Annotated in this window: 41 protein-coding genes and 1 tRNA gene (2 of these 42 running past the window's edge); 19 read left to right on the forward strand and 23 right to left on the reverse strand. The window is 61.5% G+C overall.

Features of this window, described 5'->3' with window-relative positions:
• Window positions 1-654: the 3' portion of a type IV pilus biogenesis protein PilM gene (gene pilM, locus ACYQ2I_RS17300; RefSeq protein ID WP_460168285.1), read on the forward strand. Its footprint begins 897 nt before the window's first position; the window shows 654 of its 1,551 coding nt (coding positions 898-1,551); its start codon lies off the left edge, out of view; the stop codon is at window positions 652-654.
• Window positions 654-1,622 (forward strand): hypothetical protein, encoded by a 969-nt coding sequence (locus ACYQ2I_RS17305; protein ID WP_460168286.1) that lies wholly within the window; start codon window positions 654-656, stop codon window positions 1,620-1,622. The genes pilM and ACYQ2I_RS17305 overlap by 1 nt, the downstream gene beginning before the upstream one ends.
• Window positions 1,623-1,659: 37 nt before the next feature.
• Here the strand turns inward: ACYQ2I_RS17305 and ACYQ2I_RS17310 are convergent, their stop codons facing one another.
• Together ACYQ2I_RS17310 and ACYQ2I_RS17315 are read right to left on the reverse strand one after the other, a co-directional pair.
• Window positions 1,660-2,742: a glycosyltransferase gene (locus ACYQ2I_RS17310; RefSeq protein WP_460168287.1), complete on the reverse strand. Its 1,083-nt coding sequence runs from the start codon at window positions 2,740-2,742 to the stop codon at window positions 1,660-1,662.
• A gap of 76 nt (window positions 2,743-2,818) precedes the next feature.
• Window positions 2,819-3,049, reverse strand: coding sequence for a DUF2905 domain-containing protein (locus ACYQ2I_RS17315; protein WP_460168288.1), 231 nt, complete (start codon window positions 3,047-3,049; stop codon window positions 2,819-2,821).
• 293 nt (window positions 3,050-3,342) lie between these two features.
• Here ACYQ2I_RS17315 and ACYQ2I_RS17320 point away from each other — a divergent pair, with 293 nt between their 5' ends.
• Window positions 3,343-3,894, forward strand: coding sequence for a YqgE/AlgH family protein (locus ACYQ2I_RS17320; RefSeq protein WP_460168289.1), 552 nt, complete (start codon window positions 3,343-3,345; stop codon window positions 3,892-3,894).
• Window positions 3,895-3,918: 24 nt separating this feature from the next.
• Here ACYQ2I_RS17320 and ACYQ2I_RS17325 read toward each other — a convergent pair whose 3' ends face one another.
• The 4 genes from ACYQ2I_RS17325 to ACYQ2I_RS17340 all read right to left on the reverse strand — a co-directional run bounded on the left by ACYQ2I_RS17325 (window position 3,919) and on the right by ACYQ2I_RS17340 (window position 5,912).
• Window positions 3,919-4,080, reverse strand: a complete 162-nt coding sequence (locus tag ACYQ2I_RS17325) for a hypothetical protein (protein ID WP_460168290.1) — start codon at window positions 4,078-4,080, stop codon at window positions 3,919-3,921.
• Window positions 4,077-4,520 (reverse strand): Minf_1886 family protein, encoded by a 444-nt coding sequence (locus ACYQ2I_RS17330; protein ID WP_460168291.1) that lies wholly within the window; start codon window positions 4,518-4,520, stop codon window positions 4,077-4,079. Before ACYQ2I_RS17330 ends, ACYQ2I_RS17325 begins: the two co-directional genes overlap by 4 nt.
• 72 nt (window positions 4,521-4,592) lie before the next feature.
• Complete coding sequence (locus ACYQ2I_RS17335; RefSeq protein WP_460168292.1) at window positions 4,593-5,444, reverse strand: PSP1 domain-containing protein; 852 nt, start codon at window positions 5,442-5,444, stop codon at window positions 4,593-4,595.
• A gap of 394 nt (window positions 5,445-5,838) precedes the next feature.
• Window positions 5,839-5,912, reverse strand: a tRNA-Arg gene (locus ACYQ2I_RS17340).
• A gap of 264 nt (window positions 5,913-6,176) precedes the next feature.
• On the opposite strand from ACYQ2I_RS17340, the gene hypF reads away from it, so the two are divergent.
• Both hypF and ACYQ2I_RS17350 read left to right on the forward strand, forming a co-directional pair.
• Entirely contained in the window at window positions 6,177-8,555 is a 2,379-nt protein-coding gene (hypF, locus tag ACYQ2I_RS17345; RefSeq protein WP_460168293.1) for a carbamoyltransferase HypF, read from the forward strand.
• Window positions 8,556-8,680: 125 nt separating this feature from the next.
• Entirely contained in the window at window positions 8,681-10,084 is a 1,404-nt protein-coding gene (locus ACYQ2I_RS17350) for a dicarboxylate/amino acid:cation symporter (RefSeq protein ID WP_460168294.1), read from the forward strand.
• A 55-nt stretch (window positions 10,085-10,139) separates the two neighbouring features.
• Here ACYQ2I_RS17350 and ACYQ2I_RS17355 read toward each other — a convergent pair whose 3' ends face one another.
• From ACYQ2I_RS17355 to ACYQ2I_RS17380, 6 genes are all read right to left on the reverse strand, one after another.
• Window positions 10,140-10,847, reverse strand: a complete 708-nt coding sequence (locus tag ACYQ2I_RS17355; protein ID WP_460168295.1) for a DUF4190 domain-containing protein — start codon at window positions 10,845-10,847, stop codon at window positions 10,140-10,142.
• 92 nt (window positions 10,848-10,939) lie between these two features.
• The gene (locus tag ACYQ2I_RS17360) at window positions 10,940-12,262 is read right to left on the reverse strand and encodes an ABC transporter permease (RefSeq protein ID WP_460168296.1); all 1,323 of its coding nucleotides are present in this window, start codon (window positions 12,260-12,262) and stop codon (window positions 10,940-10,942) included.
• Between the two features lie 25 nt (window positions 12,263-12,287).
• Entirely contained in the window at window positions 12,288-13,001 is a 714-nt protein-coding gene (locus ACYQ2I_RS17365; RefSeq protein ID WP_460168297.1) for an ABC transporter ATP-binding protein, read from the reverse strand.
• Window positions 13,002-13,015: 14 nt separating this feature from the next.
• Window positions 13,016-14,842: an HlyD family efflux transporter periplasmic adaptor subunit gene (locus tag ACYQ2I_RS17370; protein WP_460168298.1), complete on the reverse strand. Its 1,827-nt coding sequence runs from the start codon at window positions 14,840-14,842 to the stop codon at window positions 13,016-13,018.
• A gap of 461 nt (window positions 14,843-15,303) precedes the next feature.
• Window positions 15,304-16,755 (reverse strand): serine/threonine-protein kinase, encoded by a 1,452-nt coding sequence (locus ACYQ2I_RS17375; protein ID WP_460168299.1) that lies wholly within the window; start codon window positions 16,753-16,755, stop codon window positions 15,304-15,306.
• A gap of 796 nt (window positions 16,756-17,551) precedes the next feature.
• Window positions 17,552-17,851: a transcriptional regulator gene (locus ACYQ2I_RS17380; RefSeq protein WP_460168300.1), complete on the reverse strand. Its 300-nt coding sequence runs from the start codon at window positions 17,849-17,851 to the stop codon at window positions 17,552-17,554.
• A gap of 432 nt (window positions 17,852-18,283) precedes the next feature.
• On the opposite strand from ACYQ2I_RS17380, the gene ACYQ2I_RS17385 reads away from it, so the two are divergent.
• On the forward strand, window positions 18,284-21,079 hold the full coding sequence (locus ACYQ2I_RS17385) for a hypothetical protein (RefSeq protein ID WP_460168301.1): 2,796 nt from the start codon (window positions 18,284-18,286) through the stop codon (window positions 21,077-21,079).
• Between the two features lie 24 nt (window positions 21,080-21,103).
• Here ACYQ2I_RS17385 and ACYQ2I_RS17390 read toward each other — a convergent pair whose 3' ends face one another.
• The 3 genes from ACYQ2I_RS17390 to ACYQ2I_RS17400 form a co-directional block, all read right to left on the reverse strand.
• Complete coding sequence (locus ACYQ2I_RS17390) at window positions 21,104-22,990, reverse strand: ATP-binding protein (protein WP_460168302.1); 1,887 nt, start codon at window positions 22,988-22,990, stop codon at window positions 21,104-21,106.
• The gene (locus ACYQ2I_RS17395) at window positions 22,987-23,841 is read right to left on the reverse strand and encodes a hypothetical protein (protein ID WP_460168303.1); all 855 of its coding nucleotides are present in this window, start codon (window positions 23,839-23,841) and stop codon (window positions 22,987-22,989) included. Before ACYQ2I_RS17395 ends, ACYQ2I_RS17390 begins: the two co-directional genes overlap by 4 nt.
• A gap of 348 nt (window positions 23,842-24,189) precedes the next feature.
• Window positions 24,190-24,792 (reverse strand): RNA polymerase sigma factor, encoded by a 603-nt coding sequence (locus ACYQ2I_RS17400; protein WP_460168304.1) that lies wholly within the window; start codon window positions 24,790-24,792, stop codon window positions 24,190-24,192.
• A 203-nt stretch (window positions 24,793-24,995) separates the two neighbouring features.
• Between ACYQ2I_RS17400 and ACYQ2I_RS17405 the strand changes: the two genes are divergently transcribed.
• The 3 genes from ACYQ2I_RS17405 to ACYQ2I_RS17415 all read left to right on the forward strand — a co-directional run bounded on the left by ACYQ2I_RS17405 (window position 24,996) and on the right by ACYQ2I_RS17415 (window position 32,342).
• Window positions 24,996-28,469: a WD40 repeat domain-containing serine/threonine protein kinase gene (locus ACYQ2I_RS17405; protein WP_460168305.1), complete on the forward strand. Its 3,474-nt coding sequence runs from the start codon at window positions 24,996-24,998 to the stop codon at window positions 28,467-28,469.
• Between the two features lie 323 nt (window positions 28,470-28,792).
• On the forward strand, window positions 28,793-30,196 hold the full coding sequence (locus ACYQ2I_RS17410) for a cytochrome B6 (protein WP_460168306.1): 1,404 nt from the start codon (window positions 28,793-28,795) through the stop codon (window positions 30,194-30,196).
• Between the two features lie 394 nt (window positions 30,197-30,590).
• Entirely contained in the window at window positions 30,591-32,342 is a 1,752-nt protein-coding gene (locus ACYQ2I_RS17415; RefSeq protein WP_460168307.1) for a hypothetical protein, read from the forward strand.
• Window positions 32,343-32,412: 70 nt separating this feature from the next.
• On the opposite strand, the gene ACYQ2I_RS17420 is transcribed toward ACYQ2I_RS17415, so the two are convergent.
• The 4 genes from ACYQ2I_RS17420 to ACYQ2I_RS17435 all read right to left on the reverse strand — a co-directional run bounded on the left by ACYQ2I_RS17420 (window position 32,413) and on the right by ACYQ2I_RS17435 (window position 37,371).
• Window positions 32,413-33,108, reverse strand: a complete 696-nt coding sequence (locus ACYQ2I_RS17420; protein WP_460168308.1) for an RraA family protein — start codon at window positions 33,106-33,108, stop codon at window positions 32,413-32,415.
• A gap of 201 nt (window positions 33,109-33,309) precedes the next feature.
• The gene (locus ACYQ2I_RS17425) at window positions 33,310-34,863 is read right to left on the reverse strand and encodes a sulfatase-like hydrolase/transferase (RefSeq protein WP_460168309.1); all 1,554 of its coding nucleotides are present in this window, start codon (window positions 34,861-34,863) and stop codon (window positions 33,310-33,312) included.
• A 132-nt stretch (window positions 34,864-34,995) separates the two neighbouring features.
• The gene (locus tag ACYQ2I_RS17430) at window positions 34,996-36,843 is read right to left on the reverse strand and encodes an ankyrin repeat domain-containing protein (protein WP_460168310.1); all 1,848 of its coding nucleotides are present in this window, start codon (window positions 36,841-36,843) and stop codon (window positions 34,996-34,998) included.
• The gene (locus ACYQ2I_RS17435; RefSeq protein ID WP_460168311.1) at window positions 36,844-37,371 is read right to left on the reverse strand and encodes a sigma-70 family RNA polymerase sigma factor; all 528 of its coding nucleotides are present in this window, start codon (window positions 37,369-37,371) and stop codon (window positions 36,844-36,846) included. It abuts the gene before it with no gap.
• 561 nt (window positions 37,372-37,932) lie between these two features.
• Between ACYQ2I_RS17435 and ACYQ2I_RS17440 the strand changes: the two genes are divergently transcribed.
• Both ACYQ2I_RS17440 and ACYQ2I_RS17445 read left to right on the forward strand, forming a co-directional pair.
• The gene (locus ACYQ2I_RS17440; RefSeq protein WP_460168312.1) at window positions 37,933-40,347 is read left to right on the forward strand and encodes an alkaline phosphatase D family protein; all 2,415 of its coding nucleotides are present in this window, start codon (window positions 37,933-37,935) and stop codon (window positions 40,345-40,347) included.
• A 139-nt stretch (window positions 40,348-40,486) separates the two neighbouring features.
• Window positions 40,487-43,270, forward strand: a complete 2,784-nt coding sequence (locus ACYQ2I_RS17445; protein ID WP_460168313.1) for an outer membrane protein assembly factor BamB family protein — start codon at window positions 40,487-40,489, stop codon at window positions 43,268-43,270.
• 78 nt (window positions 43,271-43,348) lie between these two features.
• On the opposite strand, the gene ACYQ2I_RS17450 is transcribed toward ACYQ2I_RS17445, so the two are convergent.
• On the reverse strand, window positions 43,349-44,932 hold the full coding sequence (locus tag ACYQ2I_RS17450; RefSeq protein ID WP_460168314.1) for a sulfatase: 1,584 nt from the start codon (window positions 44,930-44,932) through the stop codon (window positions 43,349-43,351).
• A gap of 262 nt (window positions 44,933-45,194) precedes the next feature.
• On the opposite strand from ACYQ2I_RS17450, the gene ACYQ2I_RS17455 reads away from it, so the two are divergent.
• The gene (locus ACYQ2I_RS17455; protein ID WP_460168315.1) at window positions 45,195-46,487 is read left to right on the forward strand and encodes a hypothetical protein; all 1,293 of its coding nucleotides are present in this window, start codon (window positions 45,195-45,197) and stop codon (window positions 46,485-46,487) included.
• Between the two features lie 301 nt (window positions 46,488-46,788).
• Here ACYQ2I_RS17455 and ACYQ2I_RS17460 read toward each other — a convergent pair whose 3' ends face one another.
• The gene (locus ACYQ2I_RS17460; protein WP_460168316.1) at window positions 46,789-47,943 is read right to left on the reverse strand and encodes a chromosomal replication initiator protein DnaA; all 1,155 of its coding nucleotides are present in this window, start codon (window positions 47,941-47,943) and stop codon (window positions 46,789-46,791) included.
• Between the two features lie 281 nt (window positions 47,944-48,224).
• On the reverse strand, window positions 48,225-48,800 hold the full coding sequence (locus tag ACYQ2I_RS17465) for a hypothetical protein (protein ID WP_460168317.1): 576 nt from the start codon (window positions 48,798-48,800) through the stop codon (window positions 48,225-48,227).
• Window positions 48,801-49,259: 459 nt separating this feature from the next.
• Between ACYQ2I_RS17465 and ACYQ2I_RS17470 the strand changes: the two genes are divergently transcribed.
• Window positions 49,260-50,294, forward strand: coding sequence for a formylglycine-generating enzyme family protein (locus tag ACYQ2I_RS17470; RefSeq protein ID WP_460168318.1), 1,035 nt, complete (start codon window positions 49,260-49,262; stop codon window positions 50,292-50,294).
• 69 nt (window positions 50,295-50,363) lie between these two features.
• Window positions 50,364-51,659, forward strand: coding sequence for a glycoside hydrolase family protein (locus ACYQ2I_RS17475; protein ID WP_460168319.1), 1,296 nt, complete (start codon window positions 50,364-50,366; stop codon window positions 51,657-51,659).
• A 181-nt stretch (window positions 51,660-51,840) separates the two neighbouring features.
• On the opposite strand, the gene ACYQ2I_RS17480 is transcribed toward ACYQ2I_RS17475, so the two are convergent.
• Window positions 51,841-51,993, reverse strand: a complete 153-nt coding sequence (locus tag ACYQ2I_RS17480) for a hypothetical protein (protein ID WP_460168320.1) — start codon at window positions 51,991-51,993, stop codon at window positions 51,841-51,843.
• Here ACYQ2I_RS17480 and ACYQ2I_RS17485 point away from each other — a divergent pair.
• The 5 genes from ACYQ2I_RS17485 to ACYQ2I_RS17505 form a co-directional block, all read left to right on the forward strand.
• Entirely contained in the window at window positions 51,992-52,675 is a 684-nt protein-coding gene (locus ACYQ2I_RS17485; protein WP_460168321.1) for a hypothetical protein, read from the forward strand. The two genes, ACYQ2I_RS17480 and ACYQ2I_RS17485, sit on opposite strands and share 2 nt — an antisense overlap.
• 254 nt (window positions 52,676-52,929) lie before the next feature.
• On the forward strand, window positions 52,930-54,963 hold the full coding sequence (locus tag ACYQ2I_RS17490; protein ID WP_460168322.1) for a DNA topoisomerase VI subunit B: 2,034 nt from the start codon (window positions 52,930-52,932) through the stop codon (window positions 54,961-54,963).
• Window positions 54,964-55,021: 58 nt separating this feature from the next.
• Window positions 55,022-56,182, forward strand: a complete 1,161-nt coding sequence (locus ACYQ2I_RS17495; protein ID WP_460168323.1) for a DNA topoisomerase IV subunit A — start codon at window positions 55,022-55,024, stop codon at window positions 56,180-56,182.
• 371 nt (window positions 56,183-56,553) lie between these two features.
• Window positions 56,554-57,165: a GntR family transcriptional regulator gene (locus ACYQ2I_RS17500; RefSeq protein WP_460168324.1), complete on the forward strand. Its 612-nt coding sequence runs from the start codon at window positions 56,554-56,556 to the stop codon at window positions 57,163-57,165.
• A 229-nt stretch (window positions 57,166-57,394) separates the two neighbouring features.
• A protein-coding gene (locus tag ACYQ2I_RS17505; protein WP_460168325.1) for a hypothetical protein crosses the window boundary here: on the forward strand, window positions 57,395-57,671 show its start. The gene runs 1,556 nt beyond the window's last position; the window shows 277 of its 1,833 coding nt (coding positions 1-277); it begins with the start codon at window positions 57,395-57,397; its stop codon lies off the right edge, out of view.

Below are 57,671 nucleotides of genomic sequence, written 5' to 3' on the forward strand. Positions count from 1 at the left end.
TTTGCCGTTTCCGATCGGTTGGCATCGCAGATCCCCGACCATCCCGGCCGTTTCGCACCGTTGTTGGGGATGGCGGCCGACGAGCTGGAAGGCGTCGATCCGCCGCTCGATTTTCTGCATCCGCATAAACCGCCGGAACCGCCTTCGGCCCGCAACCGCGCAGCGTTGGCGATCCTCACGGGGTTGTTGTTGATCGTTGCGATGGTCGTGGCCAGTTGGAGCTTGAGGGCGGCCCAGCTCGATCGGGCGAGAAACCTGTCGGCCGGCATCAAGAAACTCGACAAAGAGCTTCAAGACGCCGATGAACTGCGCAAGCTGGCGACCGCGGTCGATCGCTGGCAAGACCGCGACATCTGCTGGCTCGAAGAGATTCGGCGATTGTGCGACAAGGGGCCCTCGGCCGAGGAAGTCATGCTCACGAAGATCTCGGCCGGGGCGGGCGGATCGGGCGGCGAACTCGTGCTCGACGGCTTGGCCCGCGACGTCGAAGCCGTCGAGAAGCTCGAAGACTCGCTGCACGATGCGACGCATCACGTCGTCAGTAAGGACAAGAGCTCCGACGAGTCGCAACGCCCCTACACCTTGCGGTTCACGACCATGGTGTTGATCGAACCGGCCGACCCGCAAACGCCCGCTGCAAAGGAGGCCGAGTAATGCCGCAATTACGACGAGAAACGCTGCTGCTGGGGGTTCTCGGTCTGTTGGCGGCCTTGGCCGTCGGGCGTGCCGGCTGGACGTTGTTGGTCTCGCCCGTACTCACGGCGAAGGCCAACGCCGACAAATTCGCCTCGGAATACAATCTCAAGCAGCGACAACTGGCCAACGCCCGCCGTATTCAGCAAAAGATCGATGCGTGGAAGAAGCAGTCGCTTCCCGCCGAAGAAAGCGTCGCCCGCCGCGAGTACCAAAACTGGTTGCTGAAACTCGTTCAAGATTCGGGCTTGGACGAGGAACAGGTGTACTCGGGCGAGGCGCGTCGTGAGAAAGACCTGTTCACGCGGTTTCCGTACACCGTCCGCGGTGTGGCCTCGATGGACGATCTGACGCGGTTCCTGCACGGGTTTTACTCGAAGGGATACCTGCACGAGATTACACGGCTCACGATCAACCCGATCAAAGAGAGTTCCGACCTGGAAATCACGATTGCCATCGAGGCGATTTCCCTGGACGACGCCGAAGCCGTCGACGCGTTGCCCGATGCCCCGCCGCGATTCGACATCGCCGAACTGGACGTCTACCGTAATTCGATCGTCGAGCGACGTCTCTTCCGGCCGTACGAGCCGCCGCGACCGATCGTCCAGCGCCCGGAACCGCCGCCCCGTCCCGAACCGCCGCCCAAGCCGGAATTCGACCCGGTCAAGTACACATTCGTCGACGGCATCGTCGAGGTGATCAAGAACGGCCGGCGGCTTCGCGAGGTGTGGATCCGCGAACGCACCAGCGGCGAAACGTACAATCTCCACGAAAACGAGAGTTTCGAGGTCGGCGATCGCTCCGCCCGCGTGCTCAAGATCGGATTGCGTGACGTCGAAATCGAACTCGACGGCGAACGGCGTGTGCTGAAGCTGGGACAGAACTTGTACGGCAACAATCGCCCCGGCGACGAAGAAGAAGACACGTAAATTGCCGGGGCAAACGGCTTCGCGACCGGTTGCGCGGTCAAGCGACCAGTTCCTCCATCACCGCGCGCGTGTCGCGGACCATTCGATCGAAGGAAAAGCGTTGCCCGGCAAGTTCTCGCGCCCGCCGGGTATCGGCATGTGCGCCGGGATCGTCGAGCATTGCCGCCATCGCCGCTGCCAAGGTCGCGGCATCGCCCGGCGGAACGGAAAGTCCGATCGGCGGGCCGTCGTCGGGCTGCAAGAGCTCGGGAAGGCCGCCGGCGGTCGTCGCTACGATCGGCACGCCCGCGGCCATCGCCTCGATCACCGTCGAGCCTAGTCCTTCCTCCAGTGAAGGAAACACAAATACATCGGCACCGCACAACAGGCGGGGCAAATCGTCGCGGAAGCCCGGCATCAGGACGCGGTCGGCGATCCCCAATGCAGCAGCCTGATCGGCGAGCGCCTCGCGGCGTTCCCCCTCGCCCAATAGGATCAACACCCATCGTCGGTCGGCCAGACGCGACAAGGCGTCGAGCAGCACGTGATGGCCCTTGCAGGCGGTCAGTTTTCCGGCGGTCAGCAAGACGGGAGCGCCGTCGTGGCGGCCGTGATGTTCACCGATCAGGGCGCGAACGGCCGCACGCGCCTCGGTGCGATCGATTTCGGCGTAGCGTTCGACATCGACACCGTCGTAGACGACCCGCAAGCGCTCGGCAGGCAGGCCCGAATCACGACAGATCGCCGCTACCCGCTTCGAAACGCAAATGATCCGATCGGCGAATCGGCGGTATTTGCCGGGCGATCGGATGGGAAACGCGGCTCGCCGGGCTGCGATCCGACGAATCCCGAGGCCGATCGATGCGACGCCGCCTGCCGACACGGCGCGCGGGTCGTTCAGGTAGACGATCTGCGGCCGAAACGCCCGCAAAGCGGCGCGTATCCGCAGCCAAGCCCAGGGCGAACGACCTCGACCGGGAAACGTCTGGACGGCGCAGGGGAGATCGCCGGTGGAAACGGCATCTCGTAATTTGCCGGCGGCCGAGGCGAGAAACAGGACGTCGTCACCGTGCTCTGCCGAGAGCATGCCGAGGCGGGCGAGCTGGACCTCGCCGCCGCCCCAGTCGCGTTCGGTCGACACCAGGGCGATCCTCACAGAACGACTCCGTCTTGTGCGGGGCTGAGCATACGCCGACGGCGGTTGCGGAATTGGATGTTCATCGCAAAAAACGGGCAACGAGATTGAGAATCACTGTCAAAAGAATGCTCAACACCAAACAGGTCACCAGCGGGAAATGGACCGACCACCGATCACCCCCTAGGTGAATATCGCCGGGTAAACGGCCCAAGGGAAACCCCAGTCGACCGAACAACCAAATGAGGCCGCCGATCGCCGCCGTCACGATACCGATGATCATGATCCACTTGCCGAGCGATTGGGTGTCCATCGCGATGCCCTCCCCTCGTTCGATCGCAGGCAAGAAGATGTCTCCCCAGCGCAACAGTTACCTTAGCCGAGGGAACGTGTCGTGAAAAGCAACCAATCGACGACCGGCAGGGCGATGGACCGGCCGCTGCTTGGGGCTGGTCAAATCCCGAACGCGCGATACACTGTCTCACAACCGGATCGTATCACCACCTGATTGAGGGACTGTCGCGAGAGGGGAGGGAACCCGAATCGCCGTACCGACGTCACTAGGTTAGAGGATTGGTCGTATTCGAAGGTGGGAGGACGTGGACGATGAACAGCTTGAAGGGGCATTTCTTGGTGGCGTCCCCCTACCTCGTCGACCCGAATTTTGTCCAGACGGTCGTCTTGATGGTCCACCACAGCGAGGAGGGGGCGTTCGGGCTCGTCGTCAATCGGCGGCACGACAAAAGCGTGGCCGAGCTGTGGCAAGAGGTCTCCGATACACCCTGCGAGCGGCGTGGGCTGCTCCACATCGGCGGGCCTGTCCCCGGACCGCTGATGGCGCTGCACGACAACGCCGCGTGTTCCGAGCTGGAAGTCATTCCCGGCGTTTACTTCTCGGCCCAACGCGAGCATCTTGAACAGCTCGCCGCCGAGGATCGCGGCAACTGCCGCCTGTTCTTGGGGCATTCCGGCTGGGCCGGCGGACAACTCGAGGCCGAGTTGGCGACCGGCTCATGGTTGGTGACTCCGGCCGATCCCGATATCGTCTTCGACGAATCTGCCGACGTGTGGCGCCGCCTGATCTACCGGATCGGGCGCGAAGAACTGGCCCAACTTCTCAAACCGCGGATTCGGCCCAAAGCCCCCTCCCTCAATTGACCCCGCCGTCGCGCGGCCGGCGCTTCACCCCACGACACTGAGCACGATCAGGCAAAACAGCCACAACGCCAGCACCGTCGCCGCGGCGATCAGTTGCAGACGCTGCCGGGCAGTGGGGGGATCGGGACGATACGCCGTCGCCGAGGCTCTCGGTGCGGGCACGCGTCGTTCCTTCCGCCGCGTCATATCGGCAGTTCCTTTTCGTCGGGAACGCGAATCTGAAAGTCCCGGCAAAAGACCTGTTCGAAGTCGTACACGTCGTCGAAATCTTCCCGGCGATCTTCCTTCGTTTTCCGCATCATGCCCAAGCGGATCAAATTGTACACGATCTCGCCGAAATCGCCGGTTTTGTAAATGCCCCAGTTGTTGAGCACCGTCTTGGCCATGTAACCGAACTGACGGATCGCGTACTCCCGAATCGCGTGACACAGCTCTTGGCCGGTGACGTGTCGATGCGGTTGGTCGTCTTCGTCGTCTTCCATCGGCTCGTTCGGGGCCTCGTGCCCCATGCCCAACTCCTGTTGCGCAAACCGCAGGGCGTCGAACACGAAGAAGTACGCGTCGATTTTGTATCGTTTGTCTTCGCGGACCAGTTTCCACAACGGATGTGAAGGACTGAGCATCATGGCCGCTGCCTCGAGTGGCTGAAATCGATTGCGCGGCGACCGATCTCGTTCAAGGTCGCCCCCGGTCACTGGTTATTCTTCTTCCTTTGATTCATCATCGGCTCCGCCGGACGTCTTGTCTACCACCTTTACGGCGTCGACCGGCACCAATTTGCGAACGCGGTTTTCCGTCTCGATGAGTACCTGTTGCGCCAGGATTTCTTGTCCCACCACGCGGGCGGGGCCGTCGGCCGTTTCGACACGCGCACCGATTTTCGGAAGCTGCCGTTGCATCTCTTCGTACTGCTGATATTCGTAGCGCAGGCAGCACTTCAACCGGCCGCAGCGACCGGAAATCTTCGCCGGATCGAGCGTGGCCTTTTGAATCTTGGCCATTCGCATCGAAACGGGCGCCATCTTGACCAGGTGCGTATTGCAGCAGACCGGTTTGCCGCAGTCGCCGTAGTCGGCCAGCAGCTTCGCTTCGTCCCGCACACCAATCTGCCGCATCTCGATGCGGGTTTGAAACTCGGCCGCCAGCTTGCGAACCAGCTCGCGGAAATCGACACGCCCGTCGGCCAGGTAGTAGACGATGATCCGCTCGCCGCCGAACAGGTGTTCGACGTCGACCAGGTCCATTTGTAAACCGAGCTTACGAATCCATTTCCAGCATACATCCATCTCGTCGATGGATTGCTTGCGCAGCCGCTCGGCCTCACGTCGATCATCATTGGTCATCAACCGGAGGATCGTTCCTTCCCCCGGATTGTCCAACCGTGCGACGACCCGCTCGGTCGCTTCGCACAAGACTTCTCCCACTTCGAGCCCGCGGTCGGTGCGGACGATCACCTGGTCGCCTCGCCGGATCGGCGGCGAATCGCCCTTGGGCGGATTGAAGACGCCGATCAGTCGCATGGCGCCGTATCGGACGACATATTGCGGCATCGGTTCCCTCGGTATCGAAGGACGAATGAATTCATGACGACGATCGACCGCTTTGCCGCAGCGGGCATTCCGCAAACGGCTCGGCGCGGCCGACATCAACCTCTTTATCGTATCCGAAAACGCAGCCTGCGGAAAACGGAACACATCTTCTGCACCTGCCCTACCTCAGCCGAAGCTGGGCAATCACCGCCGATTTCTGTGCCCCGCCCCAACGGCCGACAGGTCGGAACGCTGCGATGCCGCCGGGTCTGCACCGCCGGCCGAGGGTACGCAAACGGGCGGTTGCGAGAAGGAAGCCTCTTCGGAAGCGGGATCCGTCGGTGGGACGTCGAAGGACGACCTCCAGCAAGAAAAGAAAAAACCCCGGACCGAAGCCCGAGGCTTTTGTGACCAGCACGCCCGGGAGGACTCGAACCCCCAACCCTCGGTTCCGAAGACCGATGCTCTATCCAATTGAGCTACAGGCGCGCGACGATATGTTTTTCTCTTCCGGCACGTCATAAAGGCCGACTTCGCGCGGTCAACCCGCCGGCACGCACGACTCGATTGCACCGCCTCCGCGACCGTGCCGACAAGTTACTTTCACATTACCCCTAGCCGGCTGAAAAGTCTAGAGGGTGAGGCGAACGTGCCGCGCCGACGCTTCGACGCCGGTTGGGAATCCCGCAATCTGGGGATACACTAGACACATTCGGGCAGGCTTGGCGTGCGCAAGGGAGAGGGAACGCTCGTTTGAATCGCTCTGAAATTCGGCGAAAGCGAATCGTCGTCGAGGGAACGGTGCAAGGCATCGGCTTTCGGCCGTTCGTGTATCGCCTTGCGCACGCGCTCGGGATGGGCGGTTGGGTGCGGAACGAATCGGGGCGGGTGACGATCGAGATCGAAGGGCCGCAGGAATCGACGGAAGCGTTCGTCGAACGGTTGAAAACGGAGCGGCCCGCCTGGGCCCGATACGAGCGGTTCGAGGTTTCCGAGGTTCCGACCGAAGGCGAAACGCGTTTCGCGATCACCGCGAGCGAGGCATCGGACCGCGTGTTGCCGGGGATACCGCCCGATTTGGCTGTGTGCGAAAAGTGCCTTGCCGAGATGGCCGATCCCGACGATCGCCGGTATCGCTATCCGTTCATCAACTGCACCGAATGCGGGCCGCGTTGGTCGATCATCGAGGGCGTACCGTACGATCGGCCGCTCACGTCGATGCGGATCTTCGAGATGTGCGACGACTGCCGTCGCGAGTACGAATCGCCCCTCGATCGACGATTCCACGCGCAGCCGATCGCGTGTCCGCGTTGCGGGCCGCAGTTGGCATTGATCGAACCGAGCGACGTGGCGCCTCGCTTTTCGCTCGACCGGGTGTGTGCTAAGGAGGAAGAAGCCTTGCAGCGTGCCGCCCGGGCCGTGCTCGAAGGCAAGATCTTGGCACTCAAAGGATTGGGCGGTTACCAACTCGTGTGCGATGCGACCGACGAAGAGGCCGTTTTGCGATTGCGCGAGCGAAAGCGCCGGCCCGACAAGCCGTTCGCCGTGATGGTGACGGCCGAATCGGTGCCACGCTACGTCGAAGTGCCTGCGGCGGCACGCGAGGCGCTGCACTCGGGCGCCGCCCCGATCGTGCTGTTGAAACGGCGACCGACGTCGCAGACGCCCGTGATCGCGGAGGCCGTTGCACCCGACAATCCGTATTTGGGCGTGATGGTGCCGTACACGCCGCTGCATCACTTGTTGCTTGGATTGGTGGAGCGGCCCGTAGTGTGCACCAGCGGAAATCTGTCGGAAGAACCGATGGCGATCGACGATGCCGATGCCTTGCGCCGGCTGGGAGAAATCGCCGACGTATTCCTTCTCCACGATCGGCCGATCGTGCGGCCGGTGGACGATTCGGTCGTGATGCCGGACGATCGTGCGCCGGGGATACGGATGGTCCGCCGCGCGCGAGGTTACGCGCCGCAGCCGCTGGTGATGCCGTGTCGCTTGCCCGTCGTGTTGGCGGTGGGCGGGCATTTGAAGAACACGACGGCCCTGTCGATCGAGGATCGGATCGTCGTCAGTTCGCACGTGGGCGATTTGGACAATCGGCCGGCGGTCGCCGTTCACCGGCGCGTGGTCGATGATCTGTTACGGTTTTTTCGCCGCGCACCGGAGTGCATCGCGTGCGATTTGCATCCGGACTATGCGTCGACGCGCGTGGCCGAAGATTTGGCCGCACGGTTCGGCGTGCCGTTGGTGCGCGTTCAGCATCATGAAGCGCACCTGGCTGCGGTGCTGGCCGAGGCGGAGCACCACGACAAAGCGTTGCCGCCCTTGCCGGTGCTCGGCGTTTCGTGGGACGGCACCGGCTACGGGCGCGACGGAAGCGTGTGGGGCGGCGAGTTCTTCTTGTTCGACGGCGACACGATGCGTCGCGCGGCACACTTGCGCCGGTTCCGACTGCCGGGCGGCGACAAAGCCGTCCGCGAACCGCGACGTTCGGCGCTGGGCGTCTTTTTTGAATTGGAAGGCGAAAACGCTTTCGCGATGCCGGGCGTCGAGTTTTCCGAAGACGAAGCCCGCATTTTCGCGCAGGCGCTTTCGCGCAGAATCGCATCACCGCTTACCAGCAGCATGGGGCGGTTATTCGATACGGCGGCGGCCGTGTGCGGGTTCCGCGGGAAGGTCGGGTTCGAAGGCCGCGCAGCAGTGTTCCTCGAGTTTGCCGCCGAGCGGTTCCTTGCGTCGGTCGAACACATGCCCGACGATGTACCGTTCGTCGAACCGTGCCGCTTCGTCGGCGACGATCCGATCACCGTCGATTGGGAGCCGTTGATTCGCTCGCTGGCCGAGGGCATTCGACGCGGCCTGTCGGCGGAACAAGCGGCTTTTGGGTTTCACGCCGCGCTGGCGGATGTCGTGGCACAAGCAGCGGCGCATTTCGACGTACCGACGGTTGCACTGGGCGGCGGGTGCTTCTTGAATCGTGTGTTGGTCGACCAAATCCGCCGTCGCTTGCCTGACCGGCGCGTCCTTGTCGGCCGTGAACTTCCGTGCGGCGACGGATCGATCGCCGTCGGACAACTGTGGCTGGCGGCGCGTGAATATCGGCGAGAAGCGCCCGTCGATCATGCCGTCGATTGACCGCTGAAGAAAAGCAGCGGGTTGTCGCGCGACCCTGGGGATAGTACCCTCGGCAAAGACATTACCGTCGCATCAGCTTCGATGCGCGCCCGGGAATCCACGGCCTTGAAAATTCGAGGAGAACCGTGAGCGAAAAGGAAACACGCGGCAAGCTGGCGTTGCATTGGAAGATTCTGATCGGACTGGTGCTGGGTGCGGCACTGGGATTGGCGGCGAACCGAATGGCCGCCCGCGATGTCGTCCCCGGAGTGGTCGATCCGCTCGATACCGACGCCAACGGGGTGCACGATACGCTGGACTGGGTCGTGCTGCAAGTGACCGATCCGGCGGGGCGGGTGTTCTTGCGATTGATCTTCATGATCGTCTTGCCGCTGGTCTTTTCGGCGCTGACCTTGGGAGCTGTGGAAATCGGCGATGTGCGTCAATTGGGCAAACTCGGCTTCCAAACGCTTTGGTTCACGCTGGGCTTTTCGTTGATGGCGGTCGTCCTCGGCATTTTTCTGGTCGACACGATTCGGCCGGGTGAGATGCTGCCCGCCAAGCAACGGGAAGCAATTCTGGAGCAGTATACCGCCGGAGCCGAACAGAATATTGCAAGAGCCCAACAGGCCAAGCCGCTGAAAGACATTCTCCTCGACATCATTCCCGAAAACCCGCTGCAAGAGGCCGTCGGTGCACTCGACGCCTCGAGCAAGGGGAACGGCATGCTGGCGGTCATGTTCTTCGCCTTGATGTTCGGGGTGGCCTTGGCGATTGCCGGCGACCGGGCCAAGACGCTTACCGGTTGCATCGAGGGGCTGTACGAGGTGTCGATGGTGATCATCGATTTTGCCATGCGACTGGCACCTTATGGGGTGGCGCTGTTGATGTTCGGCGTGACGGCGCGGTTGGGCGTGTCGATCTTCATGCCGTTGGCCGGATTGATCGCAACCGTAATGGGCGGCTTGGCGATTCAACTGGTGGTCGTCTACTCGGTCGTGTTGTGGTTGTTCGGCGGCACCCGGCCGTGGCGTTTTTTCGCGGCCGTTTCAGAAACGATGTTGGTGGCCTTCGGAACCTCGTCGTCCAATGCGACGTTGCCGGTCGCCTTACAAACCGCCGACGAAAAGCTGCATTTGCCCAAGAAGATCTCACGCTTCGTGCTGACGATCGGCGCCACCGGCAATCAGAACGGAACGGCGCTCTATGAGGGGGTGGTCGTCCTGTTCCTGGCTCAGGTGTTCGGCGTCGATCTGACGTTGACGCAGCAGATCATCGTCGTATTGATGTCCGTCTTGGCCGGTGTGGGCACCGCGGGCGTACCGGGCGGTTCCCTGCCGCTGATTGTCGTCGTCTTGCAGTCAGTCGGCGTGCCCGGCGAGGGAATCGGCATCATCCTGGGGATCGACCGGCTGCTCGACATGTCGCGGACGGTCGTCAACGTGACCGGTGACCTGGCTATCGCCAATTGTGTGGCCGCGTTGCAGGAACGCCGCCGAGGGAAAGAGACCGCCGGCGCACCATCGGAAGGCGACGACGCGACGCCTTGACCCGCGGCGCGCAAGGCACGAACGGCCGTTTTTGCAACGGGGGTGTTGCCGGGGCTCAGCGGACGACGTCGGCTTCGATCTTGTAGGCGACGCCGCCGAATTGGGACTCGGTCGGCTCGGGATGCACGTAGAACTTGCCGCCCACCCCGATCTTTTGCGTCGAGTAGTCCAGTTCCAAGTCGTGCATCAACTCGACTTCGATCATCTGCGTAGGCTTGAGCCCCTGTTGGCAGAATTTGCAGTGGCTGATCGAACCGACGAGGATGAAATTCTTGATACGCGTGCGGCGATCGGTGGGCACCATGTAGCCCCACACGAAAACCTTCTTGTTTTCATCGCCCAACTGTTTGGCTTTTTCGGGGATTCGCTGATAGGGATCGTCGGGGGCGGGTTGTAGTTCGGCGAAGTTTATCAACTCGTAGCCCGGCGGTGCGTTGGCCAGGTAGTCGTAGATCACCCACGAGGAACCGACCAGTCCGAATACCAACGACATCCAAATTCCCGCCTTCGCGTAGGCGTCGCCGATGCGTACGTCGGGAGCCTTGCGAATCTTGCGTCGCGCCCGGATTCCCAACGCCAACCCGGCGATCGGCAGCGGGATCAGCCATACGGTAAAAAAGCACAACAGCGAGAGAATCCCGAACACGAGGCTCCAAACGGCGTCGTTTTCCACCTCGCGGTACCATTCCTGGAACGTCCGGCGTCGGCGTCGGACGGTGCGACCGGATTCGTGGGTTTGTTCGCTCTTTTCGGGTGACGGCATATTGCTTTCCCGGCGATGAAAAGCTCGACGGTGTGCAGGCGGCAAATATCGATACGAGGCGGCCGGTTGCGCGGTTCACGGTCACCGGTCGATCATTCGTGCCGCAAGGCCTCGATGGGATCCATTTTGGCGGCGCGGACGGCCGGGTACAAGCCGAAGACGATTCCGATGAACACGGCGATTCCGAATGCCAAAGGCAACGACCAGGGAACGATGACCGGCCGCATGGTCGTGACGACCTCGGGCAGACTCTCGAAGACCTTGGGCATGCTGTGATGGATGATCGCCTTGAGGGCCTCGCTGAACAGCGGACAGGTGAATCCGACCAGGATTCCCACCAGGCCGCCGACGGTCGACAACACGACCGTTTCGGCCAAGAACTGGCGGATGATGTCCCGCCGTTTGGCACCCAGCGCGCGGCGGATGCCGATTTCCCGTGTTCGCTCGGTGACCGTCGCCAGCATGATATTCATGATGCCGATTCCGCCGACCACCAGCGAGATCGCCGCAATCAGCCCCATGAACACGATGAACATCAATCGCGTGATGCGGGCTTGTTCCAACAGTTCAAGCGGCACGGTAACGCCGTAATCTTGGTAATTGTGGCGTTTTTCGAGAATCGCTTTGACCAATTCGGCGGTGGGAATGACGTGTTTTACCTCGTCGATCCGCAAGGTGATCTGGCTCAATTCGACCCGCTCGGCCTCGAACGATCCGGCACGGCGGGTGAATACCATGTCGCCGATTCGGCTCCAAAGCGTCTCGATGGGAATGTAGACGTCGCGGGAAAAGTCCTGGGCGGCGAACGAGCCGCCGATGGCCGCCGAGGGCATCTTCGGTTTGCACACGCCGACGACCACGTAGTACTGTTCCTCGACCCGCACCGCCTTGTCGATCGGATCTTCGAAGGGGAACAACCGCTCGGCGACCTCGGCCGAAAGGACGCAGTAGTTGTGGCGGCGGATACTATCGACCGGTTTGAGAAATCGTCCGCGGGCAATCTCGAGCCCGACCGTATCTTGGTACTCGGGCGTGCAGCCGACCAGCCGACCGTCGACCATCCGACCGTGATAGCTGAACCGGCTGCGCAGCTCGCGGATGGGAATTGCACCTTTGACGGTGGTAAGCGTCTCGGTAAGCTGCCCGAAGTCGGCGCGGGTCAAGCCGTAGGTCAAGAAGCCCGACGATTGTTGAATTTCTTCGGTCGGCGGCTTGATCGTGCGCACGATGATATTGCTGGCCCCGAGACTTTCGATCTGTTCTTGGGCCTTGCGGCTGATGCCTTCGCCGATCGCCAGTAACCAAATGACGCTGGAAACGCCGATCAGGATGCCCAAAACGGTCAGCAAAGACCGCAGCGGGTGCAGCATCAGGCTCTTGACACCCAGTTGTAGCGTTCGCAGCCAAATGCTCATGGTTGTCGCGTCGATTCTGTCGGGCCTACGAGCGAACCGGGGAGGAGGTCGCCGAAGTGTTTTCGATGACGGCCTCGATTTGGCCGTCTTTCAAGCGGATGATTCGTTTCGCCCTGGCGCCGACGGCATCTTCATGCGTCACGAGGATGATCGTTTTTCCTCGGGCGTGCAGTTGGTCGAACAACTCGAGGATTTCCTCGGTCGTGACCGAGTCGAGGTTGCCGGTCGGCTCGTCGGCAAGAATGAAAAAAGGATCGTTCACAAGGCTGCGGGCGATGGCCACCCGTTGTTGCTGACCGCCGGAAAGCTGCGTCGGCCGGTGATACAACCGGTCGCCCAGCCCGACCATCTCGGCCAGCTCGATACAGCGTTGCCGATTGTCGCGAGTGACTCTTCCTTGGTAGTACAGCGGAACTTCGATGTTTTCCAGTACGGTCAGTTGCGGAATCAAGTTGAACGACTGGAAGACGAAGCCGATCCGCGAGGCACGAATCTCGGAAAGGGCGTCGTCGTCGAGTGAGGCGACGTTCTGATCGCCCAGGTACAACTCGCCGGAGGTCGGTCGATCGAGACATCCCAGCAGGTTCAAGAGCGTACTCTTCCCCGAGCCCGACGCTCCCATGATGGCGATGTAGTCGCCTTCGGGCACGTCGAACGACACGCCGCGCAGCGCCCGCACCACTTCGCCGCCGAGATGGTATTCTTTGACCAGGTTGCGTACCGAGGCAGCCAGCGTCACCGAAGCGGTCTCCTTTAGTTGCCGTCGCCGGCTCGAGGTCCATTTCCGCCGGGGCGTCCGCCGCCGCGTGCGGCGATGCCTGCCTGCATTTCGGCCTTGCTGATCGCCCCGTCGCCGTCGGAGTCGTTTTTCAACATTTCGTCGCGACGATCGGCGGGAATTTCGTCGGCGTCGATCTTGCCGTTGTTGTTCGCATCGAGTGTGGCAAAGATGCGATCGACGATGGCAGCCGGATCGAAGCCGCCGGGGCCGCCGCCGGGTCGTCGGCCGCCTTCACCTGCGGCTTGCGGCGTTCCGCCCTCGCCCGGGCGTCGTCCGCGCGGTCCGCCCGCTTCGCCGCTCTCCTCACCGCCGGAACGCGATCCCGAAGCATCGGCTCCGGTCTGCGACGCCTCGTCTTCACGCGAGTGGACTTCGGCCATTCCGACCTTTTCGCGATAAGCGGCGGCATTTTGGACGACTTCGTCGCCTTCGTTCAGCCCCGATTTGATGATCACGACCTTATCGTTGGTCGAGCCGATTTCGACCGGTACCGGCTTGAGCTTGCCGTTCTCGTAGGTGATGCACCAGGTTTGTCCGCGGTGTTCGAAGACGGTATGAACGGGCACCATGAGGACGTCTTCGTAGCGCTCGGCGATGATGCGGACCTCGGCCGTCAACCCGGCTCGCAGGCCCTCGACCGGCTGCTTGATGCGGACGACGGTTTCGTACTCTTTGACGTTCGAGTTGAACCATGAGGTGGGCATCGGATATTTGCCCACTTCGACGACTTCGCCTTCCATTTCGGCCCCGTCGAGTGCATCGACGCGGATGATCGCCGGCGTGCCGACATGCACCAAACCGATCTTCGACTCGTTGACCTTGGTTTTCACCTGCATTTCGGCGGGATTGGGCAACCGAACGATCGTCTGCCGTTCCCGCACGCGGGCGCCGGGCTCGATGATGATGTCGTTTTGCCCGCGGACGCCAACGCGGTTGGCGTAGACGACTTGTCCGGCCGCCGGGGCGCGAATCGTGCACTTATCGATTTGCTCTTTGATGTATTCGAGTTGCTCGACCTCCAGGTCGTACGCATGTTGTTGCGATTCGAGCTTCGCCTTGGCGGTCTCGATATCGGCATCGAGTTGCCGGACCATCTTGGGTTTGGTGAATTGTTCGAGGACTTCAAGGGCGGTGACCGCCGATTCGAGTTCTTTGACCGCCTTTTCCAGGGCGAACTGGTCGGCTTCGAGTTGCGCTTGCGTGATATACCCCTTCTGCGCCAGCGACTGGCTATATTTCAGATAGTCTTCGGCACGCCGTTTGTTCTCTTCGGCGACAAAGACATTGATCTGGGCGCTCAGGTATTGTTGCCGGTACTGGCCTTCCAGATATTCCTTCTTGGCGATCACCGCCGTGTCGTAGGCGTTTTGCGCCTGGATGAGGGCCGCCTTGGCGTTCGCGACGGCGATTTCTTGCTTGGTGTACTGGTCCTCAAGCGCCGAAGAGTCGAGCGTGCAGACGATGTCGCCTTCTTCGACCCAAGTACCCTCGGGAACGATGTCGAGAATCGTGGCGCCGCTGCTGTTTTGGCTTTCGACTTCGCAAATGATTTCCACGTTGCTGGCGCTTTCCACGTCACCGCGCTCGGTCAGCTCATGGACGAAATCACCGCGGCGGACGGCGACCATCAGGGGCTTTTCGTCGGCCGCACCCCACGGCAACGAAAAGTCGGGCACCAAGGCGAACACGACCAGCGGCACGCCGACGACGACGGCGATTGCCGCCGCAATCACCCAGGTCGAGCGTCCTTGCCGATCGCGATCGATCTTCGACGCTTGTGAGCCGGTTCGCTGGGACATGATTCGAATACCTCTGTTTTATTCGGTCGCCGCGATCAGCGGGCCGAAGAAGGGATCGTTCGGAATGATGGCTTTGGTCACGGAAGGGTAGTACGGTGGACGGTCGTACGGTCGGCGGATAGAAGGCACCGAATAGGTTACCGGCGGAATGCCGTCGATAGATCGGTTTCCCCCATTCCCGTGGATGCAGCCCGCGCACACACCACCACTTTATCAAACCCCGAAACGCCGCCATGGGTTTCGGAAAGGTGTGTTCCGGTCGTTTGCCCGACCGGGACGCAGCCGTTGTCGTCGATCGACGACGTTGCGACGTATGTGCCGCTGGTACTTGATATTATATACAAGGTACGCTTTCGAAGGACGCAAAATCTGCCGATTCGGCGCGGGGAAAGACGGAAGGTCTGGGCGGTTTAGGCGGGCAACGGAATAAACCGACGCGCGATGCGCCCGATTGCCGATGATTACGACGGAGCCTTGATGGCGACCAGTTCGGCAACCGTGTTTCGCAGGTCGCGGACCTTGATCGGCATTTGAAGAACTCGGCGATGGTCGGCGGTGTTCGCAGCGAGGGCATAACCTTGCTGATGATTGTCGAGCATGAGGACCGCCGGCACCAAATGCGTGCGGGGATCGTCGCCCAGCTTGTTGAAGGCGTCGATGGCTGCCTGCCCGAGCTCTTGGGCATTGAACACAACGCAATCGATCATGTCCGGATCGTCGAGCAGCCGATTGACCGCCCTTTCGGGATCGGCCATCACGAGAACCCGATAGCCGACCTTCTTGAGACTGTCTCTCAATAAATTTTGAAGCTTGACGTTCGATTCGACGACCAGTACGACCTGCTGTTGCTGGAGTTCTTCTTTGACGTCGTTGAGCTTTTCGACGTGGTTGATCGTACCGTCGATCAGACGCTGAGCGGCGGCTTTCAGGTCGAGTGCCATTTCGCCCGCGGTCTGATAGCGGCGGGATGGTTCCAGCTCCATGGCCTTTTCGACGATCATGCACAGCGGCTTGGGAAGATCGGGCATCCGCTGGCTGATCGGCACGACGTCGAGCAGTCGGGCCTTGTTCATCCGCTTGATGCGGTCTTTCGTTTCGAGCAGCGGGGCTTCGCCGGTAAGCATGTGGTAATACATGCAGCCGAGGAAATAGATGTCGCTGCGGGGATCGCCCTTCGGGGCACCGGTGGCCTTTTCGAGTGCGGCGTAGTCGATGGCCCGCGCGTTGGGCGGCACCTCGGGCAAGTTGGCTTCGACCGCCTCGTCGACAGCGGCCAAGCCGAAGTCGACCAGCTTGGCCGTCCCGTCGCTGGCGATCAAGACGTTACTCAATTTCATGTCGCGGTGGGTCATGCCCTGCCGCATGGCGTAGTCGAGTCCCGAGGCGATATCCAAGGCGATGCGGGTGGCGACGACCGGGTCCAAACGTCCGCGGACCTTGACGAATTCCCGCAGGTTTTGCCCCTCGACGAACTCCATCACCATGAAGTGCGTGCGACCTTCGGAGATGACGTCGTACACGGCCACGATGTTCGGGTGCCGGAGGGCCATTCCGAGTCGGCCTTCGCGGACGAACTGTGCCGCCGCCTCGGGATTGTTGCTGTAGCGGTGTCGCAGAACCTTCAGGGCGACGACTTCGCCGGAATGCCTATGCTTGGCCCGATAGACGCGTGCGAACGAACCGGCACCCACCAGATACATCACGCAGTAGTCGCCGAAGAAGTACCCCGAGGTATCTCCTTTGAGCAGCTTGTCGACTTGGTAATTCGTGAGCAGCCCGCGGCGAACGAGCGCCTGACAAAACTGATCGCCCGGTACTTCTTGAGAACCGAACTCTTTTCGAACGTCTTCCAATTGAGCCGCATCGACCAAGCCCAGGTCGATAATGCGTTGCCCCAGTTGTTCACTGCTCATCGGCGACATGCCTTACCTTCTCCGTTCACCGGGGTAGATGAGAATCAGTGCTGCTGTTCCACGGAGACCGCGTCATCCTGCCCCACAGGTTAAGGTGGTTGACGAGTTTCCTCTGGTTCTTGCGGGACCGCACGGGCGCACGTCGATCGCGTCTTCGATGTATGAGCGCAACTTGAGAAAACACGCGAAGATGCGCAAGCGACCACCGGCCGCGATTGCGGATCGCCTCGTGAATTCGTGCCGGCCCGATCCTTCTATCGTATTCCGAGACGGCAAAACACGCAACAAACCAGCCCCCCCGTACGGACGGCTCGCCGCCTGCTTGGGAGTGTTTTTGGGGATATTCGCACAAGAAAGCTGAATCTTGGCGAGACGTTTCGCTTTGTCTTCCGCTCGGTTTCCGGCGAAGGCGGCGCATAAACAGAGCTCCGATCCGGGGCACATTCGGATCAGAGCTCTGTGTCGGAAACCGTCGCACGCCATGTGAATCGTTGCGGCAGGGGGCAGCCGTAACCATTCATGAACGGCGAACACGGCTTCCTGGGGCACCAGTGGAAGAGGAAGAGAGTGTATTTCAGAGGGAGGGGACGCCGCGCGGCGTCCCCTCGATGTCTCCTGTGCCGATCGTTGCCTGAATCTCGATATTGCCTGAACGATTGCGAATATGTAAGCCGGAAAAATCCGGGTTGTCGAGGAAAATCCGTCCTTAGATCGGTGTCGTCCTGACGCGCCCGCAGGGCTTTATGGTGAACCGTCGCAATGTCGCGGCGGGTTGGGAAGAATGCGAAGTCGTAGCTCAAAAGTCGTTCGAGCCGTCGATCTCGTTTAGTTTGCGCCGGTACTCGTCGCGTTCCCGGCGAGTCGCTTCGAGATCGAACATCATGTATTTCATGTCGAGTCGGAGTTGCCCCAAGGCGTCTTGGACCATGCTCAAGATTCGGCGTCGCCGCTTGGTGGCCTCGATGACGCGATTGAGGGCCGGTTCGACGATTTCGCGATACTGGACGGGCAACTCGCCGATCACCTGCACGAGTTCGCTCAACTCTTGGGGGACGGTTGCCTGTTGGGTCGGGTGAATCGGTCGCGGCTGGGTCATGGGGGCGTCTCCTCCGGTGTTGCTTGCTTCCGGTTGTTAAGCAATTGCAACGCCCGTACCCGAAACGGTCGACATGGCGGCATTCGTAGTTGTAAGTTGCGAACTCTCTAGAAGATACAAAAAATGCCGAAAACTTGCCGATTCGGGTGATCGTCCGCCGGTGTGTTGCCCCGAGGCGACATTCGATCTGGACGAAAACGGCAAATCCTGATACAAGCGGAACTTACGTCGAGAACACCGAACCGTTGCGGCCTGTTGCCCGAAGGCGACACTTCCCGTCTGCGGTGGCCGCACACTACCGGAACGCCGTCTCACCCGATCGACACCGAGTCGTCACGTCCCATGAAACGTGCTTCCCAATGGCAATCTCCCCGTACAGCTTGGCATTCCGATGGCTGTGCGCGCCGGTCGTTTGCGGTCGTTGCGGGAGTCATGGTGTTGTGGCTCGGGATGCAGGCGGGTTCGGCACAAACGATGTCGCCGGCAACAGAGTCGTCGAAGCCGCCGGCGTCGACCACGCTTGTCGGCGGCGTATTGATCGACGCGTTCGACTCGCCGGCGGTGCGGTGGAGTGCGATCGGCGGCGATGCCGTCTATCGTGAGCTTCAACACCGGCAGGTAAGCGATGTCGTGCATTCGCCCGGAGGGGCCGAATTCGTCGCCATCGAAGCTGGGCCGGGCACGGCCGTCTACTACGAATACCCCTTGAAACCGGCTCCGGTCATCGATGAAACGGCCGTCGAGTTGTGGGTTCGCGCCGATCGGCCGGGCGTTTCGCTTCATGGGATCGTCGTCTTGCCGTACACGATCGATCCGAACACGGGAAAGCCCTTGTCGTTGCGGATTCCCGGCGCGCAAGTTCGGATCACGCGGGCCTGGGAGGCCCTACGGGTGGAAGACTTTCCGGCGCACATTCAGCGTCTTGCTCGAGCGTTGCGGTTGGAGCTTCAGCAGAACATCGAGACCCGCGGTGCCTATTTGCGGGCGGTTCAAGTGAACGTGTACGGCGGGCCGGGAAACACGCAAGTTTGGCTCGACGATCTGTCGCTGGCCGGTTATCTGCCCGATGCACGTCCCGGTGGTGTGGCGGTCTCGCCGCCTCTCGGTTCCGTTCCGAACAGCGGGGCTGCGGCTCCCGTCGCGCCGCCGGTCGGCGGTTCCTTGGGCTCGGTGGCAACGCGCCCTGGGGCCTCGGCGGCACCGGTGGTCGGATTGCCCGGGCTTCCCGCGGCTGCACCGACGGCTTTGAACGGTACGCAATTGATGATCGAGGGGAACCCCTTCTATCCGCGGGCGATCGAGTACCAGGGCGAGTCGTTGGAGACGATTCGCCGTCTGGGGTTCAACACGGTCTGGTTGCATCGGGTTCCCGATCGAGCGTTCTTGTTGCAGGCGGCCGCGGCGGGGTTGAAGGTGATTTGTCCGCCGCCTTGGTCCGCCGGTCCGCAAGAGTCGGTCGTCACGGTCGGAAAGACCTGGAACGTCGTCATCGCCTGGGACTTGGGTTATCGCGCGACCCCCGAAGAATCGACGGCCTTGGCGGCCGACGCCCGTTTCGTGCGTGCGAAGGATCCGGTGTCGTCTCGCCCGTTGATTGCCTGGCCCGAAACGAAGCTGCGCGAGGCCAGCCGAGCGGTCGACATCGTCGTGTTGGGGCGGGAGCCTTGCGGAACGAGTCTCGAGCTGGTCGATTATGCCGCCTGGCTGCGGACCCGTCCCTTGCTTGCCCGGCCGGGAACGCCGCTTTGGACGGTCGTCCAAACCCAACCCGATCCCGTACTCCTCGAGCAGTGGCAAGCCGCAGGAGCCGATCCCCGGCAGTTGGATACGATCGCGCCGGAACAAATCCGCCTGTTGACCTATTTGAGCCTGGCCGGAGGCGCCCGGGGATTGTTGTTTCGATCGCATCGGTCCTTGGAAGAAAACGATCCCGCAACGCGGATGCGGGCGACCGCGCTGGAACTTCTCAACAAGGAACTCGATTGCATCGAACCGTTCCTGGCAGGCGGCCGGTTCCAAGGGATGGTCGACGGCAGTGTACCTCAGGCGAAAGCGGCACTCTTCCGAGTCGAACGGGGACGCCTGATCGCCCCCCTTTGGCTCGATGCCCAAGCCCAATACGTCGCCGGACAGTCGTCGGGCGAGACGGTGTCGTTCGTCGTGCCCGGCGTGCCCGATTGGACGGCCTATCTTCTGTTGCCGGGCAGCCTGGAACCGATCCGGTATAAGCGTGTGACCGGCGGTGTACGGGTGACGATCGACGAATTCGGTCCGACCTCGTTGGTCGTGCTCACCCAAGATCCCTTGATCTTGCAGCGCTTGTCGCGAGCGACGGCCGAATCGGGGCGCCGCATGGCCGAGCTGCAACGCATGCTGGCGAAAGAACGGTTGGATCGCGTTCGCGAATTATATCCACGAACGGGCGTCGAACGCGAACAGGCCGGCGAATGGATTCGCGCCTCGCAACTGCAATTGCAGTGGTCCGAAGGCTTTTTCGCCACGAACGTGACCGCCGAAGCGTTTCTGGCTGCGGTGCGGGCGGAACGTCCGGTGCGTCTGTTGGAACGCGAGGTATGGCGGGAGGTCGCGCGGGCACTCGACGATCCGATCTCGATTCCCACGGCCGTGCGGTTCGACACGTTGCCGCTCCATCGCGCATATGCTCCCCGCGTGATGGCCGAGGTGGGAGGGATGAACCGACTGCCCGCCGGGGATTTCGAGGATCCCGCATTGGTGCCCCGGGTCGGATGGCAACACGTCGTGTTGCCGGTCGAGGGTGTGGTCGGCCGCGCCGAGTTGGCGTCGGCTTCCGCACGCACGGGACGATTCGGGTTGCACCTGGAAGTGCGCCCCACCACCGACGAACAGCAATTGTTGTTGGACGCGCCGCCGGTGGTAATGACCTCGCCTTCCGTCGAAGTGCGGGCGGGAGAGACGGTGCAGATCGACGGCTGGGTTTACATTCCACGGCCGATCACCGCCGGTATCGACGGATTGATGATCACCGACACGCAGCACGGCATGCCGACGGCGTTACGCCTGGGAGAAACGGTCGGCTGGCACCATTTCAGCTTCTATCGCACGGCGGCCTTTTCCGGGCCGATGGCCGTCCGGTTCTACTTGACGGGCATCGGGGAAGCGTCGATCGACGATGTGCGACTGCGCGGGCGCGCGGCACCCGGCGGTGTAGAACAAGCCATTCGACCTGCGGTCGGCTTCCGTCGCTGACAACCGCCCCGGAAATCCCGGGTACTACGACGCTGCCGGTTCGAGTACGGTCAGATATTGCCGCAGCAGCGCGAACAGGTTTTCGCGGTCGATCGGCTTGGTGGCGTAGGCGTCGCATCCCGCCTCGAGGCAGACTTGTCGATCCGACTCCATGGCATGGGCCGTGAGTGCGGCGATCGGATGCTTGTATCCTTCGGCCCGTAGCTGTCGAACGGCTTCGTAGCCGTCCATGACGGGCATCTGCATATCCATCAGGATCAGGTCGAAGGGTTCCTCTTTCTTCAAGGCTTCGATCGCGGCGTGAACGGCTTGTCGACCGTCTTCCACCGCCGTTACCTCGACCCCGGCTTTTTCGAGAATATAAGTAATCAGTCGGCGGTTTTCGGGGCCGTCTTCGGCGAGCAACACGCGCCCGCGGAATCGCATGCTCTTGGCGGCACGCTTCGGTGCGACTCGTCGTTCGGCCTCTTTGGGATTGTCGAGCAGGCGGATCCCGTCGAGCGATCCGACGTCGATCGTCACGCGGAAGGTGCTGCCTTTGCCCGGTTCCGATTCGACTTCGATGTCGCCGCCCAACTCTTGGGCCAGGCGGCGGCTGATGACAAGCCCCAACCCTGTGCCGGTTTCGTCGGCAACGGTTCGTTGTTCAAGTTGCTGGAAGGGCTGGAACAAGCGGGCGATTTGTTCTTTCGAGATGCCGGGACCGGTGTCGGATACCTCGAAGACCATCTGCGGACGGCCGGTGTCGACATCGATCGTGCGAACGACGATGCGTACCTCGCCGCGGGACGTGAATTTGACCGCATTCCCGACCAGGTTCAACAAGATTTGACGCAGTCGGACCGGGTCGGTGGTAATCGTTTCGGGGATCGGCGAGGCATAGCGGACGACCAGCTTCAGGTTCTTCGCGCTCGCCCGCACACGCATCAGCGAAACGACCTCGGACACAACCGTACACGGTGAGCATCGGACGGGGCAAATCTTGAGCTTGCCCGCCTCGATCTTCGACAAGTCGAGAATGTCGTTGATGATTTCCAGCAAGTGGCGTCCGTTGTGCAGGATGATGTCGACGGCTTCGGCATCTTCCGTCGACTCGAGGCGGTTTTGAAGGATTTCGGCGTAGCCGAGGATGGCCGTCATCGGCGTGCGGATCTCGTGGCTCATGTTGGCCAGGAACCGCGTCTTGGCTTGTTCGAGACGCCGCGCGGCCCGCTCGGCCAGGACGGTTTCGCGGTAGGCCCGCAGCGCCGCGAGGCTGGAAAGCGCGATGATGATCACCGCCAAAACGCCCCCCACGCCGACCGCTGTACTGAGGTCGGTCAGGGCTTGCTGCATTTGGGCGTGTCGTCGTTCGACCTGCGCCGATTCTTCCTCGTGTAGGGCCCGGATGACCGGAAAAATTTTCCCGTCATATTGGGCTTCGGTCACTAGGTGAAGATTTCGTTCCACGATTTGGGGATCGGCGATCGGCAGCCCCGCAAGAGCGTGATCGATCTCGCGCAAAAACCGTTCGTACTCGTGTTGCAACCCCGCCAGCTCGCGTTCCTCAGTAACTTCGGATGCCGAATCGTCTTCGTCGTCGACCCACTTTTGTTCCAACCGATTCCGTTGCCGGAGGTGGTTGAGAATGCTCGCCAATGTCTCTCGCGCTGCGGCATATTCTTCGTTCACTTCAGGTTCAATGTCGTGAAGGCGCGCGCATTCCCCGGCCTCTTTGACCAGGCGGAGTGTCGCGGCGTCGAGCGCGTTGAGCTGTTCCAGGGTCGCACGAGTGCTTTGCCACGCATCAAGTCGGGTTTGAAGGCGTTGCGTTCGCGTCCATACGACCAGCGCCACGGTTATCGCGGCCGACAGACCCATCCCGAGCCAAAGCAGCAATCGCGGATAGGTGTGAAGACGGCGAAGCGTCATTCCAGCCCCTCGAGCATGCCGTGATGTGTGTGCCGCTCGTGCGCCTCGGCACCGAATTCCCAGGTCAAGAACACGAATGCGCCGAGATCGGGCGCCTCTTCGTTCAGCCCGATCGGCAGTGAGACACCGAATTCGGTTTCGGGCCACGCCCGCGGTTTCCAATAGATTCCCGGAGCCAGACGAACCGGTGTTTCGCCGTGCTCTTCGATCTCCACGCCCAATTCCAGCAACGGCACGAACGGACCGATCTCGGTGAAGCAAGCGACATCGAATTGCGCCCCGACGGTCGTGTCCTCGTGTTCGTCCAACGGGTCTTCGATTTCGATCGCCGTGTACACGTTTGTTGCGAACAGGTCGTTTTCGCCGTACGCGACGAAGTACGGTTCATAAATGACGGCATCGTTGCCCACGTGGGGCGTCGCCTCGGGCAATCCAACGGTGAAGCCTACACCGTAGGCCGTGCGCGAGCAGGGATCGTTCCAGAAGTTGTAGTACGTATCCAGCTCGATGTTGCCCACGCCCTCGTGGTCTTCCGCTCCGTGTCGCAGAAACGTCGTCGGCACTTCGACACCGAACTGGAGACGGTCGGTGATGCCGTATTCGATCAGGGCGGGAATCTCGAAATCGTCTTCGTGTTCTTTGGCCCACATGAAGCCGGTGGTGACTTGCCACTCACCGCGTTCTTGCGGATAAACCGACTCCCCAAGGAACAAGTCTTGCAGGATCGGCTTGATCGACTCGCCGTAACGGTGTTGGGCCTCGGCCCGGTCGGCGAGAGAACACAAGGCGATCATTGCCGAGATGCCGAGTGTGACGATCCGTAGCGTCGAGATAGTCATCCGTGCGATCATTCGGCTTTCCTTCCTTTCGTTACTCCATACTTGATCTTCACACGAGAATTGAAACGAGACGGCCGTAACGTGCTGTCGGCGACCGGGCGCGGTGCTGAAGGACGGCATTCCGCGAGCCGGACGATCGCCGGAGAACCGCCGAAAGCGAGAGACAATACCGAGGGGCCCATCCGGAATAGTATGATCGGGAAGACAGGCGGGCGGCGGAAAGGCAAAGTGAGCTGCTGAGTCGTCGAAACGCTTCGTCTTCTACCGAAAGTGCCGAGTGCGACGGCCGCGACGCCCATTCCGAGGGGGCAGCAAAAGAAAAAGGGAGTGATCGGTGAATGTCTGACCGTCGGCGGCCGATCAGCGCAGGCGGGCGTCGATCTTTTCCCGCAGCTTGCGGCGCAATCGGCTCAGGTGTGCCCGCAACGGACCGGCGCGACGCCCCGTCCGCCGCGCAATCTCGACGATGCTCAACCCGTCCAATTGCATTTGAAAGATCTCGCGGTCTTCAGGATCGAGATGATCCAACAGGCTGTTGAGCAGTTCCTCGTCGTCGAGGTGTTCGGCCCCGTTGTCTTCGACCGAGATCAACCCCAGAGGGAGGTCTTTCTCGTCGGCCAATGAATAGACCTGCCGTCGCTGTTGTCGCCGCCAATAAAGTGCCACCTTGCGGCGGATGATCGTGGCCGCCAGCGCGACAAGTTGTTCGGGGGAAGCGAGATCGAAGCGTCCCGTGCGCAATCCGGGGATGAGCACTCGCTTCATCGATTGAACCAGGTCGAGCGTATCGACCTGCGAGCGCAGCATCGGGCCGAGAGATACCCGTGCGACGATGCGAAACTTCGATTCGCACCGTTCCAAAAGAGCGGTCAAGGCATCGTCGTCGGTCTGAGCGGCCTCGACGAGTTGCGCAAACCCCCGCTCGGCGGATTCCGTGTAGTTGACTGTATTCTTGCCTGCCACCAATCAGAGTCCCGTGTATTCACTGACGATGTGCAATCGGGCGGCAGCTCCCCACCGAAATCGAAAGCCCTTCCACCTGGGACGGGGTACGCATTCCCGTTGGGATTTCGTGCGTTCGATTCGGCGAAGGATATTATAATCGAATTGGGCGCGAAACAAAGCAAGAAACCCGATTCGAAGCGGTCCCCTCGATCGTGCTGCCGGTGGAACCGGTTTTTTCGCTCTTTCTGGGACCGATCGCACACGTGCCGCAAGACACCCACTTTCCGAAATTCGATCCTTCCGGAACCTCGCCCGACGAGGTCTTCGAGGAACGCTTTCAAGCGGCGTGCGCGGCGTTGGAGCGGCGGATCGCCGCGGGCAACCCTGCGCGGGCGGAGACGTTCATCGAGGAACTCGGCCCCGCGCGATTGACGAGCGAACAAGTGCTCGAACTCATCTATACCGAGTACGCGGCGCGCTGTCGGGCGGGCGAAAAACCGGATCTCGACGAGTACTTCGAACGATTCCCCGATCGGGGGAACGACCTCGAAGAACTTTTCTTTGTCCACGAAGCCGTCCACTCGCAGGCCGATACCCTCCCCTGGGGCCTCGCGGGGACCGATGACGCCTTCGACGAAACCGACATCGAGCACGATGCGGCCGATCGCGATCCCGATTCCGAGACCGAATTCGAGGAAGCCGAAGGCGAAACCTTGCGGCGCCGTCTGGCGCATTACGAGTTGCTCGATATTCTCGGTCAAGGGGCGTCGGGGGTCGTCTATCGCGCCAAAGATTTGAAGCTCAACCGCATCGTCGCGTTGAAGGTGATCCGCACGGGACCGGATCTCGATCGCTCGATACGCCGGAAGTTTCGGCGCGAGGTCGAAGCGGCCGCGAGACTCCGCCATCCGAACATCGTCCAGGTGTTTGAAATCGCCGAAACGGACCAGTGCCAGTTGGTGGCGATGGAGCTGGTGGAAGGCGGTTCGTTGGCCGATCGCCAAGATGCGGCATGGGAGCCGCGTCGCGCCGCCGAGCTGATTTTGCAATTGACCGAGGCGATCGCCTACGCCCATCATCGCTGGGTGCTGCATCGCGACTTGAAGCCCGCGAATGTGCTGCTGGAAAAAAACGGGACCCCGAAACTGGCCGATTTCAGCCTGGCGAAGATGCTGGACGACGACTCGACCGCCACGCGCGGCGAGGAGTTGATCGGCACGCCGTGCTACATGGCCCCGGAGCAGGCCGGCGGTCGGCCGTGGGAGATCGGCCCCCGAGCCGACATCTACGCGCTGGGTGCGATTCTATATGAACTCTTGGTGGGACGCCCGCCGTTTCGCGGCCGCTCGACGATCGACACGCTCGTGCAGGTTCGGACGGCCGATCCGATCTCGCCGTCTCGATTGCGAGCCGATTTGCCGCGGGACCTGGTGACGATTTGCCTCAAATGCTTGGAGAAAGATCCCGACGACCGCTACATGACCGCCGAAGAGTTGGCGGAAGATCTGCGTCGCTTCTTGCAAGGGCGCGTGATATTGGCCCGTCCCGCGCCGTGGTGGGAACACGTGTGGAAGTGGGCCAAGCGGCATCGCGACGCGGTGATCGCCTCGGCGGTGCTGTTGCTGGTGGCCGCCGTCATCAGCGGCGGCATGTGGTGGTATCGCGAGCGGTTCGTGTCGGCCAGCCGAGCCAGCGAGCGATGGGAGCAGGTCGCCCGCTCGCAGGCCGAAGAGATCGTCTCGCAACGCGACCGCAGCCGGCAGCAGGCCTACGCCGAGACGCTGGCGCACGTCCGTGAACTGATGGCGCAAAACCCGGCCCAGGCGCTGGTGATCCTCGACGATCCCGAGAAATGCCCGACCGATCTGCGCGATGCGGCTTGGCAGATATTGCGGACAATGTGCACCGCCGGTCGGACGACGATCGGCAGCCAGGCCTCGAAGGACCGTTGGATTCGGCGTATCGCCCTGTCGAAAGACGGGCGCCGCCTGGCCTGCGGAACCTGGAGCGGCGACATCGCGATCTGGGACATGGAATCCCGCGCCGAGGTGTCCAACCTGTACGGACACACCGACTGGATCGCCTGCCTGGCCTTTTCCCCCGATGGTCGACATCTGGCGTCGGCCGCCTACGATCAAACCTTGCGGATTTGGGATGCGGTCACTGGTGAGCAGGAATCGCAAGCGTTCATCGAGTCGGGCGTCGCCTGGTGCGTCGAATTCAGCCGCGACGGCGGTGTGTTGGTTGCCGGAACCGATTACGGATTGCGGGTATGGGACGTTCCCGGCGGATTCGAAATGCCCTCGCTGGAGGTCAAGCCGGGGGTGCGCTCGGCCGCCTTTTCTCCCGACGGTTCTCGATTGGCCCTGGGGTTAGGCAACGGCGAAATTCACATCGTGTCATGGCCCGATTTGGCGCCGCTGGAAACGTGGCGCGAGTTTCGCGCGCCGATTTTGTCGGTCGCGTTTTCGCCCGACGGTGATACGCTTGCGGCGGTCGGTGCCCGCCATTTGCTGTTGTACGATTTCGAAAACGCGGAAAAGCGGTACATTCGGGAAGCCCACTTGTTCCCCGTGCGTTCGGTCGGCTTTTCCAGCGACGGGACGAAGGTGATTACCTCGGGTGAAGACTTCGCCGCCCGCATCTGGGACGTGGAAACGCTATCGCCCGTCCGTGAGTTGACGGCACACTTAGGGCACGCCGTTTCGGCGGTGTTCGCACCCGACGATCACACGGTGTACACCGTGTCGGAAGGAATTCTCAGCATTTGGGATTTGAACGCTCCGGAGATTCCCGACACGCTGGGAGGGACGACGCTTCCGGTCAACGCAGCACAATTCTTGCCGGGTACGAATCGGCTGGTAACCGTCGAAGGCGGTCCGCCGGACAGCCTGCTCAGTTTGTGGAACCTGAACAACGGCAAACGTTTGGCACGAACGGAGAGCGGGCAGACGCAAGCGCGGCGGTTTGCGATCTTGCCCGACGGCTCGCAATTCGTGTGCATAGAAAGGAACGGTCAGCTCGTCCTCCGCAACGCCCGCACGTTGGAAGCCGTCAAGACGTTGAAAGGGCTGCCGGGCGGACCGGCCTCGCTGGTCGTGTCGCATGACGGGCACTACCTGTATTCCGGTCATCGCAACGGAAGCCTGTTTCGATACGATTTCGCGACGTCTACCGCGGAATCGATCGAGGCTATTTCGGGAGAGCAAGGTGCGCCGGTGATGCTGTCGCTTTCTCCGGTCGATGCACGTCTCGCCGTGGGCACCGATCTCGGCTACATCCAATTGTGGGATACGAACGAGTGGAAGCTCGTGTCGCAGACGCGGTTACAGACCCGTGCACCCGCCGACATGGTTTTCAGTCCCGACGGCGAATACCTGGCGGCGGTCAGCACCGCATTACCGGCCATCTTCTTGTACGATGCCCGCTCGCTCGAACTGATCCGGCAATTCGACGAAACGCCGTGTTTCATCACGTCGCTTACGTTTTCGCCCGATGGTCGCACCTTGGTCAGCGGCTCGCCGCCGCCGTCGCCCACCGGCCGCAGCGAAGTGCGTCTGTGGAACGTGGCCTCGGGGCGGTGTCATGCCGTATTTGAAGGCTTCGGGGCGCCGGTTGCGTTCTCTCCCGACGGGCGTTATCTGATCGCCCGCGACATCGACAAGCGGTTACGCATCTGGAAGCTGTCGCCGTGATCGCCGCAGGGCCGTTCGTTCTTTTCTGACCAGCCGTTTCGGCCGCCGGGGAGCTGGTGCATCTTCGGTTATGCGCGGTATGCAGTGTGCGATACCGTTTTTCACGGCTGGCCGTCGTGATATATCCTCTAGAAAACAAGTCGATTGCAGCAAACATAAAAAATCCTTGTCGATTCGCGAAACCTGCGGGCGTTTGCCGTGTTTAAGAGGCTTAAGATGCCGTGCGCGACCACGAGGGCGCGCGAAGGCTCCACGAACCGACAGGCCGACGTTCCAGGAAGCACGGCGGCCGGATCGTTTTCGCACATGCGCGGGGGTGAACGATGTGTCGTTACGGTTTCGACTTGAAAACGGCAGCCGTCGCCGTGTTTATCGGCGCGGCGTTGTGGGGGATGAGGGCCGGAGCCCAACAATCCGAGCCTTCCAGTTATGCGCCGGTGGTGATCCACGAGCGTTTCGAGGCGATCGTCGAGCGGATGCAGGCCGCCAAGCCGGCGATTCGCGAGGCGCACATGACATTGCTGGAAGAACGCTACGACCTGAGCGATCGGCCGCTCGAGGGCGTCACGATGTCGCGAGGCAAGCCGGTGCAGCAGGGCGTTCGCGTGAAGCTGCCCGAAGGCGTCTCGTCGTGGCAGGAGCTGGCCTCGCTGTCACCCGACGAGATTCGGCGTCGCGGATTGTGGCCGAAGGGCTTTCTGCCGTTGCCGCATCCGAACCATCTGGAAGGCGGGATGGTCTTTCCGCGGCATCATATCGATGAGATCCTGAAGCAAGAAGGCCGCGACCTCACCCGGTTCGATCTCGATTACGACCTCCCGGCTCACTTGCTGCCGGAATATCCGCCGGCGATCTTCCTGACGACGCGTCCCGATCTGGGCGACGTGTCGCACGGAGAAGTCGTGACGCTGCAAAACTACCATCGTCTGTTCAACGGGATCTTGAATCCCAAGCAGTTGGAAGGGTTGCGCCTGTTGGTGACGCCGTTTCCGCAGCAACAGTTCAACGCCACCGAAGACCGCCGCTGTCTCAAGCCGAGCTTGGGCGTCACCTGTTTCGACTGCCACGTGAACGGACACACGAACGCGGCCACGCACCTGGTGGGCGACATTCGACCGCAAGAATTTCGCCACCGGCTCGACACGCCGTCGCTGCGGGGCGTGAACGTGCAACGGCTGTTCGGATCGCAGCGGGCGCTGAAGACGGTGGAAGACTTCACCGAGTTCGAGCAGCGGGCGGCCTATTTCGACGGCGATCCCGTCATCGCAACGAAAAAAGGCGTGAACGTCTTGGAACGGGCAAGCCAGGTCCATTTCATGTCGGAGTTCCTGGCGATTCTCGACTTTCCGCCCGCGCCGAAGTTGAACGTCTTCGGAATGCTCGACCCAGAAAAGGCGACGGAGCAGGAGTTGCGAGGCCAGAAGGTGTTCTTCGAGAAAGGGCGTTGCGCCTTCTGTCACAAGCCGCCCTATTACACCGACAACCTGATGCACGATTTCCACACCGAGCGGTTCTTCGAACCGCACGCGGTGCAGGGCCACATGATGGTCGGCGACGGCCCGATCAAGACCTTCCCGTTGCGGGGAATCAAGGATTCGCCGCCCTACCATCACGACGGCCGTTTGTTGACGTTGGAAGACACGGTCGAGTTTCACAACCTGGTTCTCGGTACGAAGCTGACCGAGCAAGAGAAGGCCGACCTGGTCGCCTTCTTGCGATGTCTGTAATGATTCCGGATCGAGACTGCCGATCCATCGGAGGCGCCGCCGAGCGTTCTTCGGAACTGTAGGGGGCGGTTCATCGACGAAACTCCTACCTCCCTTCCTCCCACGCAGGGAGCGGGTGTTGTGCTGAACGAGGGTCGGTCGGGAACATCCCGCGCCGGCCCTCGGCTTTTTGTGCAGAAACGCTTCGCGCTGTGGGCGGGCGCGGCGAGAATCGCCCGTGTCGCCAATAGCGGGATTCAACAAAACGTTGAGTTTGCCGTGAACGGCTGGTATCATTCGCGGAGGACAGGTTCACGATCGCAGGCGAGCGCGTTTCGCAGCACGATCGGCACCGGAATTCTCGCTGAACGCGACTATACTTGCCCCCGTTGGCGCGGTTTCGGGGAACGTCGCGATGCCTTTCACGATTCAGTGTTCATGCGGGACGTCTCTTAGCGTGCAAGAGGCGTGGATCGGCCGGTTGGTCATGTGTCCGAACTGCAAACAGCAATTGCTGGTCGGACATCCGGGGACGAACATTCCGAATCTTCCGCAGGGACCGTTACCGAGCGCCCCCGCCCCGACTCCGCTGCCGCAAGCACCGACGCCACACGGCGCTTCCGTCGGTGAGAGGGAACAAGAAAGTCCGGGCGGCGTGTGGGGCTTTATCAGGCGGACCTTTTCCAAGCTCACCTTCTACAACTTTCAAGAACCGGGGCTTTACCGGGTCCGACTTCGCGGCGAATTACCCATTCGCCTAAGCTTCATCCTCGCCGGTGCCCTGATCGGCACGGCGATCATGCTGGTGTTGACCGGGGTCAGCAAACGGCCGGGCACGTATTACACCTACATCGTTACTTCCTTCCTGCTCGGCGGCGGGCTCGGCGCCGGATTCGCGGCGGCGATCTCTTTTGTCGGCCCCTCGAACGTGTCGGGCGGGGTTTTCCTCTATCACAACCGCATCACGCGGCAACGTATCGTCGGCGGATTCCCCATCATGCGGGCTGAGGCGACGACTTGGTACTACAGCGAGATTCAACGCTGTACGATCATTCCGCCTGAGCGGTTGAAGAAATCGTTCGCCGTCATGTTGCTCGAATGGCCCGGCGGCGAAGATATCATCGGTATTCCGAAGCGGCGGTGGAAAAAGGTCGTCGAAAAACTGAGGGCCAAGGGCGTCGTCGTGGAAGACGGAGCTCGCCTGCCCGAACGGTACGTTCGGCCGACGGTCGGCTGGGGAGCGGCCGTGGCGGGGTTGGGCCTGGGAAGCGTCCTCTTCGTCGGATGCTTGATGTTCTACATGGTTCAGCGGGAACCGTTCAAGCCCCAGGGGCCGGCGCCGCGTCAACAAGCGCAGGCGAACCTTCCGAACGTGCCTGCCCAGATGCCCGGCGCGGGGTTCCAGCGTGCTGCGAACGACCCGAGGGAGCGGGTTCTCGAACACATGTCCGAACTGGAAAAACGGGCCGGGATAAACGCGAAACCGAACCCCGAACCCGAACAGGAAGACCGCGGACCGCCTTCTCCGCGAGGCGCGTCGGAGGGCTTCGGCCCCGGGGGCATGCGCGGCGGGCCGCCGATACCGGGATCAGGACGCGGAGTCGGTTCGATGCGTCAACCGGGGAGTGTTCCCTCGGGGCGCCCCTCGCCGAGCGCGCCCCCGACGGTTTCCGGCAGAGGTCGTCCACCGTCAACGGGCGTCGGGCAACGCCTGGCCCCCATCACCGAGCCACCGCCCGGAGCGACGAAGTTGGTCGGCGGCACCGGCGGCATGCTGTACCTGTCGCAACCCCAGAACCGGCCCGTCGTCGGATTCATCTTCACTGAGGGGAGCTGGGCAGGGAAAGCGGCGCTGGCCATTCTCGAACCGATCTACGATCACGTGCCGGCCAACGAACGGACGGTCGTCGCCCGCGAGGGATACGTCGTGGCCGGCCTCGAGGTCCATGCCGACGATCTGGTCCGCGGCGTGCGCGTGACATTCGCGAAGCTGACACCCGAGGGTAAGCTCGACCTCGCCGATTCGTACACCTCGGATTGGATCGGTGAGCCGAGCGAAAGCCCGGAGACGCTGGGAAATACCGGTTTGCCGGTGGTGGGCGTGATTGCGCGCCGCGGTGCCGTCATGGATGCCCTGGGCCTGGTGTTGCAAACCGGCGCCGAGTAACCACATCGATCGGACGGAGATCGACGGGCGCGGTCGACGCGCGGGGGTGCGGTCCCTCGTCGGACTGCGATCACATCAGATTGTACTTCTTGAAGATTTCGACGGCCGATTCACCCGCCTCGATCGCTTGACGCACCTTCGTTCGTTTTTGGCTTCGCTCAAGAGCCTGCTGCACGACATCGCGTTCGGCACCGTTGGGGATCACGCAAACGCCCTCGGCGTCGCCGAAGATGAGGTCCCCGGGCCGGATCCGTACGCCGTCCAATTCGATGGCGACGCGAAAATCGACCACCTTTGTGCGGGTACGCTGATCTTGGGCGAAGATTCCACGCGAGAAGATGGGAAATTGTAGTCGGGCAATCGCATGGCTGTCGCGAACGCACGCATCGACGACGGCCCCCGCCGCCTGCAACTTGAGCGCCCGCAGCGTCATCAGCTCGTTCCACAGGGCCAGGTTTTTGCTCGCGCCGCCGGCGACGTAGACTTCGCCCGCCCGCAGATCGTCCAGGGCTTGCAACATCAGCCCGAACGGCTTGGCGATCGACGGGTTCATACCGCTGGGCGAATAGGAGTCGCAGCAATCGGCGTGCATGACCGGCATGGCGCGACCGACCAGCGAGACCTTGGCGTCCAGCGGCGTCATACCGGGCGGCAAGAATTGGTTGCGCATTCCCAATTCGTCGAGGACTTCGCCCACCACGGCGGTCGTCAGTTCTTGCCGAATGATGGAGAACAGTCCGGCATCGTCTTTCCAAAGCTCGGCCATGGTCGGCTCCTGTCGGTTGCCGCAATCGAAGCGATCGTGTCGCGGATGCCGCGGACATTTTGCCGCAGCCCCGCTACGCAATAACGTGGCCTACGCTTTCGGAGGTGTCAACTATTCGGCTACAGAGGGCAAAAACCCCGCGTTGTGCGAACATGTTCTGTTTCTGCGGTCGTCGGGCGGATCTTCCGAAACGGTAGCGGTTCATTCGGCAGGAGGAACCCCGTCGTTCAACGCCGGATAGGGCCGCCCCGGGATCAGACGTTTCCCGTCGGTGAATCCTTCGGGACGACGGGCAAGTCGCTCGATGAGGATCGACCGCCAGTGACGCAACGTTTCGGCGTGCGTCGGATCATCGGCCAGGTTGTGTTCTTCTTTCGGATCGTTTACTAGATCGAACAGCAGTTCGCTTCCGTCGGTCGGACGCCAAATGTACTTTATCCGCCCGTCGGTCAACGCATGGAACGCTTGGGCCTTGCTGTAACACGGGGCATGCTCGAAGTGCAGCCACGGGCGAATGAGCGTGTCCTTGCCTCGTGCGGCAGGCAACAGGCTCACGCCGTCGATATCCTCCGGCGGCGCGGCGCCGGCGGCGTCGAGGAACGTCGGCAACAGGTCTTCGAGACACACGGGGCGGTCGATGCGTGTTCCGGCCGTCAACTTCAGTTCCGGCGAGCCGGCGAGGATCATCGGCACGTTCGCCGAGCCTTCCAACGGTTCGCACTTGCGGAAATACCCGTGGTCGCCGAGCATTTCGCCGTGATCACTGGTCACGGCGATCAGCCACGGCCTGCCGGCTTTTTCCGCGCGGGCGACGAATGCCTGCACCAGCGAAGCGACCTCGCGATCGAGTTGCTCGATCAGCCCGAAGTAACCGGCCTGGGCGCGGCGCAATGTCTCGCCGGTGAGCAGCACGCGGTGACCTCCCTCGGCCCCTTGCGGCGTGAGGGCGTCCCAATCGACCCAGTCGCCGTGGGCGGGAGCAGGCAGATCGGCCTGCATGTACTTGTCGAAGTACTGCGGCGGAGGAAACAACGGCGGATGCGGCGCGTAGAACGAAGCCGTCAAAAACACCGGCCGATCGTCGGGTATCTCGGCCAAAACCTCTTCGGCGGTACGTACGATCCAAACCGTCGGATGCCAGCTTTCGTCGATCGGCCAGGCCCGCGCCGGCCACAAGTTGTACGAGAGTCCCAAGGTATCGGTCACCCACGCGTGAAACTCGCGAATCTCATCGAACTCGGCTTCGATCGCCTTTGCGTATTCGTCGCCGCGCACATATGTGGAGCATGCCCGGTGGATCGTGTAGCCGAGCGCCTCGTCGCTTTCCCGTTGGTGCATCGTGCGGCCGACGAGAATCGATAGATAGCCTTGAGCCGTCAACAATTGCGGCATCGTGGGGCGCGTAACCGGCTTCTGGCGGAAGCCGACCACGCCGCTGGTTTGCGGATACAAGCCCGTCAACAGCGCGTACCGCGCCGGAATGCACGAGGGGACGGTGGCGTATGCCCGGCGAAACAACACGCCCTCTCGGGCCAGCCGATCGAAAGTCGGTGTTTCGACGACCGGATGGCCCAGGCACGAAAGACAATCGCCCCGCATTTGGTCGGGCATGATCAACAGCAGATCGGGCTTCGCCGCCTGCACCACAGAGAACCATCCTGCCGCCAAAAACACCAGCACGCCGAGAATACGCCGCATCGTCAAATCTCCCTTGCCGCCGGTCGCAGCCACCCGACACCGTACGGAACCCGACATGGAAAAAAACCTTCACATATATTTATATTGTCCACAGAATAACTTGCCGTGTGTGATCGGGCAAATCTTTTGCAGGCCGGAAAATTGCGCCCGTGGAATTCGGCTCTTTAGTCTCAGGAAAGAGTCCGGCCGTCATGCCGCAGGGGCATCAGCATCGAGGGCGGCGGGAGGGGACTGCGAGGCCTGTTTCGCCGAACGGCCGCCGTGCGCGCGAATCAGTTCGCGGATCGCCGTCCGCGTCTTGCCGGAAAGACCGGGATGGCTGTTCGCCGCGTCCAGCGGGGTCGCTTTGCGATAGTCGAGTGCGTTGACGTCGGCCCCGGCCTCCAGGAGGAGCCGGACCAGCTCCAGCCGTCCCAATGCTGCGGCCCAATGCAGCGGCGTGCCGCCGAAGCTGTCGGCGGCATGGCGATTCAGATCGACGCCGCGCGAAATTAGGAATCGGGCGACCTCGGGACGATTGCACAGTACCGCCAAATGCAGCGGCGTAGCGCCCGCACCGGGAACCCCTTGGCCTTGCAGCACGGCATCCAACGGCGTGCCGCAACGCGCGTGCTCCTCCAGCGTTTTCAGGTCGCCTGTAGAAGCGGCCGTCCAAACGTCGATCGGCGGCGTGACCGCGGAACCGGTTTGCACCTCGGGTGATTCGAGCGGGCCTTCGATGCGAACGTGTGTTACCTCCAGCCCGGCAGGTACTTTCAGGGTGTGTATCCAAATGCTTTGGACGATCGAGCCGACCGGGGTAGCCGGAAACTCTTCCGCCTGTGATCGCAGGTTCGGCACCAGTGCAAAACCTTCGACCGGCAGGGCGAGGGAGAACGGCTCGCCTGACTGAAACTGGGTCGCGGGAAAACGAATCTGGAAGTTTCCGGCGAAGCGATTGTCTTTATTCCAAAGCGTCATGCCCACTACCAAATCGGCCGCTTCGGCCATGCGGCCCTGAACGACGAGTCGGCAACCCGGTTTGAGGACGACCAGCGGCTCGGCCGGGCGGGCCAGCCGGAACGAAACACCGTACATGCCGCTATTCTCTGAAGGGGCTGTTGCTCGCAAGGCCGGGGCGCGGGTTTCGGTACCCGGTACCCATTCGCCTCGGGTGTAACCGACGCCCGATTCCAAGTCGCTTGTCCAGTACGGAACGGCATCGGCAACAGGGACGGGGGTCAAGTCGCGATACGGCCCGGCAATCACGCAGTGGCGGGCGGGAACCTCGACATCCGCCCCGTCGGGCAATCGGCGCACGCGCACCTTCCCCTCGTCCACACGCACCATCGTCAGAACGGCTTCCGTTGCGACCTCGAAACGGGTGCCCAACACGTCGAGCTGCGCCGAGCGCGTAAACACCCGCATCGGCCGCTCGGCGGGCTGCGGTTTCGCCTCGCAGCGCATGGCTCCCTGACGCAGGTGTAAACGCTTGTGACCGGCGTCGTTGAACGTCACGCTCGATACGCCGGTGATATGGACCCGGCTACCGTCGGTGAATTCGAGTTCGATCCAGGTATCGGGAGAAAGCCCTTCGAGCGTTCCGTCGGGCAGTGATTCGCCGACGATTACGTCGTCGCGGACGATCCCGCCGTCGCCGATGAACTGAAAGGTACCCTGCGCCGCGACGATGCGGGCAATCGACCGGGATTCGGGGGACGTGAGATATTCCCGCGTCGTCACCATAACGGCGACCAGCACGACCCCAACGAGGATTCCGGCGAACCACCATGTCGGTGTCCATAGCGAGCGCGGCAATCGCGCGCGCGGCGGAGCGTTTTCGGCGGTTGCAGGGCCGTCGTCGCGGTACGAGAACCGGCGAGCCAGCGACGAGTGCATGTTCAGGTAACGCAGGTAGACACGCCTCGCCTCGGCGTCTTCTGCCAAGCGCGATTCCAATGCAGCAACCTGCGCGGACGAAGCATCGCCCTGCACGAACGTCTCGATGAGTTCGATCAGCTCTTCGCGGTTGTCGTTTGCCGATCTCATGTTCCGCATTCAATGTCCTTGCAAGGCCATCGTCTTGCGTACGCACGAAAACAACATCGCCCGCACGCGCGCCAGGTGTTTGCGGACGGCATTGGGCGTCTTTCCAAGTTTTTCGGCGTACTCGACCAAGGTTTGCTCGCTGCCGTAGGCGGCTTCGAGTACCGCGCGGTCTTGCTCGCGAAGTTTTGCGATGCAGTGCGACAAGGCACGTCGTTCTTCTTCCAATTCTGCGGCTTGCTCTTCCGCTTCGCGGGCGAGCGTTGCCAACAGTTCGTCGTTGAAAAGGTGCCGGTCGCGGGCTTTTTTGCGGCGGTAGTTCATCGCTTCGAAGCGGGCGATTTGAAAGGCCCACTTTCGGAAGCTGGTTCCCTCTTGGAATTGATCGAACTTCCGCCACATGGCCATGCTGGTCTCTTGCATGACGACCTCGGCATCGTCGGGATCGACAAGCAAGGAGACCAAGAACGCGTGAATCGCCGGTTCATGGCGTACAAACAACGCCATGAAGGCGGAGTGGCGATCCGTGAGTCGTTGCATTCCCCCGAGCCCCTTGGGAGCGGCGTCCACGACACCGTTCCCATAAGACAAGAACGTTGTCCCCACGGCTACCATGCCTTGCTTTCGGCTCGACTTCCGATGTCGAACCTCCGAATTGCATGAGAAGTGCGGAATCGCGGAAGCCGGCCGACAATTCCGCCGGACGAAGACTCGCCCGTTTGGGGACGTCACCATCCCCCCCAACGCTTTTATGGTATATTGTCGACAACCGAAAGGCCAGCTTTCCGCACCGGGAACCGCGGCTTGACGTTGGTCGCAAGTCGGTCGCCGCTTGTCGCCGAAAGACCGGCCGGCCGCAATTTGCGGCAATTCGGAAGAACCGTATTCGGGTAACCCGCGATTCCTTGCGATGTCGGCGTATTCCCGGTGCGCACGATTGGGTTACGCATATGATATTACATAATCCCCACTCCCTGACGGTTCGCGTTTTCTCCGTTCGATTCCCTTCCTGACAGCCGTCGAGGCTTTTCCGGTTTTGTATGTGCGGGTTCAGCGCGCGCCCCGGTAGGTCGATTCCCCCTTTGTTTGGAGGTCGTCATCGTGTTTCGAATCGTATCGCTCGCGTTATTGCTGCCGGTAGTGGTGTCGTCGGCGTCGGCCGTCGAATTCGAGAGCCGTTTCGACCGGACGCCCGACGGCGTTTGGGCCGGGCCGGAGTACTGGGCGAACCCGCTTCAAGATTGGCGGATCGCCGACGGCAAGCTCGAGTGCCTGGCACCGGGGGCGAATCGCAGCGTGCATTTGCTCACGTATCAACTCACCGCCCAAAGCGAAGCGCACATCGAGTTGGTGATCGATTCGGTCGATCGCACGCAACAAGCGACGTGCGGTTTGGCCTTCGGCATCCAAGGAAAACTCGACGACTATCGGTACAACGCGATTTGGGGGAAAGGCATCGTCGCGGGCGTGTCGACGACGGGGAAGCTCGTGTTGGCCGATTCGTCGGTCGGCGGCGAGTTCTCCTTCCCCCTGACGCTCGTGCTCGATCTTGCCCCCGACGGTGACGGCACGCATCGCGTCGCGCTCGCGGCGACCGACGCAGGCGGAAAGGTAGTCGGACGATCGGCGGTCGTCGTTCCTTCACAACGCATTCGCGGAAACGTGGCGATCCTCTATCAAGGTAAGCCGAAGCGAGCTTTGCCCGGCGATCCGGTGGCCGCCTTCAGCCGTTTCGCGATTCGCGGAACCCATCTGTCCGGCGGACCGCAGCAGAACTTCGGCCCGATCTTGTGGACGCAATACACCCTCGACGAAGGCGTGCTCAAGCTACAGGCTCAATTGGCGCCCACCGAGGGACAGGGAGAAACCTCGGCCTTGCTGCGGTACGGCGAAGGCGACCGGGCGCGCGAGGTGCGGGCAGAGATGGATCCCTTGTCGCGGACGGTCCTCTTCCGCGTCGAGCATTGGGACGCTTCTCGTGATACGCCGTACACCGTGCATTACACGTGGAACGGTCGTGAGTACGCCTACAGCGGCACGGTGCGGCACGATCCGGTCGAAAAGGACGAGATCACGATCGCCGGCTTCACCGGTCACAAGGACTACGGTTTTCCGAACCCGACGATCGTGGCGAACGTGCAGCGGCTGGATCCCGACGTGCTTTTCTTCTCGGGCGATCAAATCTACGAAGGAAACGCCGGCTTCGGCATTACCCGCGAGCCGGTTTCGGTTGCCGCGCTCGATTACCTGCGCAAGTGGTATTTGCTCGGCTGGTCGTTCGGCGAATTGATGAAAGACCGGCCGTCGATCATCCTGCCCGACGATCACGACGTGTATCAGGGGAACATCTGGGGCGCAGGCGGGATTCCCACCGACAACATCAACAAGGGCGGTTACATCATGCCGCCGGAATGGGTGAACATGGTGCAGCGGACGCAAACCGGGCATCTGCCCGACCCGGTCGATCCGCGACCCATCGAGCAAGGAATCACCGTCTACTTCACGGACATGACCTACGGCCGCGTGGGCATGGCGATTCTTGAAGACCGCAAGTTCAAGGCCGGTCCTCCGATGGTTCCCGAGGTCTGGTCCCTGGAAGAAGCGCCGCTGTTGGGCAAGCGTCAACTCGCCTTCTTGGAGCAGTGGGCGGGCGACTGGAAAAACCAAGACGCCAAAGTCACCCTCAGTCAAACCGTCTTCGCGCAGTGCCATACCTACGGCGGAAAACAAGGCCGCACGTGGGTGCAGGACGTCGACGCCAACGGATGGCCGCCGCCGGGACGCGATCGTGCGCTGCGCGTCATCCGAAAGGCGCACGCCTTCATGTACGCAGGCGACAATCATCTGCCCACCGTCGTCCATCATGGGATCGATACGTGGGAAGATGCGGGCGTGAGTTTTACCGTTCCGTCGATCGCTGCGGGCTTTCCGCGGGAATGGCGACCCGACCGCTTGGGCTTCGCGCCCGAGGGACCGATGCCCGACGACCTGGCACGGCCGACGTATTCCGGCGACCTGCCGCCGTATTTGGGCCGATTCATGAGCCGCTGGGGCCATCCGTTGACGTTCTACGCGGTGGGCAATCCGATCATCTTCACCGGTGCCGGAGGCGGTGAGGACGCCGGTGATCTGGAATTGCTCGATCAGAAACGATCCGGGTTCGGACTCGTCCGCTTCCACAAGCCCACCGGACGTATCACCGTCGAGTGCTATCGCATTCTGGCAGATCTCGACGATCCTTCGACGGCACAAATGCCCGGATGGCCGGTCGAATTGACCTTGCGCGACAATTATGCCCGCAAGCCGGCAGGGTACTTGCCCGAGATCACCTGCGACGTCGATCGCCCCGTGCTCAAGATGATCGACGAATCGAACGGCGAATTGGTGTATGCCCTGCGATTGCAGGAAAACCGCGTGCGTCCGTGGGTGTTCGCGCCGGGAACGTACACCGTCATGCTGGGCGATCCCGATCGCGACGTGTGGACGGTCCGTCGAGGCCAAACGTTTTCGCCGTGACGATTGAACAGGGCCGGAAAACGCAACAGCCCCGTTGCGAGGTGCCGTCGATCGTCGGCCGCGACGGGGCGCCGTCTCCGTTCGTCATGTGGATGCGTCGGTGCGCAAAGAAAGGAACAGCAAGAGGAGGAATTGCATCATGCGCTGGTGGTTGGTGGTGTCGGCGTGGATGTGTCTGTCTGCGGCATTGCAGGCGGGTGAGGCGATTCGAAGTTTCGATCTGTCGCCGTACACGATCCAGAAGGTCCGCGTCGCCCGCGCCGACGGCCGTTCGTACATCGTCGCGTCGAGCTACGAAGGAACGGTATTGGCCGTCGATTTCGGCGGTCGCGTGCTGTGGAAGCAACCGCTTTCAGGGTACATGAACTTCGACGTGTTTTGCCGCGACATCGACGGCGACGCGAACGACGAAATCTTCCTGGCGAATGCGGACGGCGCCGTGTATTGCGTCGATCATACGGGGCGTGTGTTGTGGCGATTTCCCGGCCAAGGACCGCCGATGGTTTCGGTATGTGTCGTGAGGAAGGCCGACGGTACCCCGCTGATTGCCGCAGGCGGATTCGACAAGAACTTGTATCTGCTCGATCCGGTCACGAAGAAATACCGGTCGATTCCTTCTTCGGCTTATTCGCGGGAAAAGACGTGGGGGAAAGGCCCCAAGCGCGTGCCGCCTCCGGGAGAGCACTCGATCAACTATTTGCGGCCGGTGCGGTTGAAAGACGGCTCCGAACTGCTGGCCGTCCACGGGATCGTGTATTCTCTCAGCGGCGGCGGATCGCTCTATTTCTTCCGGCCCGAGGAAAACGAGCCGTGTAAGATCGTGCAGCTTCCGGCCGGTCGGCCGTTCGGCGATATTCGCGCACGGGATCCGGACGGTGACGGCAATGAAGAGATTCTCGCCGGCACGACGACCTTGACCGAGGCCGTGTGCGCCGTCGTCTCACCCGCGACCGAATCGGTCGAAGCGATCGACATCTACGCACACAACGATTGGCGGAAACAGCTCGACGGCAACGGTTACCGCGTTCTCCAAACAGAAATCGTCGATTCGCTCGGTACGCGAAAGTTGGCGGTGTTGCTCGGATCGCGGTTATTGTTGCTCGATCCTGCCCATCCGAACGAGTCCGAAGCGGAAGTTCTTCCTTGCCGCTATTCGTTTTACGACATTTGGGCCGATCCCGTGTCGGGCAAGATCGTGCTGGCCTCCAGCCAAAGCGGTGGGAGCTGCATCCACGTGATCGACCCGGCTTCGGCTGCATGGAAACAGGCCTATTCGCAACTCGAACCGCCCGGCAAGATTGCGAAGATTCTCGAGAACACCCGGTCGCTTCGGACGGCGGTCGACCGGTTGCCCGCGATGCATCCTCGCGCTCCGCTGCCGGTGATCTTCATGACCGAGCGTGTGCCCGAGACTATGCAGGAGAAGACGAAACGCTGGGCCGATGAATTCGGCACGCCGATCTTTCTCAACGGCGTGTGGTTCAAGGAGGCCGAAAACTGGGACCGCGCGCACATGGCCAGCGAGACGTACCGGGAAAAGCGCGACCGGCGAAAACAGTACACCGCTACCAGCGACGAAATCTATGCGAAATTAACATCGGCGCTGGAGGGCTACCCGGGAATTGCCTTTTGGGGAGGCCACGGCAACGATCCGTACCAGATCAGTCTGCGCACGTTGCGGCGCGTGCTCGAAGCAGCGGGCGACAAACTTGTGGTCGTCATCTACCCCGAACTCGAGGATCCCAGCGACGAATTCGCGTATGTGTTGAACGACCTGCTCTATCCGCTGGCCGAAACCGCGCAAAAGACCGGCGACAAGGTGTACCTCCGCACGAAACATTTCTTTTGGGAGACGGCGATCTACCACCCGATGTGGTCGCGATTGCTGAGCGGCGAGTTCGCCGACGTCTTCGTGCCCAGCATGGAAGAAACGACCGACAAGACGCAAGAGTTGAGTGTTGCCGCGCGGCTGGGTGTGTGGGCGGCCGGTTGCACCGACGACTGGGGATCACGCTGCGCCCGCGATAATCCCAGCTTCGACCGCATGCGGCAGTTTTCGCATCAGATGTTGCCGAACCACTTCTTGCGAAATCAGGTATTCACCATCGCGTACGGCGCGCGGTACATGAACAACGTCTCGGTCGATCAAGAATATATGAGCGTGTTGTGGGAACTGATCGCCAAGGGTGTTTTGTACGTTCCCAAGCGCGGCGAGATCGTCAGCTTTTCCCCCGTCCGCCTGGGCATGATCGAGCCTGATCCCGACTTCGAGGACCAGGGCAACAACGTGAAATGGACGACCTTTTTCGATCCCGAGTACGAACGGAACAACCGTTTCGTGTTCGAACGCATCAACGGTTCCTGGCCGGGTGCACCGCTTACCGAGTGGGATTTCTCTCGCTTTGCAGCCGGGGCCTGGGAGCGGCGGCAGAACTTTCTCCCTTCCTATCCGCACGGACTCGTGCTGATCGGTCCGCACGGTGAAACGTTCGATCGCCGGCTGCGGGAGAACTTGCATCCCTTGTATCGCGACATCATGCAAGAATTCGTCACCGACGGACGCTGGTACTACACCCCCGACGGCAAGAAACAACCGCCGCACACGTATTACCGCACGGTGGCGCAGGCGATCGAGCAGGCAGCCGCAAAACTGCCGGTGACCGTCGCTGGACAAGTCGCTTGGGTTGCTGCGGTATCGGCGCCGCATCACATCCGGCTGACGGTGATCGACGGCGGTTATCTGAACCCGAACGACCGGCGAGCCCGGATCGCGTTCCATTCCGTGACGCCGGTCGAAGTTCGCGATCTGGTCACGGGCGAAACGATCTCGACTACCGAGCGCAACATAACGGTCGATGTCCCGTGCGGACTGTTTCGTTTTCTCGACGTGACGATCCGCGAACCGCTTACGCCGCGTGAATAGTCGATCGGCCAGCAGGATGAAAACCGCCCGTACTGCGGCAAGGAGGCCGCGACCGGTGCCTATGATGTCTGCGGCAGGTCAATCGGCGACGGCGCTTCCCCACCAATCGGCGTTCGGTTGGAAGTCGGCGTCCAGGTAGCGGGCGTGCCGTTGCTCCAATTGCCGCATGCCTTCGGTTTTCAGGCGTTCCCAGCGGGCGGCCCGTGCGGCCGGGTCGAACTGCGGATCGGGCGTCGGGAACTTTGCGTCGGTCGCTTCGAGCCATGCCCACAAACGGGACTTCATGGCCTCGACCCGTTCGGGCATCGCCGAGGCCATGTCGTGCTGCTCGCCGATGTCTTCGGCGACGTTGTACAGCTCGTAGTGCCCGTCTTCGTGATAATAGATCAACTTCCAATCGCCTTCCAAAATGATCGACGACGGCTCGCCGCCCTGGTTTCCATAGTGCGGATAGTGCCAGAACAGCGGACGCTCGGGAATCGATTCGCCGCGGAGGAGCGGTACGAGACTCACACCGTCGATGTCTTGTGCCGGCGGTACGGGAATACCGGCCAAGTCCAAGAGCGTCGGGTACCAGTCGATTCCGCTGACGGGCACATCGCAGGTCGAACCCGGTGTCGTCACACCCGGGGCGTACAAGTAGAACGGCTCGCGGATACCGCCTTCCCATTGACGCCCCTTACCGCCGCGATACGGCAGGTTCGACGTCGAAAACGCATCGCCCGACGAAACACCGCCGTTGTCCGAGGTGAAACAAATGATCGTGTTTTCCAACAGTCCGTTCTTTTCCAGCGTGTCGAGCACCATGCCGACCGCAGTATCCATCGCTTCGATCATTCCGGCGTAGATCGGGCAATCTTGCACCTGCCGGACGGGTAGTCGGCGATCCCACGCGAAGCGCTTTTCGGCCGGACCCGCGGCGACGGCCTTGTCGCGGTACTTCTTCCATAATTCGCGATTCGTCTGGATGGGGCCGTGCACCGAGTAGAACGACAGGTAGGCCAGAAACGGCCCGTCGCGATGCGACTCGATGAAGCGGCACGTTTCGCGTCCCAAGCGAAGCGGAAGGGATTCGCCCGGCGGCCCGTCTTCCAGGTTCGGGTTGTTATAGGGCGAGAAATAACCGCCTGCCGGGCTTCCGGCGTCCCAGCCGCCTTTGTTGATCTGAAATCCGTGATCGGTGGGCCACGATCCCTTGCCGCCCAGGTGCCACTTGCCGGCGAAGAACGTGCTGTATCCCGCATCGCGGAGCACCTCGGCAAGCGTGATTTCCGACGCCCGCAAGGCGTGTTCGTACGCGGGCGGCAGATGGCTGTCGAATCGCCCGGCCTTGCGCCATTCTTCGCCCGAGCGATCGCCGATCCAGGTGGTGATCCCCGTCTTCACCGGATACTTGCCCGTCAAAATCGACGACCGCGACGGACTGCACACCTGGCACGTGGCGTAGCCGCGGGTGAATTTCATCCCCATCGCGGCAATGCGGTCGATGTTCGGGCTTTCGTAAAAGGTGGAGCCCTCGTTGCTCAAATCGCGAATGCCCAGATCATCGGCGAGAATGAAAACGATGTTCGGCCGCTCGGCCGCGGCAACAAGGGTGTTGCCCATCGCTACGATCCAACCGGTGAGTATCCATCCGAGCAGACGATGCCGTTGACGAATCACGTTGAGGCTCCTGTGCACGAATTTCAAATTGCGGGGTGAAGCAGAAGGCGACCGCGGGGGGAGCCGAATCGCTCGCGAAACGATGTCCTTCCACTTTGGACCGTAGCCTGCGGCATGTCAACTCGCGGGCCTTCAGCCGTTACCTTGCCGAGAGCGGATCGGGGAACCATGATTCATCCGGGGACGACCTCCTCGAGGTAACGTCCTTTCAACGGCATCGGAACGCAGACACCCGCCCCTTTACATCGTGGAGCGACAGATTATGCGAGTCACTACGTTGTTGTTCGCGGTTGCGGTTGCATGCCCGGCGGGAGTTGCGACCTCGGCCGAGTCGCCTGCGGATCGCATGGCACAAGTGGCCCGTACGCCCGGGCTCATCGCCTTTTGGGACTTCTCTCATCGTGAAGGCGCGACGTGGGGCTCGTACTACGATCCGCAGGTCGTGGATCGTTCCTACCCGGTGTATCTTCGGCGGATCGGTGATCCGAAACGCTACCCGCCCGACGATTGGCCCTACCACGATGAAGACGCGCGGCTGACGATCGACACATCCGGTCCGTTCGGGCACGCCGTTCGATTCAATCAGGGGTTCATCTTCGGCGAAGTTCCGCGTGCCGCATTCGACGGCTCGCCGCTGGATATCTGCGGCAGTCGTCCGTTCACCCTGATCGCGTGGATGAAGTTCGTCGGCAAGCGGCACATGATTGCCGGCATATGGGATGAAGGCGGTTGGAAGAAATACGGCGGACGCCGGCAGATCGCGTTGTTCGGCGGCCTATTCGGTTCGCGGGGTGTAATCGGGAACATCTCGGCGACGGGGGCGGCAAGCTATCCGCAGTCGACCGCTCCCGGCTCCCAGTACGCCCGCTGCCGCGCAGTGGACGGCCGTGGATTCGACAATCATCGCTGGACGACCGTGGCGATGACGTTCGATCCCCAAAGCCGGATGCTTACCGTGTACTGCAACGGTAAGGCAACGCCCTGCGAGCTGATCGATCCGGTTGCCGCAGACGTCTTCGGCGATCAGGCCCCGCCGTCGGCCAATCCGTACCATTTTCCGTGGCCCATCTATTCCCCCCGGGCGTTTGTGCTGAAATTCAACGGCTACGACGCCGCCTCGGGCGTGTACGAGCACTGGCTTCAAATCGACACCGTTAAGCGGACGGTCGCCTATCATCGAAGTTGCGTGCCGGGCGCCGCAATCGCAGATTCGTATCGCGTCCGATTCGCCGTCGAAGGGGCCGGCCCATTTCCGCCCGCGTCGTTCGAGGCGAAAGAGGGGGCGGCGATCACGTTGCCCCCTGTGCTGGAACTGCGGCCGGGTGTCGAGATCGTCGCTGCGCTCGAGGTGCAAGAAGGCGGCACCTGGCGGCGGGTGGGCGACGAGATTCGGTATCCCTTGCGTGAAGGGGCGCCGTTCACTTTCGGCCGTGCATTGGGGTTGGGCGATGAGCCGATCGCGCATGGTTCGCAACTGTTCATCGACGGTGCGGCCGTCTTCAATCGGGTTCTCTCGGCCGACGAATTGAAATCGTTGGCGTTCGTTTCGGAATAGCCTTGCGTCGGTGTCACGGCGGCATGGTGAGGCGCGCCGAAGGCGCACTGCGACCCGGCCACGCCGGCACGTCGCGTGTTTTGGGAGCTCGGGAATCGATGCGTCCGAAGGTCAGGTTTGCCTGAACGGTGACCCCACGCGCAAGATTGTCGTCGTTTCGCTTGACGGAAAGTCCTTCGAACGCGACATGCAGGCACGCATCGACGTCGAACAGGGCCGCGAAAAAGGCGGGAGCTCCCAAGAGGCTCCCGCCCGATGATCTTCTTGCGAAGTTCGGCCGTTCACGCCCGAACCCTGCGATTTATTCTTCAGGACGTTCGGATTCTTCCAATCGCACCAAAAGGATTTCTTGCGTGCGTTCGGGGCCGAAGTGCACCAGCGCCGGGGCCTGGTCCTGGGTGAGGTTGTAGATCCCGGTTTCCATCACGATGTCGGGGTTCGAGCCGTCGGCGGCCTTCCACACGGCACGTTGTGTCTTTTCGTCGACCATTCCTTCGACCGGATGCGTTGTGCCGGTCGATTCGTTGTAGAACGTTCCGCCGACGATACCGTTCTTGGTGACGGCCAACTGGAGGTACATGCTCGACGCATTGACGCCTTCGGCCGTTAGGGCGAATACTCCAAGCGGCAGCCACTCCAACTCGGCCGCTTCGTCTTCGTGGATTTCCGGAACGGAGGCGGCAATCTCACAGGTGTCTGCGTAATACTCGTCGGCGGTGCCGTACTTTTCGCCGTCGACGTAGACGACGTTGTTTTCGTAGTACACGGTGCCGCCCGATCCGTAGCTGTAGTAGATCGGATGCGTCCAACGATGGAGCACCCAACCGGTGATCGCACCGGCGGTCGCCCAACGCCACCAGTAATCGGGCCGGTAGCCGGGATGGCCGGGATACCACGGATACGGCGGTCGCCCGCTCACCGGCGGATAAACCGGCGGCCGATTCGGTGGTCGTACACCCGGCGGCTGTTCACCGGGCGGCCGGTTCCCCGGCGGCTTCGTTCCAGGGGGCCGGTTCCCCGGAAGAAGCCCCTCGCCCGGCAGCGAAGGCAACTGGACTGCCGGAGGTGTCGTGCCCGGATTCCCGGAGCCCGGTGGTCGGATGCCCGGAGGCCGATCGCCCGGTCGATCTCCCGCACCGGGCGGAGAACCGCCGCCGTTGCCCGGTCTCGCCGGCAATTGCACCGCAGGAGGCGTAGTGCCGGGGCTGCCCGGTCGTGTACCGCTCGGCAGATTCGCACCGGGGCGAGCCGGAAGCTGTGCCGCAGGCGGCGTGGCCGGCTTGGTCGAAGGTACTTGGCCCGGCTTGAACCAGTCGGGCATCGAGGGACGTTGCGTCGGTAATGTGCCGATCTGGTTTTGAAGCTTGCCCCGATCAATTGCCGGACGCGCGCCGCTCGAGGGCAGGTTGATGCTCGGCCGGCTCGGCGTTGCCGGACGCGTACTGCTGGACGGCAAGTTGATGCTCGGCCGGCTCGGAACCGACGGACGCGCACCTGACGGGACACTGATCGATGGGCGACTCGGTACGGTGGGGCGGCTCACCGGAGGTCGGCTTGGCATCGGACGGCTCACCGATGGACGACTCACCGACGGACGGCTCATCGACGGTGAGCGGTTGATCGAGGGGCGAGCCACGCCTCCGATCCGTCCGCCGACTCGCTGGGCCCACGCACCATCGGCGATCAGACACGCCGCCGAAGCGATCACAATGGGAAGAAACAGACGACCACGGACGTTCATTGCGAGGCCTCCTCGTTCGCTTGCGGGGCCTCGTCTTCCTGCCGGACGACGGTGACCTCGGGAATGTTCGGTTGCAACTCACCGTCGATTTCTCGGTTGGTCGATTGCCATCGAATCGTGTTTTCGTCGACGCGGGTGAGTACGTTAATGGCCGAAGCCCGACGGCCGTCTGCCAATACGAACACCTTCTTCACCAACCAGCGGTTGTCGTCTCGAATCCATACGCCTTCCCCGACGCCGCCCTCGGAATCGAACGTCCAAGAGTGAATCTGTCGGGCGACGGGATCCCAGCCGACGAACTGGGTTCCTTCGAGGACAGTCTTTCCATCGGTTTCGACCCGAAAGGTTCGCTTCAAGAAACGCTTGTTCAGCGTCCATTCGCACTCGGTCGTAACGACGGCGTCGTCGCCTTTGTCGATCCAACGGCCGACGAGCCAATCCAACCCGGCCGACGCCAACGGCGGCGAATCGGCCTGTTCGGCGACCGTTCCCTCGACGGTCGTTTGTTCCTGCGCAACCGCACTCGTCGCTGCGAGCACGACGAGGGGCGCAAGCGACACCCATACTCGCATCCGGAAACTCCTTGTGAGAAAAGAACATGAAACAGTGAGAAAAGAGCCCGGCAGCGAGCGAATCACGGAAGCGTACGGCACTTTTCCTACCAACGATGCAATTGTACGCCGGCGCCACCCGAAAACAAAGTTATTTTGAGCCGACACGACGCACGCAGCTTGCCGCCGGGCGATCCGTATGACGATTTTCGACGGACCTTGCCGGGGTGACTCGGCTTAGTCGTTGTTAGACATATTTCTTCTCGTGAAAAAACACATCCGGCGGCGGTTTCTTTGGGTGATGTAATTGAAAAAACGAACTGCTCTAGTTTTTGTCAATCTAATCTGGACGCGTGCAATGATAACGGTTGTGGGCATCCTAATAATTGTCGCGAGTTCTCGTCCCCGGTGGTGTCTTGTTGTCTTGTCTTGTTGCGGTGCCTGCGTTCTGCATCGACATCAGCGTGGGAGGTAGTGACCATGGGGCGTCTCGTCGTAGGTACGGTCGCGGTTGCGGCCTTGTTGTGCGCAAACGCAGTCGGTCATGCTGCGGTCGTTTCATTTTCCCTTGTCACGATCGGCTCGCCCGGCAATCCTGCCGACGATACCGGTTACGGTGCGGTGGGCTATGTCTACGCGATTGGGCAGTACGAGGTGACGAATGCCCAGTACGCGGCGTTTCTAAACGCCGTCGACCCGAACGGCATCAAGCCGTTGAAGCTGTACCACAATAACATGGGTAGCAACGCCCAGGCAGGCGGTATCGTCTACGATGGTAACGCCGCGCCCGGCCATCACTACTCACCGAAGAGCGGGCGTGAAGACTGGCCCGTCAATTACGTCTCGATTTGGAACGCGGCGCGCTTCGTGAACTGGTTGCAGAACGGGCAACCTGTCTTGGGCACCTCGGCCGGGATCGCCGACATCGAGTCGGTTTGCGATCACGGTGCTTACGACATCGTCGAAGGTACGGCGCTTGTCCGCCACGCCGATGCGGCATGGTTCTTGCCGAACTTCGACGAGTGGTACAAAGCGGCGTTTTACAACCCGGCCGCCGGCGCGTACTACGACTACGCCACGCGGTCGAACACGCCGCCGGTGGCGTCTGTACCGCCGGGAGACGCCGTTAGTGCGAACCTCAACAATATTGCTGGAGGGCCTACGCCTGTCGGTGCGTATACCGAGGCGTACGGTCCGTTCGGTACGTTCGACCAGGCGGGAAATATCGGTGAATGGATGGAAGATTTCGTGACGGTCAATAACGATTTGGCTGCGGCATTGAGCGACCACTACGGCAAAAAGCGAGCATACAAGGCCGGCTATATGAAATGGATCAACCCCGGCGCGACGTGGGCCACTACAGGTTTTCGAGTGGCTGCCGTAGCGCCGGTGCCCGAGCCGAACAGTATCGCCGGTTTGTGTGGAATCGGCGCGGTCGTTGGTATCGGGTACATGTACAGACGGCACACGATGCGGCAACGGCGAGCGTCGCACCGCGTAAAGCGGACCGATTGACGAGGCAGCCCCTGCATCAAGAAATCACGAATCGGCGATTCACAACCTGAACTACGGAGAAAGAGACGCATGAGGTTTTCCACGATCCTTTCGGCGATGGCGGCAGTGTGCGTGATGGCATCGGGGTTGGTCTTCGGTGCATACACCGAGACCATGACGCCCGATATGCCCGAAAAGAACCTGGTCGCCGATTACGGGCTTGTCGACGACGGTGCGGCAAGCGATCAAAGCGCCGTCTTTCAGCGGGCGATCGATGAGCTGGCGGCAAGCGGCGGCGGGCGGATCATCGTCCCCAAGGGAACCTATCGACTGGCCGGCGTGCGATTGAAGTCGAACATCCACCTGCTGTTCGAGGCAGGGACGGTCATCAAGCCGAATTGGCCGCCGGGAACGAAGACGGTCGTGTTCCTCCTCGACGCCGAACGGCCTCCGAAAGGAAAAGCGACCGAAGCCGACGAAAAGGCGTTTATCGAGAACGTCAGCCTGCGAGGCTTGGGCGGACGCTGGATCGTCGACTATTCGGACCGCGAGCCGAAAAAGGGAGAAGGCGTACGCGCAGTGCTGGCCACCATGGTGCGAAACTTCCTCATCGCCGATCTGCTCATAAAAGACAATTTCACGACCTACTGCGGAATCACGCTCACGCCGCTACAGACCAAGCGAGACACCAGTGATTGGCCGGTTTCGCGAGCGACCGACGGGACCGTGCGAAATTGCCGGATCATCAACGCCAGTCCCGGATACGGCCTGACCCAGTTGCACGGCGCGCAGTCGGTCCATTTCGAAAACATTCGCGCAAAAGGCGGTGTGACGCTGCGACTCGAAACGGGTGCCGTCGGTCCGCAGACCGGCGTGTACGATATCACGGCCCGAAACGTCGTCAACAAGAACGGTCGGTGCGCCGTGATGCTCGGACCGCACAGTGCCGTCAACGGGGTGGTGAAGGTCGACGGGGTACGGACCGTCAGCAGCGCCTATGCCGTCACGATCGGGTTGGGCGGTGTGAAAGAAGGCCAAGAGAAAATCGACCCCGATGCGACGAACGGCAGTTTTGCCGAAGGCAGCTACGTCAAGAACATTCACGCTGTATTCGGTATGCACGCACAAATCAAAACCCATTCGATCTTGGAAATCCCGGAAGAGTACTACGACGACCTGAAGCTCCGATGGTTCGACAAGTTTTTCGAGGGGCCGTCCATCGGGGCCGTGCGGGACAACACCGAAGGTCACTATCACGTCATAATCGAAAACGTGACGATGGAAGGGTTCAAGTACAACGCCGACAAGCCGATCCTCACCCCGGCCGACGTGCGCCCCGGCAAGTGGGGAAAGGAATTGCAGAAATGGAAGGAAACCTACCAATAGTTCGTCGGTTCGCGGTGTTGTACCGGCGTGCCAGCCGCTCATGGCTTTGGGCGTGCCGAGGACGACACACGACGTTCACCGGAAGTACTTGAATCGAACCGCGCAAATGGGGTACGGTCCGCCGAGGGCGCACTCGCGACCTTGGCGGACCTGACGCGTCTCTACGCAGTGCACATTTCTGTTATTCGGCCCGTACGGCAACCGGCTGCTTGGGCATGTTTTCCTCCGCAGCGCCGCATTGACGCCGGATGAACGACGGTAGCGCACCGCTTGCCAAAGGCGGCGGACGTCGGATACGATCGGCGTGTTGCCGGTTGCCGCGAGGGGGGAGCATGACCGAAACGTACTCCGTGCGCGAATTGCGGCGCATGTGGAAGCCGCACAAAGAACGATTGGCCGAAACCGAGGAAGGTGCGGCCACGAATATCCGCTTTCATCGGGCGTGCAGTTGGCTGCAACAGGCCGAAGCGGCCGACGAGGCGTTCGCCGATTTCGCCTTGGTCGGGCGGTGGATCGCCTTCAACGCCCTCTACGGAAAATGGGACGACGACCGCCGCGAGCCGGAGCCTGACCTTGCCGGATGGCGAGCGTTCGTCGATCGCATGGTGCGTCTCGACGCGAACGGACATATCGCGTCCATCTTGCAGGAACACAAACGGCTCGTGCAGGCCATCCTCGATGATGAGTATTTGAGCAGGCACTTCTGGGAGGATCCCACCCCAAACCGGGCAAAACGCGCAAAAAGAGGAAAACACGAATCCCATACGTGGTACCTGAACCGACAATGGACGTTGATCCTCGACCGCGTGTTGCAGCGCATCTATCTGCTGCGTTGCCAACTGGTCCACGGAGCGGCCACGTGTCAGGGGAAACTGAATCGGACGTCGGTCCGGCTGTGTAACACGATGCTGGATCATCTCGTGCGGACGTTTCTGCTGATTTGGGTGGAATCGGGGGCCGGCGAAGACTGGGGCTCCCTTTGCTATCCACCGATTCACAAGGGGCGCCCCCGCTGAAAGCGAGCCCCGACCTTCGGGGACGTGATCCCCACCGGCCGAATGTGGCGCGTTTCGGAAACGTCGTGGACCCCATTTCGACGGCGCTCTCTGGAGTTTCGAGGGAAGGGGGAAGTCGGTATAATCTTCCCAATTCGCCCCCGCCCAAGCCTCGATCGAGGGAGTCGGCATGGAGGGGCGCTCGGTGCCTGCCGCGCCGAGCGAGCCAATCGGAGATCGAAGACACACGGATGCCATCTGGGGGAGTCGCCACGTTGACCACGCCAGCTTCCGTCACGGAATCGAATGTCGGCGCGAACGGCAAGCCGAAGCGACGTCGCTCGGCCGAGGCCATGGCCGCCGGACAACGCGAAATATCCGTCAGTGAGTTTTTCGCCAAGAACCGCCATCTGCTGGGCTTCGACAGCCCGCGACGGGCCTTGCTGACCGCCGTCAAAGAGGCCGTCGACAATGCCCTGGATGCGTGCGAAGAAGCCGGTATTTTGCCCGAAATCTGGGTGCGCCTTGACAATCCCACCAACGGCCGGTACCGGGTCATCGTTCAGGACTGCGGGCCCGGTATCGTCAAGAAGCAAATTCCGCTCATCTTCGGAAAGCTGCTGTACGGCTCGAAATTCCACCGCCTGCGACAAAGCCGCGGTCAACAAGGGATCGGGATCAGTGCGGCCGGTATGTACGGCCTGCTGACCACCGGCAAGCCGGTCGACATCGTGTCGAAGACCGGGCCTCGGAAGCCTGCCCACTTTTACCAGGTGCAAATCGACACGAAACGCAACAAGCCGGAAATCGTCAACGGCCGCGGTAACGGCGTCGATATCGAACCGGGCACCGAAAGCAAAACGCTGGCCGAAGAATACGGTATTCCGTGGCAGCCGGTCGATCACGGAACGCTCGTGGCCATCGAGATGGAAGGACGCTACCAGCGAGGTCGCGGCAGCGTCGACGAGTACCTCGAACAAACCGCAATCGCCAACCCGCATGTCACGTTGCACTTCGTCGATCCCGAAGGCAACGAGAAAACCTACGAGCGGGTCACCGATCAACTGCCGCCGGAACCGAAAGAAATCAAGCCGCATCCCTACGGCGTCGAACTCGGTCGGCTGATCACGATGATGAAAGACTCGAAGTCGACGACGCTGAGCGGCTTTTTGACCGGTTCGTTTTCGCGGGTCAGTCCCCGCGTGGCTTCAGAGATTATCGAAAAAGCGGGGCTCGGGCCGCGGACCCACGTTCGGCGATTGGGCCGGGAACAGGCCGAAAAGCTGTTCGAGGCGATCCAGTCGACGAAGATCACCGCCCCCTCGACCGATTGTTTGTCGCCGATCGGCGAGGAGCTGATTTTGCGCGGGTTGCGGCAGGTCGTCCCCGGCAAATTTTACGCGGCCACTACTCGTCCCGCCTCGGTCTATCGCGGCAACCCCTTCCAGGTGGAGGTTGGATTGGCCTACGGCGGGGCCGCGGCGGTGTACCGCGTTTCTCCCGAGATTCTCGACGAGTTGATTTCGGAAACCGATACCCGCACGCTACGGCAATTTCTCACGTATACCTTCGACGGCATCGGTCCCGACGGGGCCGACAAGATCATCCGCCAGGCGAAGCTTCGCGCCCGCATGTCGCCGGGGCGACTCAAAGAAAAAGAACGCCGCCGGCTCGTCGAGGCGCTGCAAAGCGTGAACTTGACCGAAGGGCAGTCGATGAACATCTTGCGGTATGCGAACCGCGTGCCGCTTCAATTCCAGGCCGGGGCCTGCGCCATCACGCAGACGGTGATCAACACGAACTGGCGAACATACGGGCTGTCGCAGTCGCGCGGTTCGCTGCCCTCGGGACCGCTCACGCTGTTCGTACACATCATCAGTGTGTGGGTGCCGTTCACCAGCGAATCGAAAGAGGCGATTGCCCTCTATCCCGAAATCCAGAAAGAGCTGCGACTGGCGTTCCAGGCGGTCGGGCGAAAGCTGGGCCTGTACCTGCGTCGACGGCAAAAGGTTCGCCAGCAAAGCGAGCGGCGGAACATCTTCCTGCGTTACCTCGGCGAAGTGGCCCAGGCCGTGTCGACCATCAACGGCGCGCCCGCCGAAGAAGTCTATGAAGACCTCGTGCAAGTCGCCAAGAAAAAGACCGCCGAGGCCGACATGAAGCTCGACGAACGCGGTCGCATCGTGGAGGAAGAGGAAGATTACGGCGGAGGTGTGTTGATCGTCGACGAAGAAAACGTCGTCGATGGAGAACAGTTGTTGGCCGAAAAACGCAACGGCGACACCACGCACCAAAAGCAACTCTTCTAGTCGCCCGTGATCGCGTCCGTTTCGTGTTTCGTCTTTGCTTGTTTCGGGGATTCCTTACATGGCCAAGAAGAAGGTCTCGAAAAACAAGGCTTCCCAGACCAACGGCCGGTCGAGCGTCCAATTGACCGACAACGATCGGCGCACGCTCGAACGCTTGACCGGATTGGCAGACCACGTCGTCCAGGCCGCCAAAAAGCGACGCGAACCGTACCTCGAAATCCCGTCGCGTACGCTCTCGAACGTTCACTACAACAAGCACAAGCGGTTCATCGAAATGGGCAAAGCGAAGAACCGCCGGCACTTGTTCAATCTGTCGCAGGCGAAAAGCTACATGCAAACGATGCTCGTCGCCAGCGGCTGCAAGCGCCTGGTCGAAGACGGAAAATCGACCAGCATCCGTGGTCTTTTCTACATGCTCAAACACACCATTGAAGGGACCAAAGAGGAGACGTTCAACGATCAGAGCGAATGCGACCCCGTGATCGAAGACGTCGAAGTCACGCTCGGCGCATTGCGGGAAGAGTTGCACGTGTACGCCTCGAACCGCGGCGCCATGGTCGGCGAAATCGTCATTCGCGACTCGGGCGACGAAATCGACTGCACGCGCATGGGATCGGGCGGCTACGCCATTCCGTCGATCGTCGAGCCCGACGTCATCCAGTTCCTCAAGTGCGACGCGAAATTCATCCTGCACGTCGAAAAGGACACCGTCTGGCGCCGCTTCAACGAAGACAAGTTCTGGCGCAAGCACAAATGCATTTTGACACACGGCATGGGGCAACCGCCGCGCGGCGTCCGCCGCCTGCTGCACCGCATGCACAACGAACTGGGATTGCCCGTCTACTGCCTGCTCGATAACGACCCCTGGGGGTACTACATCTACAGCGTGATCAAGCAAGGCTCGATCAACCTGGCCTACGAGTCACAGCGGATGGCCATTCCCGATGCACGTTTCTTGGGATTGCGGTCGATCGATTTCGAACGGTGCGGTCTTTCGGAAAGCGTCACGATTGCGTTGACCGACACCGACCGCAAGCGGGCGAAACAGATCATGCAATACCCCTGGTTCCAGCACAAAAAGGCTTGGCAGCGCGAGATTCAAAAACTGCTCGACAACGGTTTCAAGCTGGAAGTGGAAGCCTTGATCTCGCGCGACATCAGCTATGTGACCGAAGAATACGCCCCGCAGCGGCTGCGAGACGGCGATTGGCTCGACTGAGGGATCGCCCGGCCGCGATGCCTCGCAAAAGCCGGGCAATGCGCATGCCTCCGACGGCCGCCGTCGATACGTGCCCGTTATTCTTGTGCCCCGGGCGAAGTGTCCTCCTGCGCTATCATTTCGAAATATTGCGGTGAACCGTCGCCTTTTGCGGGGGAGGTGTGCTGCAAACCGAAAAACTTTAGGTTCTTTCTGCATCAAACGAAGTACCAATGATATGCAATTGCTGGGCATTGGTCGGCACACCACGTAAAATAAGAAAATTATCGGTCGCTGGTGATCAAATCGAAAATTTCCGAGACACCGTCACGACCGTTGGACGGCTTTTCTGTATTCGTCTTCTGTCCCCCCAAGACCGCGAGTTTGTCGCCATGAGTCCTTCGATGCCTGTGTACCGCACGATCCGTGAGCAAATCGCCGATCTCATTCGGGCGGATATCCTTTCGGGCCGCCTCACCGAAGGGGAGCGGCTTCGCGAGCAAGAGCTGGCCGAGCGCTACGGCGTCAGCCGGGCACCCATCCGCGATGCCTTGCTCCAGTTGACGCAAGAGGGCCTGTTGGTGGCCAAGCCGAACTGCGGGGTTCGGGTCGGTTCTGCCGCCGATCAAGAAATTCAGCCCCTGATCGTCGAACTGCGCCGTCAAATCGAGGTGTTTGCTTTGCAAAAGGCGTTCGATCGACTGGCGAACGAATGGCTCCCGAAGTTGGAGGAAACCGTCGAGCTGCTCGAACCGGCATGTCGCGACGGCGAGCTGAGCGAAATCGTTCGACACGACGTGGCCATGCACCGCATCATCGTCGAGGCGGTCGACAACCCCGACTTGCTGGCGATCTGGCTACCCATCGTCAGCCGGATGATGCTTCATTACAGCCGCTTGGGCAACATGATGGACAGCTACCGCGAGCACAAGGGCATTCTCGACGCGATCCGCAACGGCGATCGCCGTCGCGCCGAAGAAGCCCTGATCGCCAATATTCAGTAGCGGTACCTCGTCGCAATCGTTGAACGCTGTTCGCCGCCCGACGGAACCTTTCGCTCGCGGCGGCGTTTTTCGTGCGCCCTCGCCCCCATCGAAAACGCCTGCCGAAAATTCTCGTCCCGACTGGCAATCGCCGATCGCCTCGATCAAGATGGGAGCACCTTCGACCGGAATACTTTCGGACATGTCCCGTACCGGTACCCCTCACCATGTGGAAGCGGAGGCAGCACTGATGCGGTTGCAACGATTCACCGTCTCACCGATCAACTCGCTCGGAGTCGCGTTGTTCTTATACTTGTGCGTATTCGGGATGTTTACAGCGTGCAACACGGGTGTTGCCGAGGAAGCACCGCCGCGGATCCCCCGTGCCGAGGCGTTCTTGGGGATCCACTTCGATTTTCACGCCGGCCCCGACTGCACGCAGGTGGGCGCCCGCACGACACCCGAAATGGTCGAAACGATCATCGACAAGGTGCGTCCCGACTTTATTCAGATCGACTGCAAAGGGC

Source organism: Thermostilla marina (genome assembly GCF_054657455.1).

Coding starts and splice junctions, on each gene's coding strand:
- ACYQ2I_RS17305 (WP_460168286.1), top strand. CDS start 654: ATGCCGCAATTACGACGAGAAACGCTGCTGCTGGGGGTTCTCGGTCTG.
- ACYQ2I_RS17315 (WP_460168288.1), bottom strand. CDS start 3,049: ATGGACACCCAATCGCTCGGCAAGTGGATCATGATCATCGGTATCGTG.
- ACYQ2I_RS17320 (WP_460168289.1), top strand. CDS start 3,343: ATGAACAGCTTGAAGGGGCATTTCTTGGTGGCGTCCCCCTACCTCGTC.
- ACYQ2I_RS17325 (WP_460168290.1), bottom strand. CDS start 4,080: ATGACGCGGCGGAAGGAACGACGCGTGCCCGCACCGAGAGCCTCGGCG.
- ACYQ2I_RS17330 (WP_460168291.1), bottom strand. CDS start 4,520: ATGATGCTCAGTCCTTCACATCCGTTGTGGAAACTGGTCCGCGAAGAC.
- ACYQ2I_RS17335 (WP_460168292.1), bottom strand. CDS start 5,444: ATGCCGCAATATGTCGTCCGATACGGCGCCATGCGACTGATCGGCGTC.
- ACYQ2I_RS17355 (WP_460168295.1), bottom strand. CDS start 10,847: ATGCCGTCACCCGAAAAGAGCGAACAAACCCACGAATCCGGTCGCACC.
- ACYQ2I_RS17360 (WP_460168296.1), bottom strand. CDS start 12,262: ATGAGCATTTGGCTGCGAACGCTACAACTGGGTGTCAAGAGCCTGATG.
- ACYQ2I_RS17370 (WP_460168298.1), bottom strand. CDS start 14,842: ATGTCCCAGCGAACCGGCTCACAAGCGTCGAAGATCGATCGCGATCGG.
- ACYQ2I_RS17375 (WP_460168299.1), bottom strand. CDS start 16,755: ATGAGCAGTGAACAACTGGGGCAACGCATTATCGACCTGGGCTTGGTC.
- ACYQ2I_RS17380 (WP_460168300.1), bottom strand. CDS start 17,851: ATGACCCAGCCGCGACCGATTCACCCGACCCAACAGGCAACCGTCCCC.
- ACYQ2I_RS17385 (WP_460168301.1), top strand. CDS start 18,284: ATGGTGTTGTGGCTCGGGATGCAGGCGGGTTCGGCACAAACGATGTCG.
- ACYQ2I_RS17390 (WP_460168302.1), bottom strand. CDS start 22,990: ATGACGCTTCGCCGTCTTCACACCTATCCGCGATTGCTGCTTTGGCTC.
- ACYQ2I_RS17395 (WP_460168303.1), bottom strand. CDS start 23,841: ATGATCGCACGGATGACTATCTCGACGCTACGGATCGTCACACTCGGC.
- ACYQ2I_RS17410 (WP_460168306.1), top strand. CDS start 28,793: ATGTGTCGTTACGGTTTCGACTTGAAAACGGCAGCCGTCGCCGTGTTT.
- ACYQ2I_RS17415 (WP_460168307.1), top strand. CDS start 30,591: ATGCCTTTCACGATTCAGTGTTCATGCGGGACGTCTCTTAGCGTGCAA.
- ACYQ2I_RS17420 (WP_460168308.1), bottom strand. CDS start 33,108: ATGGCCGAGCTTTGGAAAGACGATGCCGGACTGTTCTCCATCATTCGG.
- ACYQ2I_RS17425 (WP_460168309.1), bottom strand. CDS start 34,863: ATGTCGGGTTCCGTACGGTGTCGGGTGGCTGCGACCGGCGGCAAGGGA.
- ACYQ2I_RS17430 (WP_460168310.1), bottom strand. CDS start 36,843: ATGCGGAACATGAGATCGGCAAACGACAACCGCGAAGAGCTGATCGAA.
- ACYQ2I_RS17435 (WP_460168311.1), bottom strand. CDS start 37,371: ATGCAACGACTCACGGATCGCCACTCCGCCTTCATGGCGTTGTTTGTA.
- ACYQ2I_RS17445 (WP_460168313.1), top strand. CDS start 40,487: ATGCGCTGGTGGTTGGTGGTGTCGGCGTGGATGTGTCTGTCTGCGGCA.
- ACYQ2I_RS17455 (WP_460168315.1), top strand. CDS start 45,195: ATGCGAGTCACTACGTTGTTGTTCGCGGTTGCGGTTGCATGCCCGGCG.
- ACYQ2I_RS17465 (WP_460168317.1), bottom strand. CDS start 48,800: ATGCGAGTATGGGTGTCGCTTGCGCCCCTCGTCGTGCTCGCAGCGACG.
- ACYQ2I_RS17470 (WP_460168318.1), top strand. CDS start 49,260: ATGGGGCGTCTCGTCGTAGGTACGGTCGCGGTTGCGGCCTTGTTGTGC.
- ACYQ2I_RS17475 (WP_460168319.1), top strand. CDS start 50,364: ATGAGGTTTTCCACGATCCTTTCGGCGATGGCGGCAGTGTGCGTGATG.
- ACYQ2I_RS17485 (WP_460168321.1), top strand. CDS start 51,992: ATGACCGAAACGTACTCCGTGCGCGAATTGCGGCGCATGTGGAAGCCG.
- ACYQ2I_RS17480 (WP_460168320.1), bottom strand. CDS start 51,993: ATGCTCCCCCCTCGCGGCAACCGGCAACACGCCGATCGTATCCGACGT.
- ACYQ2I_RS17495 (WP_460168323.1), top strand. CDS start 55,022: ATGGCCAAGAAGAAGGTCTCGAAAAACAAGGCTTCCCAGACCAACGGC.
- ACYQ2I_RS17500 (WP_460168324.1), top strand. CDS start 56,554: ATGAGTCCTTCGATGCCTGTGTACCGCACGATCCGTGAGCAAATCGCC.